This window comes from Paenibacillus gyeongsangnamensis (assembly GCF_027533625.1).
In the GTDB taxonomy this organism is placed as follows: Bacteria; Bacillota; Bacilli; order Paenibacillales; family NBRC-103111; genus Paenibacillus_G; species Paenibacillus_G gyeongsangnamensis.
Genome location: NZ_JAQAGZ010000016.1, coordinates 115,344 through 173,014 on the forward strand (window position 1 = coordinate 115,344; position 57,671 = coordinate 173,014).

Below are 57,671 nucleotides of genomic sequence, written 5' to 3' on the forward strand. Positions count from 1 at the left end.
AATCCGCTGTTCGTATTCACCGGAGGCGATCCGTTAATGCGACCCGATTTATTCGAGCTTGCCCAATATGCGATCGATCAGAAGAAGCTGTCCGTTTCCATGACGCCTAGCGCAACGCCAAAGGTGACTCGTGAAGCGATTCGAAAAGCCAAGGAGGCTGGATTGTCTCGTTGGGCCTTTAGTCTTGACGGGTCATGTGCGGACATAAATGATCATTTTCGGGGAACGAAGGGCTCCTACGATTTAACGATGAGGGGCGTCGATTATTTGAAGGAATTGCAAATTCCCATCCAGGTAAACACGACGGTATCAAAATACAATCTCCATGATCTTGAAGCGACAGCGGAAAAGGTTAAAGAGATGGGAGCGGTGCTTTGTGCTTATGTACCGAAAGCGTGGGAGAATCGTGCTTAATATTAATCGGAGACGCTGAAGGGACGGGTTGGACGATGGGAAGCGAACGAAGGAAGGTCGTTATCGTAGGAGGAGGCATCACCGGGTTAAGCGCCGCATTCTACACAAGAAAGTTATTTGAGGAGAATCAAATTCCGGTTGACATTACCCTGGTTGAAAAAAGTGAGCAGTTGGGTGGTAAAATTCGAACGCTTCATCGAGACGGTTTCGTGATTGAGAAAGGTCCGGATTCCTTTTTGGCGCGCAAGCTGTCGGTGATCACGCTCGTAAAAGAACTTGGTCTTGAGGAAGAATTAACGGCAACGAATCCGCACGCGATAACCAATTACATTTTACACAAAGGGAAGCTCCACCCCATGCCGCTGGGACTTGTTCTTGGCATTCCAACGGCGGTGTCCCCATTTATTAAGACGGGGTTAATTTCTCCGGCGGGAAAAATTCGTGCCGCGTTGGATTTACTGTTGCCCAGGAAGGAAGACGCGAAAGACGAATCCTTGGGCAGTTTTATCGAACGGCGGTTGGGAAGAGAGGTGTTGGAGAATATAACGGAGCCCTTGCTTGCAGGTATTTATGCGGGAGATACGCAGTTCCTAAGCCTGCAGGCAACATTTCCTCAATTCAAACAAATAGAGCAAAAGCACCGTAGTCTTATATTGGGTATGTTGGCTGGAAAGAATCAATCGCACAATGTGAACGGATTGCCGGATATCGCCCGAAAGAGTATGTTCCTTACTTTTAAACGAGGGCTTATCACGTTGATTGACCGACTAGTGGAGTCCCTGCAATCCATCCGGATGATCACCGGCCAAGGGGTTGTGCAAATCATTAGAGATGGTGGAGACTACAAGCTGAAGCTCGATCAAGGAACAGAGCTTCAAGCTGACGGATTGATATTGGCGCTGCCGGCCTTCGAAGCAGCCAAGTTTATACCGGAGCTTCCTGAGGCAAGGTGGTTGGAGCAGGTTACATATGCCTCCGTAGCTAATATTGCTTTGGCGTATAAGCAAGAGGATATAAGCTTCCCATTAAATGGCTCAGGATTTGTCATTCCGCGTAATGAAGGAAGGATGATAACGGCTTGCACATGGTCCTCATCGAAGTGGCTTCATGCGGCGCCACCCGGCACTGTCCTTTTGCGTACCTATGTAGGTCGGTCCAACTCACAGGAGTGGATGCGGTTGTCGGATCAGGAGCTGCTTTCCGGTGTTTGGGCTGATTTGAAGGATACGATGGAAATTGCGGCGGAGCCTGTATTTTTCGAGATAACCCGCTGTTTTCGTTCCATGCCGCAATATCCGGTCGGACACAACGAACGATTAAAGAAGCTGGGAGTGCAATTGAGAAATTATAAGCCAGGTCTATTTGTATGCGGTGCGGGGTATGGGGGCGTCGGCATTCCTGACTGCATACAGCAAGGGAAGGATGCAGCCGAACAGATGTTAACTTTCGCTCAATCGATGTGAGCCGATAACTATTTATACAGTATATCTCCACGTAAGGATTCTACCTTATCTAATGCCTTAGCAATATCTTCTTCACCTACGCCAAAATGTACTAGAGCAGCACGAAGATGTCTAACAATAGCGTCGAAATGAGAAGGCTGCAAATTCATTCCTTCGTGTACCTTTGCCATGGCCCCTCCGGGATACTGATTGGGTCCGCCTAATGCAAAGCTAATGAATTTCGTTTGGTGACGTCGCTGTTTTTCCATATCCGTATTCTCGAAAAAATGGTTAACCGTATCATCTGCTAAAACTAAGTCATAGAAGTAGTCCACCACTTTAGCAATAGACTCTTCGCCGCCAAGCTTTTCGTATAATGTGCTCATGTGCAGCTCCTTAACATTGGTTTATTTTGAGTGTACCCATAAATTAGCATGACGATTCAGATGACGAATTTTTGTACATATCAGGGTGGAAATAGGCGATATCATCCGGATCTAAGCCGATCTTACACACGGCAAATATCTTTAGGGCAGTTCTCGCAATGGCAAACGTCCCGAAGGTAATCCAGGTCTTTAATGATGACATGACCGTTGTCCATGTCGATGACCTCTTCCTTTTTCATATCGCTGAGCATCCGGTTGACGCTTTCCCGGGTAGCGCCGATCATCTCCGCCACTTCGCTGTTATTCATCTTTACTCCGATGCGAATTCGATCGCCGCAGGCTTCTCCATACGAGTTGTTCAACCGGATAAGAAGAGAACATAGGGCACCCGGCTTGCCGAATAACATGAGATCGCGGAATTTGGTTTGCGTCATCCGGTGCATGAGGCCGAGCCATCGCATAAATTCAACGGCAAGATCCCCATGCTGCCACAGCAGCACTTCCAAATCCTTTTGCTGGATAAGGCCTAGCTCGCTGTCTTCAAGCACCTCCGCATTGAACGAATGAACTGAATTCGGTATGCAGTCGGCATGACCGATCAGGTCTCCGTCTTGATGCCGGTACAGGGTGATGCTGCTGCCGTTGTCAGCCGATTTTGTGATTTTGACGCTGCCCTTTTTCACATAATACCAATACTCCGGGAGATCGCCTTCCCAGAAGAGATGGGTCCCCTTTTTTACTCGTTTCGAATACATAATGCCCGCAAGACGCTCGAAATTTTCTTCGGAAAAATATTGCCGGATTCCTTGTAACTGGTTTACGGTTCCCTTTTTATATATCATCGGACAATTCATGGCCATCGTTTCCGTCCTCCTCTTGATCTGATGTCTATATCTTACTAATTCATGGGATTTTCCGATATCAGGGAATCCTCTTATTTTATCGAGGGAAAATCCTGAAACAAATGTGAGGTTTATCACTATCACCCTTAGGGAATTTAACGCGAAACCTTGCGGGAACCGGCATCGGAAGGCTTTCGTGCACCCTGAGAAAGAAATCAGGGTTTTCCCCGACTTACAAATACGGATTTAGAAATTACAATGAGTTACAAGGATACATCCGTAGAAAGCAGCAGGAGGTGGCTAAGCGGATGAACAATAATCGAAATGAAATGATGGATTGGCTGCTTAGTCTACGGAATGCGGTGGAAGGGGATTTCGCGTCACTCGCCCTTCGCGGCGGAGACGGCCGGCTGTATCGCTGGACGTACACGTCCGGCAGCGTGAGCGGCCGATGTGAAGCGATGTCTTTTCGAATAGGTCAAGGAATAGGGGGGCAGACACTCCGGATCGGCAGAATGGTCATTTGGAACCCGGACACCCCGGAGACCGTACGGCTTCGAAGGGAATGCCCCTTGATGCAGGCAGAAGGGCTTTATTCGGCCGTGACAACGCCTATTGAGATCCACGGACAATTTCAAGGCGTGCTTGCCGTAGGAGCAAGGAAGGAACGGACGTTTAGTCAGTTTGAAGCGGACCGAATGAAGAGCGCAAGTGAATGGCTCAGCAGGTGCGGCTTAACTGTTAATTAATGTAGAAGAGATGAATCCTCCATTGTAGGGATTCATTTTTTTTTGGTAAAATAATGAGTAAGGTGGTGACATTGGTGATACGCATACTGGTAGTAGACGATCATGCGGTTGTGCGGTCCGGCCTGAACTTGCTGCTGCACGGTAAGCATAGCATGGAAGTGGTGGGGGAAGCGGCTGACGGTGATGAAGCGATTCGTCTGGCGGCGGAGCTCACGCCCGATGTCGTGCTGATGGATCTCAGCATGCCTCACGGGAAGGACGGGTTATCCGCGACCGCGGAATTAAAGAAGGCACAGCCGGACACAGCCGTGCTGATCTTGACTATGCACGACGACGAGGAATATTTATTCCGGGCGATCCAATGCGGCGCATCGGGATATATATTGAAAAGCGCTCCGCACGAAGAGCTTCTGACAGCGATTCAATACGTGTCGGCGGGGAATGCTTACTTGTATCCGAGCGCGACCAAGAGGCTCATGGGTGAGTATTTGGAACGGCTGAAGCATGGGGAAAACGCGGGAATTTACGATGCGCTCACAGAACGGGAAAAGGAAATATTATCGTTGATCGCCAAAGGGTACTCGAATAAGGAAATTTCGGAGCTTCTGATCATCAGTATCAAGACAGTTGAATCGCATAAAAGCAATGTGATGGAAAAGCTCGGTCTAAAGACCAGGCCTGAGCTTGTGAAATATGCGGTAAAGAAAGGGCTGTTGAATTTTGAATGATGAGCGGGACCGTAAGAGGCCTGAAGTCATTGGAGACAATGTCGTCCATCTGATGCTGCAGCTGGAAGAACATATTCCGGATCAAGATTTCCGGTCCGAATTAAAGCTATCGTTGCAGCAGCTTGCGGAGCTGAAGATCGCGCTGGACGAATCCTCCATCGTGGCAGTAACGGACAGGCGGGGCTTAATCCGATACGTGAACGATAAGTTCTGTGAAATTTCGAAGTACGAACATGACGAGCTGCTAGGCCGGGACCACCGGATCATTAACTCCGGTTATCATAGCAAGGAGTTTATGCAGAATTTGTGGCAGACGATCAGCATGGGACGGATTTGGCGAGGGGAAATTAAAAATCGCGCGAAGGACGGCTCTTATTATTGGGTCAATACGACGATTGTTCCGTTGATCGGGGAAGACGAGAAACCGTATCAGTATTTAGCCGTACGTAACGAAGTAACTCAACTGAAGCAGGCGGAAGAGGAGCTTCAGCAGCTGATGACGAAGATGATGCATATTCAGGAGGAGGAGCGCCGCCGGTTTTCCCGGGAGCTCCACGACGGTATCGGACAAAGCCTCTTTTCACTGATTATCCAGCTTGATCGAGTGATGCAGGAAATACCGAACGACGAAATCAGGCAAATCCGCGAGAACGTCACGGGAATTATTGAGGACGTGCGGGGGCTTGCTTGGGAGCTGCGGCCATCCGTACTGGATGATTTGGGTGTCGTACCGGCGATCCGCACTTATTTGGAGTCTTATTCTTCTCACTACGGCATTCACATCCGGTTCGATAATACCTTGCGCAAGCGCTTGGGTTTGCAAGAGGAGACGGCGATATACCGTGTCATCCAAGAGGCGCTGACGAACGTCGCCAAGTATGCAAATGTGACGGAGGCCACGGTGACGCTGCATGAGACGGTATATGGTATTGAAGCGCGCATAGAAGATCACGGGAGAGGGTTTGTCAGGAATAAGCTGGCGCAAGGCGTCGGCCTGTTCAGCATGGAGGAGCGGGCCCGGGCGGTCGGCGGCTCGCTTGAAGTGGTGTCGACCCCTGACTCGGGAACGACGGTGAGACTGATCTTACCTAAGAAAGAATAAAGACAATGGACGCATAGCCGAAAGGTTATGCGTCCATTTTTGTTGATAAGAATTTATAAGTTTTCGTAACTTATAGCTTCGCATCAACCTTGGTAAACGCGCTGGTCCTTGTAAGACAAGGACGGCGTAGCCGTTTATCCAGGAGTTGCAGCCGAAAGCAACTGCCAAAGCAACTGCCAAAGCAACTGCCAAAGCCAAGGCGATCTTGACGGCAGCTCACAACATTGGATGCAATTTATCAATGTGAATATTATCACATATTTTTACGGAAAGATGCGATAAAGTAAAGGAGTTCCATGAAAGGAAGAGAGAACGAGGAGTGGCGGATATGAGCCAAAATATTCAGCATTGTAGAAGCAAGATGCTTGAAGGACGCGGTCCCATCAACCTTTGCAGACCGCTGGCCCAATTGAAACGGGAGCATGGGGCCGCTCCAGACGAAGATGGATGAGTTCTCCAAGCAAGCGGGGGTTATTGTCTCAGGTCAGCTGCAGGATCGATTGGAATATACAGCTAGGCGTACTGAAAGAAAAAGTGATGTATTTGTGAAAAACGTCACAGGAAATTACTTCGTGATGTGGTCAAATGATTACATAAGATTTTAGCAAAGGAGAATAACAGATGGATCGTGCATTCGCTTCTAAGTTTGCCAAATCCGTATTCCTGACCGTTTGCGGAATCCTCATCCTGATGTACATCGGTTCTCGTTTTTTTACACATCTGGACTTGGGTTTGTATGGGTATATGGTGGGAACAATCGTGTTTGTTTGCGGATTTTTTTACCGTTTCCTCGCTTGGTTTGATCGGCCGCCGACAAAGGTCATTCTACAAAAAGGGCTTCGGGCGCTTTTTCGTAAAAGCACGCCGCAAACGGCTGTTGAGCATTTGGCGACTTACCGTTTCATATGGAACCGAGGCTGGTACCGATGGACACAGCACATTTTGCTCGGTTGGGGTTGTATCCTGTCCGCCTTCGTGACGTTTCCGCTTGTATTCGGATGGATGTATTTCACGATGGCCGAGAACGGATATTATTCGGTCGTCTTCTTCGGAATCAATTTGATGAGGATTAAAGCGGACGGCTTATTGGGATTTCTGTTCTATAACGCCCTGAATTTCACAGCCTTGATGGTCATCGGCGGTGTTTGCATGGCGTTGTACCGCAGACTGAAAAACATGCAGGCGCGGTCAGAGCAAACGTTCGTATATGATTACCTTCCGCTTTACATGCTGCTTTTTGTTAGTATTACCGGGTTGATGCTGACATTCTGCAATGTTTTCCTGCATGGCTGGGGGCATCCGGTCATCTCCATGGTTCATCAATGGTCTGTCATTATCACCCTCATCTACATCCCTTTCGGGAAGCTTGCGCATATTCCTTTCCGCCCGATGAGCGTATTAGCCCGGAATTACAGGGAGCATTACGGGGAAAAGCAAATGAAAGCTTGCAAAGTTTGCGGCAGCCCTTTCGTATCAGCCCAGCAATCCGAGGACGTGATTTCGGTCTTGAAGCAAAACAACATCGAATTCAAAATGGACGACGGCTTCCACTTGGCTGAGCTCTGCCTGCCATGCCGCAGAAAATATAGAATGTCCCGGTTTACCGGGATTCCGACCCACGAAATTCGCGTTAAGGAGGCGAACCAGAATGCCAAAGGATAAGTTTTTTAAAGTCATCGAAAACAAGACGCATCCGAATGAAAAGCTTGTTCCGACTCACTGCTCCTATTGCGGGATGCAATGTGGAATGAACCTTAGAGTCGATACGGCTTCGAACAAAATCATCGGCGTTGAGCCGCGCTACGAATGGCCGGTTACGCTGGGCAAGATGTGCCCGAAAGGGGTCACGGCTTATCAGCAAACGAACCATCCGGACCGGCTGCTGCGGCCCTTAATTCGGGATGACGCCTCCAAGAAGGGGACGAAGGAAGGCTTTAGGGAAGCCAGCTGGGAGGAAGCCTACGAGCTGATTGTGCGTAAATTTAAGGAGCTCCAGATGAGCTACGGCAAAGATTCGCTTTCCGTATTCAGCGGGGTATCCATGACCAACGAGAAGTGCTATTTAACCGGTAAATTTGCACGGGTAGCGCTCCAGACGCGCTACATTGATTATAACGGTCGCTTTTGTATGTCAAGCGCCGCGGCCGGCTTCCTCCGCAGCTTCGGAGTCGATCGGGGCTCGACGCTTCCCTGGACGGATTTGCATGAGACGGATTGTTTATTTATTGCCGGGAGCAACACAGCGGAATGCCATCCAACCTCGATGTTCCGGGTATGGGAGGTGCAAAACCGTGGCGGCTACCTGATTGTGGCGGACCCTCGGGAAACTCCCTTGGCACGCAGAGCGGATGTTCACCTGGATTTACGTCCGGGAACGGATTTGGCTCTGGCGAACTGTATGCTCCATCTGTTGATTCAAAACGGCTATGTGGATGAAGCCTTCGTAAACGAGCATACGAACGGCTTTGCCGAGATGGCTGAGGTCGTGAAAGAATTTACACCGGAATACACTAGCGAAATCACGGGCGTGGCTCCGGAAAAGCTGATCCGGGCGGCCGAAATTTACGGTAAAGCGCCGGAAGCGGTCGTTTTGTTCGCGCGGGGGATTGAGCAGCAGCATAAGGGCGCGGATAACGTCTCGGCTTATACCAACATGTGCTTGGTAACAGGGAAAATCGGCCGTCCCAAATCCGGCGTGGCGACGTTTACAGGTCAAGGCAACGGACAGGGCGGCAGGGAGCACGGCCAGAAGTCCGATCTCCTTCCCGGCTACCGCAAGATTACAAATCCCAAGCATGTTGAAGAGGTCTGTAAGGTTTGGGGAATCACACCGGAGGAGATGCCGCAGCCTGGGGTTTCCGCTTACGAGATGTTTGAGCTGATGACGGACAAAACGATCCGCGGCCTCTATTTATTATGCTCTAACCCGGCGGTTTCCGCCCCGAATTTGAATTATGTGCGGGCCGCACTTAAATCGCTGGATTTCATGGTATGCAATGATATGTATCTGTCTGAATCCGCGGAGTTTGCCGACGTCGTGCTGCCTACCGTGACCTGGTCCGAGGATGAGGGCACCGTGACGAATCTGGAAGGCCGGATTATTAAAATCAACAAAGCCCAGGAGCCGCTTGGGGAATCCAAGCCGGACTGGCAAATTCACGTAGAGCTCGCCGAACGGCTCGGCCGGGGGCAATATTTCAGCCATCTCAAGACGGCAAGGGATGTAGCCGATGAATTCCGGCTGGCCTCCAAAGGCGGGTATGCCGACTATTACGGGGCTACTTGGGAGAAGATCGAGAAGCAGCAGGGGGTATTTTGGCCTTGCAAGAGCGAGGAAGATCCAGGAACGCCTCATATGTTTCTTGACAAAAGGTTCTACCACCCCGACGGCAAGGCAAAGCTGTGCGCGCTCCCTTACCGGCCGCCGGCCGAAGAGCCCTGCGAGCAGTATCCGCTCCGGCTTACCACGGGACGTGTTGTTTATCACTACCTCTCGGGCAACCAAACGAGACGTATCCCGTTCTTGAAAGCGATGTGCCCCGAGCCGTATGTAGAAGTTCATCCCGAAACTGCTGAGCGATATGGAATCGGTCATGATGAAGTGATCCGGCTGTACACCCGGCGTGGAGAGGCGTTCTATAAGGTGAAAATCATTGAAGCGATCCGCAAAGATACGGTGTTCGTTCCGTACCACTTCGGACATGAGCAGTCGATCAACCTATTGACCATTCCGGCGCTGGACCCGATCTCCCGGATGCCTGAATTTAAAGCCTGTGCGGCGCAAATAGAAAAAAATTCACAAGCACATGCCGTAAGGAGGTAGTCCGATGGGAAAACAATATCTATACATCGAGATGGACAACTGCATTGGTTGCCGAAGCTGTCTGGCCGCCTGCACCCAATGCGGCGGTCACGATCAAAGAAACCGAAATTACGTTTACGATGTAAACCCTCAGGTTAATCGGCAGACCATCCCGCTGATGTGCCTTCATTGTGTTAATCCGGCGTGTGCACGCAGCTGTCCGGCTCAAGCGATTCAAATTACGCCCGAAGGCGCGGTATTGTCCGCTTTGGTGGAAAAATGCATCGGCTGTCAAAACTGCACCATTGCCTGCCCCTACGGCATTCCGAAGTTCGATGAAGAACAAAATCTGATGTATAAATGCGATTTGTGCTATGACCGGACGAAGGAGGGGATTCCTCCCATGTGTGCTTCCGTTTGCCCTACCAACACGCTTCAATGGGTGACGGAGGAGGAACTGGCTGCCAAGAAAGAACAGCATCGTCTAGGCAAATGGATGGCCAGCCGCGAACCGCTCGATCCTTTGGAAGGCGAAACGAATGTCAAAATCAGTCTTCCGGGCATCCTGCAGGGGAAACAAAAATTGTTTTAGGAGGTGTACAGATCGTGGAGGAGAATAAAAACGAAAAGAACAGTCGCATCCCTTTTCAAGAAGACAACTACACGCATAATATCTTAAAATCAGGCGAGCGTAAGCTGGATCGCCGGGGGTTTATGAAAACGATGGTGGGAGCGGCCGGCATCTTTGCGGTTTCAACCCTTCCTTGGGGCGCTATTGCGGCAAAGGAACTGACGGGACTCAAGGATAAAGCTCACCCGAAGAAAAAAATCGCCGACCTCAGCTCCTTAAAGGTCGGTGATGCCGTGGAGTTTGCCTATCCGGGAGAACACGATTCCGCACTCTTGATCCGGTTTGGCGAGAATGAATTTAAAGCGTACCAAAATGCGTGCACCCATCTCAAATGTCCGGTCTTTTGGAGCAAAGATAAGGGTGAAATGATTTGCCCCTGCCATCACGGTGTATTTGACGCCAAGACGGGGGTGCCTACTGCGGGTCCTCCGAAGCGTCCGCTGCCTGAAATTAGATTAGCGGTGGAGCAGGAAGTTATTTACGCAACGGGGGTTAAGCGATATGAAGCGTAGCTACCTTGGCGTTATTTTACTTTGCTTGGTTGTACTGCTCAATATCATCTGCACGCAGCAGGTGGTCAACAACTTTTTTTATGATCGTTATGAACGGGTACTGTTGTTCGCCGGACTAAACATCCTTCTGTTTCCCATTGCTTTGTGGATCTATAAAAGGGAGCGTGATTCGGAATGAGGCTTAACAAAATACAGCTTCCCCTGCAAACCTTCAGTCTGGTGCTTGCGTTCATGACCTGGGTCATTCTTTCCTCGTTGATGCCGTTTATTAAAGAGCAGATTCACATGACACAGGTCCAATTAACCTGGGTTACAGCGGTACCTGTTTTATTCGGTTCGATTCTTCGTATACCGATTGGTTTTTGGACGAATCGCTTCGGCGCGCGAAAGATGTTTTACTTGAACTTTATTCTTCTTCTCGCACCGATTTATTGGATCAGCAGAGCCGAGTCTTTTAACGACCTGATTATCGGCGGTTTGTTTCTTGGCCTCTCCGGCGCATTGTTCTCCATCGGGGTTACTTCGCTGCCGAAGTATTATCCGAAGGAACGGCATGGCTTCGTCAATGGCATCTATGGCATGGGGAACGCAGGCACCGCGATCTCCACGTTCGGCGCGCCTGTGCTTGCCAATCATTTCGGATGGTCCACAACCGTCCTGTTTTACAGCGGGCTGTTGGTCGTCTTTGCCGCATTGAATTTCCTGATGGGAGACCGCGAAGAGACACGGGTGAACACCCCGCTAACCGAGCAAGTCAAGTCGGTATACCGGAATCAAAAGCTCTGGTACCTCAGTATCTTCTACTTTATTACCTTCGGTTCGTTTGTGGCGTTTACCGTCTATTTGCCGAATTTCCTCGTCAGTTACTTTCACCTGGCCAAGGTGGATGCGGGGATGAGAACGGCAGGATTCATCGTACTAGCTACGATCATGCGTCCGGTAGGGGGATTTCTCGGAGATAAATTGAACCCTTTTAAAGTGCTTATGTTTGTGTTCGGCGGCCTTACGATCGCTGCGGTGCTGCTGTCTTTTGCTCCAACCATTGGACTTTACACCGTCGGCTGCTTAACGATCGCTTTCTGCGCGGGGATCGGGAACGGTGCGATTTTCAAGCTGGTTCCACTTTATTTCAGCAAACAGGCCGGCATCGCAAACGGCATCATCTCAGCCATGGGGGGATTAGGGGGCTTTTTCCCGCCACTGATGCTAGCCATGCTGTTTAGTTTGACGGGCCACTATGCCATCGGCTTTATGGCGTTATCGGAGGTGGCACTGGCCAGCTTGATTCTTGTTATTTTTATGTACTATCAGGAGAGATTGGGTCTGTCTTCAACCATTATTGAAAATGCGGTAGAAGGCATCATGATCACGGACAAAAACGGAACCATTCGATCCGTAAACGCCTCCTTCAGTAAGCTAACGGGCTATCAGGCGAATGAAGTGATTGGAAAAACGCCGAGCCTTTTAAAATCCGGCAAGCAGGATCGGGAATTTTATAACGAAATGTGGAATTCGATCCGAAACCAGGGATTTTGGCAGGGCGCCATATGGAACCGCAAGAAGAACGGGGACATTTATTTAGAGTGGTTAACGATTACGGCTGTTAAAAATGAGGCGGGGGAAGTCATCCATTATTCCGGTATGTTCAGCGACATCACCCATCAGGATAAGATGGGGCAGATGAAGGGCAGTGAAGCCAGTGCCTAGCGAATTTGCCTTGGATCTTTGTTTTGTGCGTGAGCATACACCTGAATCACCGATGACGGGCATTATAGAATTGGAATTACAGCAGATGTTTGCCGGAAGAGCCACCTGGCACACGGTGACGAAGCGGGATCAAGATCTGGACATTTCCGTTGTGGAAATCAAAGGTCTTGCCGCATGGAGCAACGAGGATGAAGTGCTTGACTATGTGGAAACACGAATGCAATCGGACTGCTGGGAATGGCTGAACGGTTATCAGGTGAATGTTATTTTAAAAGAAGATGCGGGCTCTTGCCGCTGGAAGAAATGAGGATGCCAAATGAGCTGGAATGATCGATTGGCCGACTGGATCGGCAAGTCGGTGACGGTAACGATTGTGGATCAAGCGGGAACTGACCCGGTTTCCCCGGCGAGATCCTTTATCCTAAAAAAGCTGCGTCTTACCGAGGAGGGCACGCATCTGCAGTTTTTTCTAACAGACCATCAATTCGTCTCTGTGCCTATCTTTGATGACGGCAGTACTCGGCTTACGGAACGGGAATTCCTGTCCGAGGACCGTGCCTCCATGTTGAACTATGGAGTTCATCTGTAATAACTAGGAAAGGTTCGCTCCAATCCGGCCAAGCTTTATACAGCGATACGAATGGGTGTGCCTCATTTGCTAAAATAAGAAGCAAGGAAGGGACCGGATTGGATTGTGACCAAGCAGGGCATTGACAACTAGTCGTCATAGCCAATGTTACAGAAGGGATTCGAGTAAGAAATCGAACTTCTATCGGGTACAAAATGAGTTAAGTCATCTAAAGCTGCCATCTGGCGGCTTTCTTTGATTTGATTCGAATGTTGCGAGTATTATGAAAATATGATTCTTAGGAGAATTACCCTGACAAAATGCAACATTAGGTAGGAATCTGCTCACTAGGCAAAAAACTTTCGTAGTTCTTGCGCCACTAGTTCCGGTTTTCCGTCTCTATTGGTATTGCTGACATCACATGCCGCTCCGTGATCAAGTCCAGGAATTTCAATACGCTTGGCACGTGGCAAGACTTTCTCTAAAGCATCAAGGGCAGGCTTCAACCAAACCAGACCCTTGCTCCCGCCTAACAACAATACCTCGGCGCTCACGGCACTAAAGCGCTCCAGCGTCCCCGTCATCTCGGCGAGCAGCAGCCCGTCATAGTGCAGCGTCGGAGCTAGCATCCTCATTGTAATATAGCCGTCTTTTGCTTTCTTATCTTCGCTTGCCATCGCCATCTTCGTCAGAGACTCGAGCAGCCACCGAGGCATGGCGTTGAATACAGGAGGCGCCAGCTGCAATCCTTTCATACAGGTGATAAGCGCTGCGGCCACCTTTCCTTGAGCCATCCTGGTCAAAACGCGCCAGCCAGGCCGTGCGCTCCGATCCGCTTAACAAGAGCGCCGGCTCATAAAAAGCGGCTTTTTCAATGGCGGGGAGAGTGAGTGCCGCTTGGAGTGTGATAAGGCCGCCTGCGCTGATCCCGAAAACATTGCGGGCTCCTGTTTGGGTTAGGAGCGCCTCCAAATCTTCAACCTCTCTCTGTATGCTATAATCTTTGCCGAACGGACCACTGAGGCCACGACCACGGCGGTCGGGCACATAGACTGTGAAAACGTCAGCGAGCCCCTCGGCCAACTGCATGAAATTTTGCGAAGACACATTGGATCCGTGTACCACCACCACACCCGGGCCATAACCGAGTTGGCGGTAGCCAATGCGAGTACCGTCTTTAGAGACTACAGAGCTAGTTTTATAATGCTCCGACGTGGCTGCATTCGATTGCTTATTTGATGCACGAAGATCTGAGTTCTTCGACACATGAAACGCCTCCTTTTGAATTGCCCTAGACTTTTAACTAATTTATTCAATAAAGCTTATATCTTGCTTATATTAGCTGCTGCATTCGGTACGGGAGCATAGGTTCCTCTGCAAAAAGTACAAGTAATGTAATACGAGTACGGCTACAATGCAGACGGCCAAGTAGTATCCATCCTTGTGATGGACTCCACCGGGAAAGTTTCATCCTACGGCTATACGTATACGGCGAGAAGCAAACTGGAAACAGAAACCTTGCATACCGGCAATGTTATCACCTACACCTACGATCTGCGGGGCAACTGGAATTCCAGAGCAGAAGATAACCGGCGGAACGATCGTTACCACGGTGACCAGTTCAAAGATGAAGTGAAGTGAGGATCATTGCGGTTTGCATCCACTATAACTACAATGAAAGCAGATGAAGCATTCTATTCTAATACATAAGGCGGTGTCCGGAATGAAAAATCAAAGAGAAGTGAAAGCGGGATCGTATCTTCGCACGGTTCAACAATACGCTGACCACGTACTCCGGCATGGGAAGGACATTTATGGAAGCGCTTCAACTCCTTTGTTTGTCGACGGTTTTCACGTGGATACGTATGAACCCGTTAGCTGGCGATCTGGAGGGGAGCGCTGGATTCTATCCAACCTGGCCAATCAGCAGAATCTGTTTCGAACCTTAACCGGTCTTTCTAAGCTGACGGGCGAAACCCGATATAAGCAGGCAGCCGCCGAGGCCGTAAAATACGGGCTGGAATGCTTGCGTTACGGTAAGCTTATTTATTGGGGAGGGCATTTATCGTTCGATCTCTCTTCGAAACAGCCTGTCTATGCCTCGGACAAAGGTCCGCAGCACGAGCTGAAATGCCACTATCCCTTTTACGAGTTGATGTTCGAGCTGGATGCTCAGGAAACGGCACGTTACATCGAAGGGCTGTGGGACAGTCATGTGCGGGATTGGAGCAACTTGGAATTCAGTCGTCACGGAAAGCCTCGGGAACGCGAAGACGATGATCGGGTATGGGACCGGTCGTACGCAGGAGGCGAAGTGTTTTTTACCGGCGAAGGCTTGACGTTCATCAATGCGGGAAGCGATCTGATCTATGCGGCGGCCCAGTATTACCGAAGCACGGGGGAAGAAGCGGCTCTGCATTGGGCCAAAAGGCTCGCTCGCAGATACGTCGAAACGCGACATAGTGAAACGGGGATGGGCGGATACCAGTTCAGCATATCCGTGCTGCCCGGCGTGAGAGGAGACCGCGCAATCGATCAGTTTGCCGTACAGCTGAAAGATCATCGGGTCATGGAAGCGACACTGTCGGTCGCACGCCAAATCCATACGATCACCGGAGAGGTAGCATTGTGCCGCTTAACGTTGGCGGAAGTGTTAGACTCGAAGGGAGCGGAATTCGGGCAGTGGGCCGTAGAGGATCTGCTTGCTTACGGGAAGCACGCTTATGACGCAGATACGGCTTCTTTTCATCCGATGCTTACGGATGGTACACGGCTAACAGGCCTTGTGATGGAGAAAAGCGGCTATTATGGCAAGCAAGGCGATACGTTGAAAGCAGTCAAATCCGACTTGCTGCAATTGTGGGCCTACCTTAAAGGCTACCGGCTGTCAAGTGAAGAGCGGCTGTGGGGTTGGGCCCGCAGCATGGCGGCCGGCAGCGGCCTCGGGGACATTGGCGAGCGTCCCGGCGCACAGCCATCGCTTCATCCCGGCGAATGCAACGATCCGATCGGCGTTTTCGCGCTGCTCGAGCTGTACGCCGCTGCCAAGCACCAAGCTTATTTGGATGCGGCATGTGCTGTCGGGGACGCAATCATAGAGCGCCGATTCCGCAAATCCGTTTTTCTCGCCGAGGCGGATCTGGCCTATGTCAAGTTGGACGCCGTGGAACCGCTCGCTTTGCTGCATTTGGCGGCCGAGCTCACGGATCGGTGCGGTGACATACCCGTCTATTGCGGAGGCAAGGCTTTCTTCGGGGCGGCTTACGACGGTCATGGCCATGAGATCGATAGCAGCTTTATTTATTCGCAAAAGCTTTAACAACGCCAGCGGCTCTTGATCGTTACCGGACAACTAAACGTATCTGAGGGAAGTACGGTGAAAAATGCGTGGATTATATTGGTCACCCGAATGAGCTCAAAGCAAAGTGAAATTCCGGCATCATGGTTTAGAAGCGCAGTTTCGCGCATACAATCCGATGAGAGTGGAAGAAGAGATTGTCCGAGTATCCCCGCAGCTGCGCTCCATCGGGTACAGCTGTTCGGTATATCGGGAAAAATGATCGCAGGAGGGTATGACTAATGGAGCTTACCTATCAGCAGAAACGGAGCCTGTTGGAAGAAGGATACGTGAAAGTTACGGGGGTCATTCCAAAAATCATGGTTGACCGTGCGCTCAGACATATTAACCATTCCATTGGGGAAGGGATTAATGTCAGCGACATCCCGATTTTTCGGGCCCGGTCTTATTGTCCGGAGCTGCAGGGGGAGGCGCCCGTTTCGGATCTGTACAACAAGACGGCAGTCAAAGATTTAGTGGAGTCTTTGATCGGGTCTGGCTTAGCTAAACCTGTCCGAAGCGGGCAAATAGCACTTCGGTTCCCGAGCTTACAAGATCCGCCGAATGATCCCAGGCCGCATTTGGACGGGATGCATACGAAAACCAATGGCGTTCCGGAAGGAAAGATTAATAACTTTACGCTCCTAGTAGGTGTGCTGCTTAGTCCGGTTCGAGGAACGAATGAGGGTAATTTTACCGTATGGCCCGGAACTCATCACAGGTATGAGCAATATTTTCGTGAGCATGGTCCTGATTCCCTGTTAAACGGCATGCCGCCGATTCCTCTGTCTGCTCCGATCCAAACGACAGGGGAGCCCGGGGATGTATTTCTTGTTCATTACCAACTGGCCCACGGAGTTGCGCCTAATGTATCGCCATTTCCAAGGTACGCCGTTTTCTTCCGAGTGTCTCATATCGACCACGAAAAAGATTGGAGAGCCCCGATGACGGATATTTGGCTTCATTGGCCTGGAATACGAGAATTGGAACCGAAATGACACTATGTCAGCGATGTAACCGATTATTTAGTAAATGCGGCAAAAGAATATAATGGAGATTATGATAACTGGGAAACTAAACCAATAAAAAACCAATAAAAAACCAAGAAAGTTTTCTCGGCGGGTTGAAAAGGATTTTTAAGTCGAGGAAATAACCTATGAATCAGCGAATAATGAGCATGTATGCCAAGTCGTGAAGCAACAGTTACCCGATTTCGGATCCTATCAGCTGGAGCAGATAAATCAAATGCCGGGCCAGGAACCCGGCATTTTTATATTTATAATTTAAGTTATGAAGTTTTAACAGAACATGCTTTTGTCGTCGAGTGTCGAGTGTCAAGAATATAGTCCGATAAACATCCGCAGAAATTGCTGTTTTTTAAGCGTTGACATTAGAAAAGATTGAAATTATAATTGTCGCAGCAACTATAATCATGTCTATTATATAGGAGAACAACCTTGGAATTAGAAAAATATATCGGTGTTGTTGTACAGCGTGCGGCTCTTAAGCTGAATAATTACTATCAAAAAGTGGTTAATCCGTTTGATATTACAGTAGATCAGTGGGAAATACTAGTCATCCTGTGGGAAAAAGAAGGGATCACCCAAAAAGAGCTTGCTGAAAGGCTGCACAAGGATCAGACGAACATTGCTCGAATGTTGTTCAAGCTGGAGAAGAAGGGATTTATTTATCGTGTGACCCATGAAACGGATCGAAGGTCTTTGCGCGTATACTTGACTCCTAAAGGCCGTGAAATTAAAAATGAGATTCTTGCTCCATCCATCGAAGCGTATAAGAACACCATCAAGGATTTATCCGAAGAGGAGGTTGAGACCTTTAGAAGGATTCTTGCTGTAATGTATAATAATGTAAAGGATTTATAACGACGAAGGTGAACCGTATTGAAGATGATTGTTGGAAACGTACCTCTGTATAATCGGCGAGAGGAGCAGTTATATGAATTTTAATATAAAAGAAGCTGTTGAGGTTCTGGAGCGTACACCGCAAACATTGGAGAATTTTTATCCGGTTTATCCGATGGATGGTTGCAATGCACTGAAGGCGAAGAAACCTGGAATGTCACTGAAGTGATTGAGCACCTCATTGAGGGCGAGAAAAATAATTGGATACCACGATTAGAATTTATTCTGAAGGAAGGCGAAAGTAAACCCTTTCCCTCATTTGATCGTTTTTCTCACTTAAATGAAAAGTCTGAAAGATCGATTGAACAAAAGTTACTTGAATTTAAAAAGATTAGAACACTAAATATAATCATACTTAAGGACCTTATTGATCCTGAATTACATCTTGAATTGACGGGTTCACACCCTGCATTCGGTGTAGTGAAGTTAAGGGAATTGCTTTCTACGTGGGTTGTTCATGATTTAACGCACATTGCTCAAATCGTTCGGGTAATGGCGGTGAGATACAGGGCGGACGTTAGACCATGGCGTGAATATTTAGGTATATTAAATAAGAATTGATGAAATGGAAAAATCAGATTCATAATGAAAAAGGAACTAAATGGACAGGATACATAGTTGCTAAGACCATTATAATCAAGACAATTGTCAATACGATTTTTTTGAATTCAAAATATAATAACAGATCAAATACTTGCTGTGTCAAGTAATGACATGGCAATTATAATGAGGAGAATGCGATATGGAAGTATCAAAAAAAGGTGTCGGGATTTTTGACGCCCAATATAGAGCTCTGACAATCGGGATCATTCTTGCCGTGACCACCGTGGCGTTCGAAGGCCTGGCTATTACCACGATTGCTCCGAGTGTAGTGCAACAATTGCATAGCCTTCATTTATACGGCTGGATATTCAGCGCTTTTCTTTTGGCGCAAATCATCGGAACCATGATTATAGGTCAGCGGATCAACAAAAATGGCGTGTTTGCATCGTTTGTTGTATCGATTCTTTTTTTCGTAATCGGCATTGTTATTGCGGCCACTTCCGTGAACATGGTTATGCTGATCGCAGGGAGAGTGTTTCAAGGGTTTGGCGCAGGAGCCATCATTACTTGCGTATATTACAGCATTACTTTAGGTTATCCTGATGAGCTGAGGACGAAAATACTTGCTACGTTTTCAAGTGCTTATGTTTTGCCTGCTTTGGTTGGCCCTTATATCGCCGGCTTTTTAGCTGAATTCCTATCCTGGAGAATTGTTTTTTGGTTGGTGCTTCCTTTGATTGGCCTCGCTGTAATGTTGACTCTCCCTGCTTTTCGGAATTTATCGTTAAGAGAGAGATCAACCCAAAAAATCGGTCATAAAGAAGGATATGCGATATTGCTGGCTATAGGAACAGGTGTGCTGCTGGTCGGATTAGGCCTTATAACAGATTTGAAAGGAATAGCGCTTTCGGCTTTAGGAGTGATCATCATGATTCAGCCTTTGCGAAAGCTGCTGCCGGAGGGCACTTTTACCGCAAGGAAAGGTTTGCCTGCGACAATTGTTTCAAGAGGTTTATTTGTCGCCTGTTACTTTGCCACGGAGAGTTACGTTGTCCTGGCACTGACAGAAGTAAAAAAACTGCCTGCTGATCTTGCGGGATTGATTGTAGCTGCAGGCGCATTAAGTTGGTCTTCAGCAGCTTGGCTCCAGGCAAAGCTTGATGAAAAGCATTGCAGAATGCGAATGCCGGTGAAGAAGGGGAGATATCCGCAAGTATCCAGTTTACCGACGCATTCAGTCCAGGCTTAAGCATAGGAATCGGCGGTGCTTTCATTGCCGTTAGCGAGACGCTGCAATGGGGGTTATTGACGGGGATCCTGTTGGCGTTATTTCTTCAACTGATTTTCGTCATTCTAAGCTTTGCGATCTCTCTTCGAATACAACAGGCGAGTTGAATCGGGGATGCGGAGTTGGCAACTTGACTTGTAAATATTATGAAGCTATATTTACTTTAGTAAACCTTGCGCAGCGTGGTTTTTTTAACGCTATAGAAAGTTTAAGTTCGCTAAAGCGGACTGCAACTTTCTATACCAAGAAAAACTACCTCTAAAAACGGTCTGGCTGCTTTGAAGGACTCCGATAAAGAGTTTTTCTTATTGGAAGATGTGCAACGATGCAAATGTTCCTACATTGATTGGTATGAAAAGTTTGAGAAATCAGGTTCAATTTTTTTATGTAGGAACCTTTGTGTCGTGGTAACACGCACAAAGGTTCCTACATTGTCGTTGTAAGACACAAATTTACCCAACTGGATCAGAACCAGGAAGAGGCGCCGCAGGCGGCAGTGAGACCGGTACACGTGGATGCAATTACCGGGAGCAGGCCGTCTCTTAAGAGGGACGGCGGCTTTTTATTTTTTCCAATAGACTGGACCGACGTTGTTCTATTAAATATTTGGCGTATCCCATCGGGTGGGCGCACGTTGCTTTCCAATTCTCTTTCATTCCGGCTTGGCGGAAGAGGACTCTCGGATCCATCGAATGGCATTCCAGCCAAAAAGGTTTGCCATCAGGTGAAAGCCCCAAGCGAAGTATAAGTTCCGCTTGATGCGGGAGATATCCGGTCAGCTGCCCTGCCACGCGAAGCGAGAAGTCCTCAATTGCCGCCTGTATTTCTTGTGGGGGAAGATTCGGAATTTGTAACTGCAGCAGGGTATCAAGATTGGACACGGAAGGTTTACTGGAAGATGAGCCGGTGAACCGGTATGTTGTTCCGCTAACCAACCAGTTTCCCGTAACGCAGCGCTGGACGCAGACACGTAGTTCCCACGGAAACCCGCGGTATTTAGGAAGCGGGACCTTCTGTTTAGCTATGAAGCAATCTTGGCTCAGCCAATAAAGCAGAACAGAGGGCAGGTTTGATTTTTTGAATTGCCAGTTGTTCTTAATGTGCTTGTTTCCGGTTTTGACGGTATAGGTCCATTTCCATACATTACCGGATATGCGGGTTAAGCTCATTTCTTCAGAGTTGCCTACATTTTCTCCGTCCGGTATCAAAATAAGCTTGTCATGAACCTTCATCATCAGGCGAAGGTTTGCCGCCGTGGCGCGAACTTGTTCAGGCAAATGTGGTTGAAGGCTCAAATCCTCCCTGAGCAGCTCATAGACAAATTGGCTTTCATATCGATTCAATCTGTTAAAGACAATCCTTCCGTCTTTGCACCAATCGTCTATCTTCTCATCGTCGTCCGGTGAGCTTTGTACGGCCCGATTATGGATAACGCGCGGGGCAGGGATCTGTTTTAATACATACCGGTTGTCTTCCTGAATGTAGGCATTCATCTGATTTGGCTCGATGTCGTCCAAACAAAAAAAGCAAGGCTTCACACCGTACTGCTTGCCGGCTTCCAAATACCATTGCAGTTCATTCGCTTGCGGAGTACCTTGTGAAATCAGATCATATTCCTGTTTGCTTACCAAGATCCCCACATAAGGATCGTTCATCGGATATCCACTCCTTCATTGGCTCGTATAAGAGGAACCGATGGGATGTTAATAACAGCTTATGTACTTACAGACAAGAGCGTATAGGCTGAAGCGGTGGGCAATGGACATGGTTTTCGCAGAGCTCATTCGACGAGTTAAATCTGATACCAAGCTTAGGTACAACCGGTCGAAAATAGCTATAGTGGAAGAAGAATTGCAGACTATCAGAATTATCCGGTAAGACTCTTCGCAGCACTTCTTGTCGAATAGCTTATAACTATCATATAATAGTATGTATTAATAAATATTTTAATCTATAGGGTTTTAATTGATCCAGAAAAGGTGTATGACTAGGTCGCACCCTGGCTTGCTGTAGCGCCTAAGCGGGAGCGCCTACATCCTTTCTGCAAATCTTAGGGTATAAGGATGGTAAAAATGAGCAACAGACAAACTAGTACAGACGTTATTTTAATTGGTGCTGGAATCATGAGTGCGACTTTGGGATCAATGCTGAAAGAATTAGTACCGGACTGGGAAATTACAGTGTTTGAGAAGCTCGCAAACACAGGAGAAGAAAGCTCTAACGAATGGAATAATGCGGGAACGGGGCATGCGGCACTATGCGAGCTTAACTACACCGTCGAACAACCGGACGGATCCATAGATATTAGCAAAGCAATAAAAATTAATGAACAATTTCAAGTTTCAATGCAGTTTTGGTCTTATCTTGTAAACAACAATCTGATACGTAATCCGCATGACTTTATCATGCCATTGCCTCATATGAGTTTAGTACAAGGGGAACGAAATGTAACGTTTTTAAAGAAACGGTTTGAAGCGCTGTCTAACAATCCCCTGTTTCAAGGGATGGAATTTTCCGATGACCCGGCAAAATTGATGGAATGGATTCCACTTATTATGAAAGAACGGACATCGAATGAACCTATAGCGGCAACAAGAATCGACTCTGGAACGGATGTCAATTTTGGCGCTTTAACGCGCATGCTGTTTGACCATTTAAAGAGTAAAAACGTCGATATAAAATTCAAGCATAGTGTTGATGATATTAAACGTACTAGCGACGGTTCATGGGAATTGAAAGTGCGGAATATCGATAGCGGTCAAGTCGAACACCATACTACAAAATTCGTCTTTATCGGAGGCGGGGGAGGAAGCCTGCATTTACTGCAAAAATCCGGTATTCCTGAAGGAAAACATATCGGAGGATTTCCGGTAAGCGGACTATTTATGGTGTGTAATAATCCGGATATTGTAGAGCAGCATAATGCAAAAGTATACGGCAAAGCTAAGGTTGGCGCTCCTCCAATGTCTGTTCCGCATCTTGACACAAGATATATCGATAATAAAAAATCGTTGCTCTTTGGACCGTTTGCAGGCTTCTCGCCAAAGTTTTTAAAATCCGGTTCCATGTTTGATTTGATCACTTCCGTAAAAACGGATAATCTCGTAACGATGCTCGCGGCAGGCGCAAAAAATATGTCATTGACAAAATACCTAATCGAGCAAGTTATGTTATCGAAAGAACAGCGCATGGAAGAGTTACGGGAGTTTATCCCAAGCGCCAAAAGCGAGGATTGGGACATCGTGGTAGCGGGTCAACGTGTGCAAGTTATCAAAGATACTGCTGCTGGCAAAGGAACGCTTCAATTTGGTACAGAAGTTGTTAGTGCGGCTGATGGCTCGATAGCCGCATTGCTCGGCGCTTCTCCGGGTGCTTCTACCGCCGTTCACGTCATGCTGGAGGTAATCAAAAAATGCTTCCCGCAACATATAAAAGCGTGGGAACCGCAATTAAAAGAAATGATTCCTTCTTATGGCGTATCACTATTGAAAGACCCAGCGCTTATCCAAGAAATTCATACTTCAACAGCGCAGACGCTTGGTCTAAACGAAAACTTGCCGTTACAGATAGCACGCTGAACCGTATTATAAGCTCATTCAGTCAGGGGTTCGCAGAAATGCGAATCCTTTTTAAGTTCTTGTCATTCAATTATTGCCGGATGACAAGAACTTAATCCCATTCCCGTTTTTGACAAGAACATGATCTCATTTTCACGCCTTCAACGCCATTTCAACGGCGATTGAAGGTTTTTTATTGCCTGCAACCGGACTGGAAAATCTTACTTCAAATCTTTTGCCTAGGCTTCATAAAGCTTTAAGTTGCTTTTAATATTGTAGGTTCAATATAGAGCTTGTAAGCAAGAAAACAAGCAGCTAAGCCATATTCATTAATCGAAACGGAGGGTGTCTATTTATGGAAAACAACAAAGATCATCAATATGAGAACCAAAATGATAACGATATGAAACAAGGGAAAGAGGAGTCGGGCAACATTAAGGTGACGCATCCCCGGCTGATCGAAAGCTATTCGACTTCCGGTAACGGCGGCGGCCGCGGTTTTTCCGGCAAAAGCGCCTTCGCAGCATTTATGGCCGGAGCGCTTGTCGTCTCCGGGCTCATGTTCGCCTCGGACAAAATGAATTTGTTCACCGGCCGCTCGCAGCCTTTGGCCACATCCGTTTCCGCAGCAGGTTCGGCGGCAGGAAGCAGCGGGGCCACTAAGGCCTCATACGATGCGTCGAACCCGAATTCAATCTCGACGATCGCCAAGAAGGCGAGTCCGGCCGTCGTGAAGATCGAGACGCTGGTCCAACCGGCTAAGCGGCAAACGAGAGGCTCCAACTCGTTCTTCGACCAGTTCTTCGGCGGTCAAGGGGGCGGCCAAAGCGGCCAGCAATCCCAGAGCGGCAGCGATACGCTGCAGCCTCAGGGCATCGGCTCAGGGTTTATATTCGAATCGTCCGGCTATATTTTGACCAATGAGCATGTGATTGACGGAGCCGACGAAATCGATGTGACCGTGCAGGGTTATGACAAGCCGTTCAAAGCCAAGCTGCTAGGCAGCAGCTACGATCTCGACCTGGCTGTGCTCAAGATCGAGAATAGCACCGCACTTCCTACGTTACCCATCGGCAACTCCGATAATACAAATGTAGGCGATTGGGTTGTGGCGATCGGCAATCCGTACGATTTCGACTACACGGTAACGTCAGGCCTTCTCAGCGCAAAGGATCGGCCGATCAGCATCGCAGACGAGAACGGCACACGTAACTACAAACACCTGATTCAAACCGATGCCGCGATTAATCCGGGCAACTCGGGCGGTCCGCTGCTGGGCATGAACGGCGAAGTGATCGGAATCAATACCGCAGTCAGCTCGCAAGCTCAAGGGATCGGCTTCGCGATTCCGAGCAGCACGATCAGCTCGGTTCTGAACGATTTGAAAAATAATGTCGCGATTCCGAAAGAAGCGTCTCCTTACATCGGAGTCAGTCTGCAGGATGTAACTGATGATATGCTGAACGATCTCCAGCTCAAAAATACGGATGGCGCGCTGGTAGCTGATGTGCAGGTAGGCAGTCCGGCGTTTGCGGCAGGTATTCGCTCCTATGATGTGATCGTAGCGGCAAACGGCAAGGCAGTCGCTACATCCGATGCCTTAACCAAAGTCGTTCAAGAAGCCAAGGTCGGCGACAAAATGGCGTTCACTATTATGCGCGGCGGCCAGAAGCAGGATGTTACCGTAACGATCGGCGACCGGAATCCAGCCGCGGCGAAGCAGAAATAAAGCTATCAAGAAAAGCACTTCTACTAAATGAGGTGCTTTTTCTTTTATGATCCTGCACAAGTATATATCCGTTCGCCCCCGTGAAAACTAAGCTTGAAATTTTAGGTAAAGGGGGACTCAAATGGACTTATTGATAACTGTAATTTTATTGTTGGTTTGTTTATTAGTATCTAATATTGTCAGCCACTACATTCCTTCCATTCCGAGTCCATTGATTCAAATTTTTTTCGGGATCGGCATTGCACTGGCATTTAAAGATATTTCCTTGGACATCGAAACAGAGTGGTTTTTGCTGCTGTTTGTCGCCCCGCTTCTGTACAATGACGGAAAACATTTCCCTCGCGAAGAGCTGTGGAACATGAGAGCCCCAATCTTTGGGAATGCCATCATCCTCGTTCTATTAACGACGATTGCCGGGGGATATTTTATTCACTGGCTCATCCCTTCGATTCCTTTGGCCGCAGCCTTCGCATTGTCTGCTATCCTATCGCCGACCGATCCGGTAGCGGTGAACGGGATGGATTGCCAAGCGGATTCGGATTCCCGATAAGGTGCTGCATTTGGTAAGAGGGGAATCGCTCATCAACGATGCGTCGGGTTTGGTTGCGTTTAATTACGCGGTAGCAGCCGTGGTGACAGGATACTTCTCGCTGAAAGAGGCGGTTTTCGATTTTACTTTTATGTTTCTAGCTGGGGCAATCCTTGGGTTAGTACTTGGACTGCTGATCACAGGGATACGGTTCGTTTTGCGGAAGCAGGGAATTAATGACGTTACGTTTCATTCACTGCTGCAGGTCATTACGCCGTTCGTTATTTATTACATGACGGAGCATCTGCTGCATGCTTCGGGCGTCATTGCCGTTGTCGTAGCCGGTATTGTTCAGGCATTAGTGCAAGAGCGTACGGAAACCATGATCCCCGAAGAGCAGGTACTTACCGAAAATATTTGGTCCGTCGTATCCTATGTATTAAACGGAGTCGTGTTCCTCCTGCTAGGAATGAATATCCCTTCCTCCATTAACGAGACGGTGGCTAATCCGGATATAGGTAACGCGTTAGCCATAGGATACGCAATAGCTTTCGGGGTTGCGATTATCGGCATTCGTTTTATTTGGTCATACTTCTTCGCTTCTTACGAATATCGCTTCGATAAATCCAAGTCCGCAGCCAAGCCGAGCCTGAAAACAACCTTGATAGTCAGCTTTACAGGAGTCCGTGGCGCGGTGACTATGGCTGGCGTGCTCTCCATCCCTTTCCTGGTGGCAAGTGTGGAGAGCCGTTTCCGGAGCGTTCCTTGATCCTTTTCTTGGCGGCAGCGGTGATTCTATTTACCTTACTCGCAGCATCTGTATTCCTGCCACTCATTAGTAAAGAAGAATCGGAGGAAGGGGAGACAAGGAAAAGAATGGACGTAGATGAAGCCAAGCGAAAATTGCTGCTGTCAACGATTAAGAAGCTGCGGCTCGAAATGAATGAAGAAAATGAAAACGAAGTTTTTGAATTAATTGATGAGTATAAAAGCATGTTTCAAAAAATGGCCCTCGAACCTTCGAATCTATACCAGCAACGGCTGAACGAAATTCGGCTGCTTGCCTTACGGGCCGAAAGAAAGTATATCCAAGACGAAATGAAAAAGGGAGCAATGGAAAAAGAGGTATTCGAATCGTTCGAAAAATCATTAGACAGTCGTGAAGAAGCGCTCGCGAGCAATGTCTCGTCGGGAATCGCCTTCCTGATTGGAAAATTGATCAGAGGGTGGAAACGATCTAGAATTTATTACTCAAAAGACCGGGATGATCGAATCGCCAAGCTACGCGCAGTTCTGGATGTTCAAATCAAGGCGCTGCAATCAGCGCTTTTCGCCTTGGAATATTATTCCAAAGAGCGAGGGGACAAGGATTTGGTTCATGCGGTGACATTAGAATATAAAAGAATAATCGATCGATTAAGGAAACCGACTGCACCGTTTCATAAGAAGAAGCAAGCTCAAAAAGAAGAGTTCGGTTAAAGATGATGGATATTGAACGTTCGGAAATCAGGAGAATGTTTGAAGCCGCGGAAATCAACAGAGACATTGCGAATGAGTTGAGGAGATTTTTGAATTCCATTGAAAGTGTGACGTTATATGAGTATGTCGAATAATCGCGTGTCGCCGAACAATCGGATGATGTCCGACGACACAACTAAATTAGTCAGTAAAATGATATTCCGTCTGCAAAACGCTGGACTCATGGCTCTTTTTCTGTTTACTGTTTTTAAGTTTCCTTCGATGGATTTAATTTACCAGTCCAGATGGTGTAGCCCATGCCAGCATAAGCTAATCCCCAGAAGAATGCAAAATATTTGTTGTCTTCGGTCGGCAGCGCCATGGATAAAAGCATCATGACCAACAAAGCGATGATCCAGCGGGGAAATACGTTCGCTCGGTAGGATAGAAATGTAAATACCAGCGTTCCTCCAGTCAAACCAATAAATAATAACATGTGCAAAATGGCGAAAGCCACACCATCCGGATTCATTGACGGATCGGCGGATTCAATCGTAGACCACAGCACGCAGGTTGTAACGATATTACCGATAATGATAGCAAGAACTGTAATAAATTCACCTACCCCAGTTTCCCTCGATTGGACCATAAATGTTGCAATCGTGCCGACGGACATTAGAATACTTGCGATGAACCCAAAGGTCAGCTCGGGTGAGCTATCCGTCCCCCAGATGAGGGAGCTTGGCGTCATCCCCATACGGCTAATACCTGCCAGCAAACAAATCATACCCAACCATCGAATCACTCTTGTTTCACTCATTTTTTTTACAACCTCCCAATCAATTATCGTTACGTTAACGAACTTGATTATAGTTAATGGAGGATCATGGAAAACAGAGCAGGGTTCTCACAATATTCGGGGAATCGAGACAGGGACATTTTTGGGAAATCCGGGAAGCCAGCCGGGAAGTTACGGTTTCTCCGTATTCAGGCCGCGGCAAGCTCGCTATAATAGAGGTATATTTAAAATCGGAGGGGGATTCATGCAACAATTGCAAGATCGGATTGCCGATCGAACAGCAGAACCCGCAGCCCGGCTCCCCCAAAAGGGGTTCCTTGTCTGCCTCCAGCTTCTGGCAGCCTTGTTCTCGCTGATTACGGCAGTGTTATATTCGACAGGGATTCCCATATACTACCATAAACTTGTTTCATCTTGTATTGTAAACGGTTGCGGCAACTGGGTGCCGGCAATGCCCCTTGATAATGGGGGGACGATTCACCTGTCACTGGAGACCTATGCAGTCATTTTCGTGTGTATCGATGTTATTTTTACGTTTGCTTATTATGCGGCTGCACTGCTCATTTTTTGGAAAGGATTTCGCGAACCGATGGCCATACTAGCCGCCTTGGCGATGGTTACGTTCGGCACCTCCTTTCCTTCTTTAACCTCCGTCGCTTTTCAGGGGAATGCTGCTCAAGAGTGGTGGTTTGCATTTGCAGCTACTCTCGGCTGGATTGGATTATCGCTGTTGTTTTTGCTCTTTCCTAACGGTTCGTTTGTGCCGAGATGGACAGTCGGGGTCTTTATCTTGATAGTGATCGTTAATGTCAGCAGTTTTTTTAATCATGGGATTATATGGAACGTATTTAGTGGTTCCGCTTACCTTTTAGCTTTGTGGTATATAGGCTTGACGCTAATACTTATTTATTCACAATTATTCCGGTTTCTGAAAGTGTCCTCGCCGTCGCAGCGCCAGCAAACCAAATGGGTTGTGTACGGGCTCGCCGTTGGCATGATCGGGTTTGTCGGGATGAGCATATTATTCGACCCCCGCCTGAATGACGGAAGCGCCATAACTTATGTGTATCTCAATGCGATTATTAATTTATGTTTACTTGCAATTCCGTTCACGTTTACTATGGCTGTGCTGAGGCACCGGTTGTGGGATATCGATCCGCTTGTCAAGAGAACGCTGGTATATAGCGCTTTGACTCTTTGTGTGGCAGCGATCTATATCTTTTCGGTTTTTTACTTGAGCCGCTTATTTGAGACAAAAAATAATCTCATGATCTCCTTAGCGTCGACGGCCATAGTGGCGGTCGCATTTGCTCCACTGAAGGAAAAGCTGCAGCGGCTCGTTAACCGGATGCTGAAAGGCCGCCACGACGATCCTTATGCGGTTTTGCTGGAACTGGGAAGTCAGCTTGTTCAGCCGATGGCTCCGGAGGCGATGCTGGAAGCTCTCGCTTCTAGCATTAAGGAATCGCTGCGGTTGCCTTATACAGGCATTGCAATAGGAGTGGGGGGACAGGATGCTTTCGTCGCTTCGTCTGGAGAGCCCGTTCATGAGGTGCTGTCCTTTCCCATCATCTACCGTGATGAAAGGCTTGGTACGCTGTACTTATCCAGCCGTTCTCCCGGAGAAGCCTTCTCATCTGAGGACAATAAGTTCCTGGATGTGCTTCTGCATCAATCGGGACCCATCGTCGAAAATGTGAATATGACATTAGTATGAAGCTGCTGGCCAAAGATTTGCAGGAATCCCGGGAAAAGCTGGTCCTGGCGAGAGAGGAGGAACGCCGGCAAATTCGCAAAAATTTGCATGATGATCTAGCTCCTCGTCTTGCGGCTCTGGCGCTCAATGTGGCTACGGCCGAGAAATATGTCGTGAAGAAGCCCGATATTGCTATTGAGATGCTGGGGGACCTCAGGAAGGTTATACGTGCGACGGTGGATGAGATCCGGACACTCGTTCATGATTTGCGTCCGCCATCTCTGGATGAACTCGGATTGATCAGTGCGATCGAAGAGAGAATCAGCGAACTGAATAAGCCGGCCAGGCTGCTCGCGGATGAGCAGGGAATCGTACCTATTCACATCCATCTGCATGAGCCACCGCTGCTTCCGGATCTACCGGCGGCGGTGGAAGTAGCTGCTTACCGTATTGTCACAGAATCGCTGGTCAACGTGATTAAGCACAGCCAAGCAACCGAGTGTACAGTCAAACTTCACGTGTCGTCATTAAATCAATTGGTAATAGAAGTGACGGATAACGGCACGGGTCTTGACCCTTCTTACACACTAAGGCTTCCGGGTAAGGGGGGGATCGGACTCCACTCGCTACGAGAGAGGGCAGCGGAATTAGGTGGAGAATGTTCAATAGAACAAGTAGAGCGTGGCGGCACACGGGTGCTGGCCATATTGCCGATTTAATAGAAGGAGGAGAATGGGCGTTGAGAATCGTTATTGCAGAAGACCATCCGTTATTTCGCAGCGGTGTACGCAACTTGCTGAGGACCACGGACGATCTTGAAGTCGTTGGGGAAGCGGCATCCGGGGAGGAGGCGTTGGCGCTTGTGGAGCAGCTGCAGCCCGATCTGGTGCTTATGGATATCCGAATGCCCGGTATTAATGGTATCGAAGCGACGCGTTTGATCAAAGAGAAACACCCGGCGATTGAGGTGTTGATCCTGACGATGTTTAGAGACGACCAATCGGTTTTTACCGCGATGCGGGTAGGCGCAAAAGGTTACATCCTTAAGGATTCGGACGAGGATGAGCTGCTGCAATCCATTCGGATGGCAGGCAGCGGCGGTGCTGTATTTAGCTCGGATATTGCAGGCCGGATGATGCAATATTTTTCCCAGCCACACACCGTTCCTTCGGATGATCCTACCTTCTCAGAGCTCACGAAACGCGAGTTGGAAATTTTGGAGCGGATTGCGGAGGGTGACAATAACGCCGAGATCGCCAAACGACTGCATATCAGCAATAAGACGGTGGCCAACTATGTCTCGAACATTCTAAACAAGCTACAGGTCTCAGACCGTAATGCAGCCAAACGATTGGTCCAAAAATCACGTGAAGAATAGACCGAATGCGCGCGATCGCTATATAATCAATACAATAAAGCCTCCCGACCACCACTTTGAAAGTAGGGCGGGAGGTTTTTATTAGTTAATAAGAATATATAAGTTTTCGCAACTTATAGCCTCGCATCAACCCTGGTAAACGCGCTGGTCCTTGTAAGACAAGGACGGTGTAGCCGGTTATCCTAGCGCGTAAATTTTCTGGGGAAGATTCCCAGCATCCTATTTTATTCCGTAGGCGACCTTACTTTTGACCTGTACGCGAGCGACAACGGCACGATCAAACACAGCATTATGTGTTAGAAATCGAAACGCCGCAAGGCGCAGTAGTTTCCAAGCCGATAAGGTATAAGAAGCCGATGACATCGGGCGGGACTTCAACAACAGGACCTGCATCGACTCCGGCAACGCCAAATAGGCTTCACCAAGCAATGGCCTCAATCACTAGCGCTGCGCAGGTGATCCCTAGATTGAAGCAGGGAGATAATAATTCCATTGCTTACATGAAGGTAACTAACTGATAAACTTTTCAGTTCTTATTAGGTGGCAGTTTTTCTTTTATAATAAATTTAAACGTAGGGAAAGGAGAAAAGACCTTGAACATACTTATTACAGGTGCATCAGGGAGCGTAGGCTCCGGAGCGGCGGAAGCGCTTTCTGAAGATCATGAGCTGCGTCTATCGGACGTGGCGAAAGTCAATGCGGAGTTTTCATTTTATGAAGCTGACGTTCGGGAGCCTGGAACATTAGATGAGGCGTCCCAAGGAGTAGACATCATCATCCATACCCCCGCTTATCATGGCATACATACGGGGAAGCACTCGGAGCAAGAGTTTTATGATCTGAATGTAACAGGCACGTTTCATATGTTCCAGTCCGCTGTTCGTAACCAAGTCCGTCGTGTCGTTTGGTTACCCAGTATGTCCTTTTACGGCTCCAGCTTCTATTCGTATACGAAAAAAATCGGCGAGCAGCTATGCGAGTTTTACCACGAACGGCACGGGATCGAGGTGATCATGCTCCGGCCGGCGGACTTTACTCCATTTCGCGATCTACTTCATTATGGTGAAAGGATGCTGCATGGCGGAGTTGACCGCCGGGACGTGATTCAAGCAGTCGTCCAAGCGGTAAATTGCCCGACGCCATTCAGGTACTATCATATCATTAGACAAGACCCGTTTACCGAGGAGGATTTGCAAGAGTATTCGGAATCTCCGATCGGAGTATGGGATAAGACGTATCCAGGCGCAGGAGAGATGATTCGCAAGCATGATTTTAAGCTCCCTAACCAGATTCGCGTGTCGGATTTGACTAAAGAGAGGAACGAGCTCGGGTATGTTCCCCGCTATAATTTCGGTACTTTTCTTAAGGAATATGAGGCAGGCATTACAAAAAATCGTTAGGGAGGAATCAGGATGCAAAAAACAGTGCTGGGCAGAACAGGGCTAGAGGTGACACGACTCGGTTTCGGGGCGATGGAAATTCGCGGACCGCGGATTTGGAGCGGCCGACCCGTTACGGATGATGAGGCGGATCAAATTTTAAATGCCGTTCTCGATGCTGGCATCAATTTCATCGATACCGCGTATGATTACGGTTTAAGCGAAGAGTATATCGGTCGCTTCATCAGCCGCCGCCGCAGCGAATATATCCTGGCCACCAAGTGCGGTTGTACGGTCGTCAATTGCGGGGATCACGATGAAACGCCTCACGTATGGACGAGGGATAATCTTCTCCATAACATTGAAACGAGCTTGCAGAGAATGAAAACGGATTATATCGATTTGCTCCAACTCCATAATCCGACCGTCGAACAGACCGAGGAAGGAAACCTGGTGGAAATTCTCCGAGAAATCCAGACATCCGGCAAGGTACGCTGGATCGGCATTTCCTCCACGCTACCGCATATTTCGAAATACATTGAGTCCGGCGTGTTCGACAGCTTCCAGATTCCTTACTCGGCCTTGGAAAGAGACCACGAGAACGTTATTTCCGACGCAGCGCGATCGGGCGCGGGCACCATCATTCGGGGCGGCGTCGGTCGAGGTGAGCCGGGAGCGGGGCTAGGGAATAAGGACCGTTGGGCCGTCTGGGAGAAGGCTCGGTTAGATGAGCTCCTGGATGAAGGAGAAAGCCGTACCGGATTCTTATTGCGTTTTACGCTCAGTCATCCGCATATGGCTAGTACGATTGTAGGGACCAAGAACCCGGAGCATTTAGCGGAAAATTTACGGATTGCCGTGAAGGGCTCGCTGCCGGCCGATGTTTATGAGGAAGCGAAGCGGCGCCTTCAATCGGTCGGGCAAGGACCGGAAGCATAATCATTATTTAAAGAGGTGATATCGTGGAATATCGTGTATTGGGACGTTCGGGTTTAAAGGTGAGCGAGGTCAGCTTGGGCTGTTGGGCGATAGGAGGACCGTCGTGGCGGGATGGGAATCCCGTGGGTTGGTCCGGCAACAATGATAACGAATCACTTGCAGGTTTGCGTAGGGCGCATGAACTCGGCATTAATCATTTCGATACGGCAGATGTGTATGGTGACGGGCATTCGGAGAGGGTGATCGGGAAATTTTTGCAGGAGGTTCCGCGTGAATCCGTCATTATTGCTTCCAAAGTAGGCTGGTTCAAGGGGACCGCACCGAACGCGATGCAGCCGATTCATATTCGTCACCAGCTCGAGCAGACGCTTACGAATTTGGGCACGGACTATTTGGATATTTATTATTTTCATAATGCGAATTTCGGCCCGAATGACCAATTTCTTGAAGATGCGGCTGAAATGATGCGCGAGCTGCAGAAGGAAGGCAAAGTACGTGTTATCGGTCAGTCTGCATACAGTTATGCGGATTTTATGCGGGTTTGCCCGGTAACTCGTCCGGATGTTCTGCAATTCCATTACAATGCATTCGGTAATCAATTCGATCAACCGGAAACCAATCTATTCCGTTGGGCAGAAGAACAAAATGTGGGCATGGTGCTGTTTGGCCCGCTAGCCCAGGGGCTGCTGCTGGATAAGTTTGATCCAGATAACCCGCCTCAGTTCGGTGAGGGAGATATCCGTTCATCCAATCAGTCCTATTCACGGGAACGTTTGCTTGAAATCCGCCGCAAACTTCAGCCCATCAAGGAGCGCCTCGGCAGCGAAGCGCAGGATCTGGTTCGAGCAGCCATTCAATATGCTCTGGCAAAATCTCCAAATGCCTGTGTCATCCCCGGGTTTAAAAATGCCCGCCAAGTGGAATCCAATGCCCAGGCTGCCGGCAAACCGCTGACTACTCAAGAAGCCGAATTTATTCAACAAATATTACGTGGATAAAAGGAGCCTACTAGCATGAAAGTTTTGATTACAGGCGCCGGCGGCAATCTTGGACGGGTTCTCGGTCCAGCTTTGGAGGAAAAAGGGTATGAGCCGGTTCTGATGGATTATCGGGACATTGAAACTCCTTACCTTTTTATTCGAGGAGATGTAACGAATAAGGCGGATGTACTCAAAGCCGTCCAAGGTTCGGACGCGATCGTTCATGCCGCCGCTTTGCACGGAATTCATCTCTCCAAATATTCACGGGATGATTTTTGGAAATTAAACGTACAGGGAACGTATAACGTCTATGATGCCGCTTTAGAATGCGGGGTCGGTAAAATTTTATTATGCAGTACGATGGGCGTATACGGCAAAAGTATCCAAGGGTCGCAGGATGGCTTTGCTGCGGTTACGGAACAACTCCCCTTGAAGCCTAAAGACTTCTACGGCATGAGCAAAACCTTATGTGAAGAGATCGGGCAATATTACAACCGCAGCAACCGAATTTCAACGATTGCCTACCGGTTGGGCATGTTCGTTCCGGAGGACTACATCCGGTACGGCTTCCGTTTGCTGAAAGGCGGCGTTGATGACCGGGATGTGGCGCAAGCCTTCCTGCTTGGACTTGAGAATGATTCGATTGATTTCGATGCTTTTAACATTATGGCGGAAGTCCCATTTTCCAAGGAAGAACTTAACTGTTTTAGAAAAGAGCCGGCTTCGTTCATGGAAGAACGGTATCCGGGACTTTCAGAGTTGATCGCGCGGCGAGGACAAAAAGCGGAAGAGCTTTTACAAATGTGGGGGTATACGCATTGGTCGATCGAGAAAGCGAAAGAACGGCTTGGTTATAAGCCAACTTATAACTTCAAGGAATTTTACACTGCTTTGAGGGAAGGGCATGAAGAAAGCTATTACCCCTATGCAAATCTTCCTTGGTGGGGCATGTAAGATCGGATATTTCATTAAATCCGCAATTATTGTCGTACTGGTTGTCAGATGTCAAGAACAATATCTCATAAAAAGTCGCATATAATGCGGCTTTTTCATTTTATGGGATAAAGTTCTTCTCATTTGACGATGACAAGAACTTTAGAGTTTAAGGGCTACCGGATTCTTTTGCACCTTGTAGAGTCAAAAGGGACCATGATGTTTTAACGTCTTGTCCTCTCACCAGCCGGACGCAGATGGTCTCTTTGTTTCTTAATAAGGGTTAAGAAGGCAAGGACGAGCGGGATGATTAAGGCAGGAGGCAATATCGAAAAGGGAAGAATCGTGTAATTATACCAATCCAGCTCTGTCGGGCGAATAAAGCTGCGCAAGGCAACGGCGAAAAACAATAGCCCAATCGGTAAAATGAACGGTGTCGCATCCTTTATACGAAACACATCTCCGAAGATTTGCATGAACCAATAGTGCGTTACAATAGTCTCGAACAAAGTAAATATCGTCCAAATTCCGATGATGATGATCTCAATCCGCTCTAGATAAAGGCCGACTCGTACTAATTGAATGGAAGAAAAGAAAGGGTACATCGCCGATTTCGTCAGATTCATGCCGAGCGAGCCGATCGTTAAATAGATTGCGATCAGCAGGTATACATTAGTGAGGATCAGGCTGACAGAGGAGCTGAGCATAAGTTTCTTCAAGTTACCGACTCTGTGGAACAAGAAGACGAGACCGATCGCTTTTCCAAATGGAAAAGAAAAAGAAAGCAGAGCTCCGTAAGCGATATCCGAGAGACGGCTTTGAAATTGCGGCAAAAATGGATTAGTATCTACGTTACGGAGGATCAGCACACAGATAATGGTTATCGAGACCAGAAACAGCGGCAGCATCAGCTGAACGGTACGAGCTATCGTTTCGAGTCCTAAATAAACAGCATACGACGTGACCAACACCAACATCAGTATAATCAGTTCGGGTGGAGTGTATGGAAGTATGGCTGTCATATAAAACAACGACAACGCACGAAGCGTCAAAACCGTAAGTCCGACCGAATCGATGAGGTAGAAGAAGATGATCGCTTTTCCCAGCCATTTTCCGAGCAAAAGCTCGATTATTTCGGTCATGCTCTTGTTAGGATGCTGAAGCTGCACATACTTCATCAGCCACATAACAAAAATACCACCGATAACGCCCAGCAAGTTGGCGATCCACACGTCCTGCTGCAAAATCTTCGCGTTATACAAAAATAGCGTCGAGAAGCCCGATAAATAAGTAAAGCAAAGACATCCGAATTGGAAGTTAGTGATCTTCTCCTTGGCGCCCATTATAATTCCTCCACATGAATTTGCAAAAGATGGAGCACATAATCGGATAAAGGCTGGAACAAAGCCCGGTTCACCTTTTGCACTGTCGGCCAGTATGCCGCAGTGGCCGGCACGAAGTAGCCGGTAATAAAAAGAGTCAAAACAAGAAGCAGAACCGCTTCGGCCTTTTGCCTTTTTTTCCACATTCTGATCGTTTGCCTTAGCCCGTAAAATAAGTTCGCGATGCAAACGAGGGCAGTAATCATGCTAATTTTCCTCCAGTATCTGTCTCATCCCGATTTTTGAAAACTGCGAGTTCACTTGAACCCGCACGGGCATGGCCGGGTAGAGCTCATCCCACTTGTCTTTCATGCGGTTCCACTCCTTCGGATGATACTGACGGATATAATCGGAGAAACCGAGCACGTCCACTTTTAATTCTTTTTGAAAATGGTTCAGGCTACTGGCGATCATTTGTTCTATCTGTTTGTTGGCAGCTCGCTCCAATTGCTCCAATGTATCAGGCCGACTCAGCTGCAGGCTGCGGTCCATGTCCATAAGGGCTGCTTTTAAGTTTACGTCGACGTCCAGCGCCGGACCTTCGTCCGTTAGACGGAAGTGAAATTTTTTTTTCGGATTCTGCATGAGCAGTGTTACATTGGCGGAGTCGAATTTGACCTTTACCGGGAATTCCAGCTTGCTCCATTCTCTTTTCCTCGAGAGCAAATAAACTGTAATGGTATCCTTCCCTTTCAGCCAAGCAACGAATTTGCCCTTATTGAAGACGGAGCTGCCGCTGAGGACGAGCACTTCCTTTGAACTGTTTGCCGGCTTCTCCAAGCTCAGTCTTCCCGTCACGAATCCGCGGTATGGATTTGAAAACAAATTCGAAACGTCTTTCACCATCAAGGAGACGCTCTTGCCCCATAGATGCTGGTTGGCCGTTCTAGCCATAAAATCGTTCGCGACTAGATCGTTGGTCTCTGATTTGATCCCTAGCTTATCGGCCGCATTCCCTTCGCTGACGACGATGTAGCTGGACATTCTGATTTCGCGCGATCTGGCCATGTAATCGAGAATTTCATAGAAGGCGTGAGTCGCAGCTTCTTGTCCGATGATGAAAAATTTGTCATGCTGCCAGATCATTGTCTTGCCGGCGCGGCTTCGCAGGTTGCGGCCCGCGTCCATGATGGAGTTGCCCTGTGCGCTTGCCACCCATTCATGTTGCTTGCTTGATTTTTCCATGCTGGTGGCCGAAGGCAAAATGCAGTAAGCGGTAAAGGTAAATTTGTTTTGTTGCTTATCGTAATCAATTCCGGTCATCATCACCAAAGCAACGTCGCTGATTTCCCGGATGTCTGTCGAGCATCCCGCAGCGAACGTCAGAATTGCGCCAAACAGCAAAGTCCATTTAACGAGCTTCATCATCCTGCCGACCAGTCCCTGAAGTTTGTATGTTTCTATGTTGAATCGGAAACAGGATATAGCGTTCGAGTACGTTCCGCCACCCTTTTCCGTCGAATAAAGGGATATAGTGTTTGCCAAACGTTTTCAGCGAGCACAAATGCACCAAGATCGTGAATACCCCAAGAGCAAGACCGAACACGCCTGTAGATGCGGCGACGAACATGAGGGGAAAGCGCAGCATTCTAAGCGAGATGGCGGTGCTGAACTGAGGGATCGTAAAAGAGGCGATGCCTGTCATGGCGACCACGATCACCATCGGCCGCGAGACGATCCCGGAGTCGACGGCTGTTTCCCCGATAATGAGGGCGCCGACGATGCTTACGGATTGCCCTAAGACTCGAGGCAGGCGAAGGCTGGCTTCCCGAAGGACCTCGAAAGCGATCTCCATGATCAAAGCTTCGATAAAGGTAGGGAAGGGAATTCCCGCTTTGGTCGAAAGGAAAGCGAGCATGAGCGGCGTCGGAATCATTTCCATGTGAAACGTAGTTAAGGCGATATACAATGACGGCCCTAATAATGAGATGAACAACGTAATGACCCTCAGTATCCGCAAAAAATTGGCGAAATAAAACCGTTCGTATAAATCTTCGCTGGAATGGAGGAAATCGATGAACGAAGAGGGTGCGATTAATGCGTTAGGAGTCCCGTCTGTCAAGATGGCTGTTTTTCCGTGATTCAGAGCAGCGACAACACGGTCGGGACGCTCCGTATTCATTATTTGGGGTAATGGCGAATATTTGCTGTCTTGAATCCATTCCTCCAATTGCGCGCTGTCGATCAGAACATTCAATTGAACGGCATTCAGGCGCGTTTTAACTTCTGCCAGGACAGCTTCGTCGACCCGGTTTTCCAGGTAGAGGACCGTCACTTTCGTTTGACTCTGCTGCCCGATATGGAACGGCACCGATTTCAGATCGGGTGTCTTCAGCCTCCGGTACACCATGCCCAAGTTTTTCTGAAGCTCCTCGGTGAACCCTTCGCGCGGTCCCCGCACGTTTACTTCAATTTTCGGCTCTTCCACCGCTCGCGTCTCGTAGCCCGGCAGTACAATGCCGTAAGCTTCGATGCGACCTTCGACAAATAGAACGATGCCGGCATTCACAATAAACCGCACGACTTCCTCCATTTGCGGAAGCAGCTTAGCCGTGCCCAAACGGTTCATCAACTCCGCATAAAAGGCGTCCTTGCGACCCTTCGCATGCTGAAGGTCATCGCTTAACGTGCCTACGAGCTCTCGATTGAGGCTTTTTTCGTCCACAATAGCGCTTAAGTAAGCAAGGGATGCGACGGGGTGGCCTTCCTCCATGTCGAGGTGCCGGACGATGAGCAAATCATTATCCTTGAACCGACGATATAATTCATTCAATACATTGTCAACACAACTATCGATCGGGTCAGACTTCATATCCATGTCCTCCGTGGACGAATCGGGATGCAGTGAGAACAATGTTTATTGTTGTTATTACTGGGTAATTTTATACACCTAGGGAAAGGACGATTAAACGCGTGAAGGGGAGTCGAATACTAAAGGAGCATGGGTGGCTAACGGGAATGTAAGTTTAATCAAAGCGAATGAATTTGATACGGTAGTCGACGCATTTTGTCAGTTACCCCTTAGCATTGTGAAAGTAACATAATTCAATTTATGTAAACAAATAAACTCAACACATAACACAACTCATTAATTAATGAGGTCAAGCTTCCTAACAAGCATGGAGTTCGCATGAGACATTATTATGGTTGCTAACAAGAATCCCACCTATATACATGCTGGTGGGATTCTTGTTTTTTATCTAAACTTAAGCTCTGTTAACCTTGATTGTTGATTTCCAACCAAAAGAAAAGAGTAAAATGAACCGCGACAAATGTCACAGCAGGAAAAATACGATTTTGCTAGACTGTTATCGTCGGTGAATACGATCAAATAGGAGGCAAATAAAATGAGCTACGTTTCTTTATACAATCGTAATTCTGCTAATTATGCCGCTCGGTTCTGCTTTTGATTTTTCTCACTTCAATATCCTTATTGGCCGAAAGTTGACTTCCGCTGAGATTAACCAATTACTTATATTAAAATGAGGCTCTGCTCAGGCTTCGTGATTTTTAGAAGGAAAAGTAGCTATAACAACAGGTGCTAGCACTGGTTTAGGACAAGGGATTTTGCTTGCCTTGGCGGAAGCGGGGCTCAAGTGGTCGGTGTAGACTATGTAGAGATGCCGGAGACGCAAGCCGAAGTTGAAAGTAGAGGAAGATCGTTTATAGGTATTTAAATACAGTTCAGGAATAAGTGTAACGAAACAGGGCGGCTGGATTACTCGGTTGCCCTGTTTTGCGTACCGTGCTTATTTATGACGGCAAATAAACAATTAGGCACCCGCCAGGCTAAGGGAGAAGCTACTTTTGGTCAAATGCTGCCGATCTTATCACTAGAAAAGGCCATTTAATTCAATACCGTCAGTCTAGAACTTATCTTCCCAGAACACCTGATTAGACGGGCACCCAAAATTTAGGAATTTGGAATCAGTGGCATTCGCGGAGTCGGGCTCATATTTTATCATAGGTATCATTCGAATCGAATAAGTTGGATGTACCCACAGGGCAGCGGTATGGCTTCCATTAATTTTTATTTACGGAGGATGGCAAAAATGAATGAGTTTCAAAATGACATTATGCAGTTGAACGTATCGGATTTCACGGCGAGCGAGGTGACTCCATTAGCCCCTCATGGTCAGAGTGCGGCCGATCCGGCGCGCCTCTGTTTTAATTGCTTTACAACCTGCTTCTCTAATTGTGTCAGCACTTGTGTCAGCACTTGTGTCAGTACTTGTGTCAGTACTTGTTTCAGCACCTGCTTCACTACTTGTTTTCAAAATTGCTTCACCACTTGTTTTCATAATTGCTTCACTTCTTGCTTCAGCACTTGTTTTCAAAATTGTTTCCGATGCGCCGCACGTTGCCGATAAGCCTTCGAGATCGCTCCTGCCCAATTATCGGCTGGGGCGATTCTACATAATCAGACAAGACATTATGTGCAAATCACCTTTCATTAAATCGCTTTTGAACGGATGCAAGATCGATAACAGCATGGAAGGAGGAGGCGGATGGCCCATTTGAACACTTCCGGATGGATGGAGAATCCATCGAACTCTGGATAAAGAAGCTAATGCCGGCATTTATTGGAGAGTTAAGTTTAGGGGAGTGGAGGGATTGCCGGAGCTGCATCAGGTGTATGAAATTGCGGACCCAACAAAGACTGCTGATCGCAGACTCCGTAATTATTGTTTTCCACAGTGAATATGGAGCCCTGGTATTGCAGAACCAATGGCTTAACAGGGCCTATACCGGCTGAAATTCCTGATTCTGATATTAAAATGAGTTTCGAAAAATGTTTTTCAACATTGAAATGGAATTGCGATTTGTTCTCAAATCAATGACTAAACTAATAGAAAATTATTACTTTGAAGATGCTTTTCGATGGTGGGAAGAATATCGTGATCTGGGACGTATTTCGGAAACAGAACAGCAATTCATTACCCAAGACAATGGTCGATGGATATCATTAGGGCTTGTTGTTGGTGAGAAACAATTAGGTTGAATGAGCCACTCTAACACTGAGTGGCTCTTTTTTGTATTATCATCAATCTAAAAATGTCCATTGATAACCACGTTATATTCCTGATTGGCATCGGTAATGGGAAGCTTTGAATAGACCTCCAACGACTTGCAGCTTTCGTGACCGGAATAAGGCTGTATGTGCGCGTCATCGATACCCTGCCTTTAAGCCAGGTTAACAGGAAATGTCGCAGCTTGTGCGGCGACAGATTTTGCACAAGACCGGCTTCCCCCGAATATTTGGCCATAATCTTTCGTATTCCTCGATCGGTATATTAATGTTGTTAACACGACACCAAATGGTGGCCTATAATAAAAATGACACTAAATGGTGTCCAATTAAGAGCTAGTCATTTGGAAAGTTTGGAACCTGAATAAGTTCACTTGAAACAATTATGAGGAGGTGGCGAAATTAACGGTTATCCTTTGTAATAATATTTAGGAGAGAGTGTTGTGAGCGAGAACAACCAGTTGCGGGATGTGTTTGACGCGATTGCAGATCCAACTAGGCGCCGACTGATTCGTCTGTTAGCAGAGGCAGAAGAGATACCGCTTCATGAATTAACGGCACAGTTTCAAATGGGCCGTACAGCGGTATCCAAGCATTTGACAATCCTTAAAGAGGCCGGTCTGGTACTTGACCGAAAAGTCGGCAGAGAAACGCGATTTAGGCTAAATGCTTCTCCTCTCAGAGAAATTCAAGATTGGGTGGCTTTCTACAGCAAGTTCTGGAGTACGAATATGTTGCGCTTGAACCAACTATTAGAGGAGGAAGAAGAATGAGTTCAACAGTATCCTTGGATTTTCAGTACACGACATCGATCGAGAAGGTTTGGTCCGCTTTAACCGATTCAAGCAAGCTTGCCAAGTGGGTCATGGAAAATGATTTTAAGCCCGTCGTAGGACACCGTTTCCAGTTCCGTACTCAGCCGATGGGAGGGTGGAATGGAATTATTGACTGCGAAGTGCTTATCGTGGACGCACCAAACCGGTTGTCCTATACTTGGGTCAGCTTAGGGCAGAACAATACGGTCACCTGGACGCTGCAGGATTTAGGGGACGGAAAGGTTAACCTTCATCTCGAACAAACCGGAATCACAAATGCTCAAGCATTCGAAGGCGCTAAGTATGGCTGGACTAAAATGTGCGGCGAGCTTGAAAAGGTGTTGGAACAATAACCGCTTTGGGTACTAAAACATCTCCTTCCCCAATGCTAAATGAATGGGTACGATAGTTGAACCCTGCTTGACCCGAATCAACATAAACCGGCTGCATGTAGTTTGCAGCCGGTTTGTGTCTACTTCGGATAATCTGACAAGTTCTTGTCGTTTCGGGTCAAGTTCGCACTAAGTGCGTATGGATAAAGCCGATATGTGATCGCCCTAATGTAAACCTTACTTATACCGAAGAGGTGGATAACGTGAAAAGATATTCTTTACAAAGTCAGGAGTTCAGTTCCCACAATAACAGGTGCAAGTTCGGGCTGCCCGACTTTCTATGCACGATGAATGGTACAATGTGAATATAAGTAGAAATTAACACTATCGGAAGGGTGTTAAGCATGAGCGAATCTAATCAGGAGTATATCGTAATCTCGGGGGCGAGGGAAAACAATCTCAAGAACGTATCCTTGCGCATTCCCAAGCGGAAGATCACGATCTTCACCGGGGTATCCGGATCCGGCAAGTCATCGATCGTTTTCGATACTATCGCCGCCGAATCCCAGCGTCTGCTGAACGAAAACTTCAGTATGTTCGTCCGCAACTTTCTGCCGCGTTTTCCGCAACCGGATGCAGACGCGATCGAGAACCTGAGCATGGCTGTTATTGTGGATCAGAAGCGGCTGGGCGGCGGTTCCCATTCCACGATGGGCACGATTACCGATATCTCTCCCATTCTCCGTCATCTCTTCTCCCGAGTGGGTCAGCCATATGTTGGACAAGCGCACATGTTCTCGTTTAACGATCCGCAAGGCATGTGTCCCGAGTGCAACGGGATTGGTCGCAGCCTGTGCGTCGACATGAGCAAGGCGCTGAACAAGTCAAAGTCGTTGAATGAAGGGGCAATCATGCTGCCGGGCTATACGGTGAACGGTTTTGATTGGACGATGATCGTGCAGTCGGGGCCCTTCGATCCCGACAAGAAGCTGAGTGATTATTCAGAGGAGGAGCTGGAACAACTGCTGTACGGCAAGGCGAGGAAAGTGGCGACGCAATTCGGCGGGAAGACAGTGAACATTACGGTGGAAGGCTTCATCGAGAAGTTCACCAACAAGTACATCAAGCGGGATGTAAAGACGATGTCTGAGCGCACACAACAAGCAGTTGCGACGTACATCACCGAGGGTACCTGCTCCAGCTGCCACGGCGCGAGACTCAGTCAACCCGCGCTCAATTGCAGAATCAATGGACACAACATAGCGGAGCTTTCCTCCATGGAGGTCGGACATCTCATCCGCGTCATTCGGGAGATTGACGACGCGATCGCCGCGCCTGTCGTCAAGTCGCTGACGGAGCGGCTGCAGCATCTGGTGGATATCGGACTTGACTACTTGACGCTGGATCGTGAGACGGATACATTGTCCGGTGGCGAGTCGCAGCGCGTCAAGATGGTGAAGCACCTGAGCGGCAGTCTGGTGGATGTCACTTACATCTTCGATGAGCCCAGCGTTGGCTTGCACCCCCGTGATGTACACCGGTTAAATGGATTGCTTCAGAAGCTGCGCGACAAGGGCAATACCGTGATTGTCGTCGAGCATGATCCCGATGTGATCAAGTTGGCGGATCAGATCGTCGACGTCGGGCCTCACGCCGGCAGCCGCGGCGGTACCATCGTGTATGAAGGAAGCTTCCAAGGCTTGCTGGAGGTAGGTACACTTACAGGCACCTATATGAAGCGGCCGCTCCAGCTGAAGCACAATTGCAGGCAGCCATCCGGCAAGCTGTCCATCAAGGATGCCACACTGCACAACCTGCGGAACGTGAGTGTAGATATTCCAATCGGAGTGCTGACAGTAGTTACGGGTGTCGCCGGCTCGGGCAAGAGTACGCTGATTAACGAAGTATTCCTCAGCCAGCATCCGGATGCGATCGTCATCGACCAATCGGCGGTAGGAGTGTCAACACGCTCGAATCCCGCTACCTACACGGGCATTATGGATGATGTGCGCAAGGCGTTTGCTTCCGCGAACAAGGTGGGCCAAGGCTTGTTCAGCTTCAACTCCAAGGGGGCTTGCGAGAACTGCCAAGGGCTGGGTGTTGTCTATACAGACCTTGCATTCCTCGACAGCGTGAAGCTGCCATGCGAAGTATGCGGAGGTAGACGGTTCAAGGAAGAGGTGCTCGCGTACAAGCTGAACGGCAAGTCAATTGCAGAAGTGCTGGAGATGACGGTGGAGCAGGCATTGGATTTTTTTCAGATAAAAGAGGTTGTGCGCAAGCTCCAGGCGATGAGGGATGTGGGGCTGAACTATATTACACTCGGCCAGCCGCTCAGCACGCTCTCGGGCGGGGAATGCCAGCGCATCAAGCTGGCAAGCGAGCTGCTTAAGAAGGGCAGCATCTACGTGATGGACGAGCCGACGACCGGCCTGCATATGTCAGATATCGGTCACCTTCTGGGGATTATGAACCGCCTCGTGGATGCCGGCAATACGGTGATCGTCATCGAGCACAACCTCGATGTGATCAGCCAAGCGGATTGGATCATCGATATGGGACCGGACGGAGGCAGCAAGGGCGGCCAGGTGGTGTTCGAGGGCACACCTCCGCAGATCATCCATTCGGAGAAATCGATCACGGGAAGATACTTGATGTAATGCACTAAATGCATTTTAGTAATGTATGGGATTCGTAATTTCATGCCTCTTGATCGGCGGGTACGGCTTCGGCTATACCGCGGACGCGATCGGCCGGCCGCTGCCGGATCCGGCGGCCGTTTACGGGGACGGCTGAGCCCACGGATGCAGAGGACGGACGTATGTTTGCCCTGCATGTCGCACCGTCATCCGATGCCGAGCGACCGAGACAAGCCTTTCCACTCGACCGGGTTTAGAGTATGCTAGCTATAAGGGAGGAGAGGGAATCTATGGTGAAACAACTGATCGTCGGAGACGCCATGCATGAGCTGGCCACTACGCGCCGCATCCTGGAGCGCTTGCCTGAGGAGCATATGACGTGGAAGCCGCACGTGAAATCGATGACGTTGGGCGGGCTGGCCACGCATCTGATCAACCTGCTGAACTGGCAAGTCGCGATTTTTCTTTACCCGGAATTCGATCTTTCAACCGTGCCCCTTAGGCGGGAGCCTTTGGAAAGACGCGAAGACGTGCTGGAGGAATTCGACGGGAACGTCGTCAAGCTTGAAAAATTGTTAACCGAATGCGACGAGAAAACGCTCGGCGAGGAATGGACCTTGCGGAACGGCGACCATATCATCCTGCGCCAACCGCGGGCGATCGCGCTTCGCACCTTCGGAATAAGCCACATGGTCCACCACCGGGCGCAGCTCGGGGTTTACTTGCGGCTTCTCGATATTCCGGTGCCGGGCCTCTACGGGCCCTCGGCCGACGAGGAAGGCAGATGAACTAAGACGCGTCGAACAGTCGCAGGGCATCGGCATCGCCGCCGGTACTCTGCGACTGTTTTTTCGTGACGAACGCTTTTTTGTCGCCAGGCAATATTCTGATACCGGTATCGATCACCGAGACACATGAAAAGTACGCATTCTGATCAATGACCCGGTCTTCGATTTCAACTGTAATCTTCCCTCCACGTGGCGTGTAACGAATCGCATTGGTCAGCAAATTAAAGAAAACCTGCATGATCCGTCTCGCATCGGCCATCACGGTAACCGGCCTCGAAATCGTAAAAAGGCGAATGTCCAATCCGTTTTCTTCCGCTTCGTATTTCACATCGTCCACGATTCGTTCTAGGTGTAACGTCAGATCGAGCGGTTTGCGATCGAGCAACAACAACCGGCCCGCTTCGGCGAGCGACAATACATGAAGATCGTCCACAAGCTGGCTGAGCCGGATTACCTCATCGTGAAGCCGAAGCAGCATTTCGGCGGGTCATAATGGCCGGCCTGCTGATAATTTTCCAGTTTAAGCTGCATAACGGACAGCGGCGTGCGAAGCTCGTGAGCAACATCGGCTTCCAATCGTCTGCGGGCTTCTTCGGCTTCACGCAAGCGAAACGTCTTATCATTGAACGATTGGTTAACTTTCCCATATTCATCTTTTGTGTCTACAGGTACTTTGACGTTCAGGTTGCCCTGCGCCACGCGCTCTATGGCTGCTATAAGCTTTTTGAGCGGGAGGGTCAGCACCCCCGATATCCAAAAACTGAAGAACAACCCGATCGTAACAAAAAAGAACAAGCGCACGCCGTGCGTGACTTTAAGCAGTACGTTCAGCCGCATATTGTCAATGAAATAAGATTTAAAGATTTCGATTTGCTCTTCGGGCGTGGCACTCAAATAGTTGGCATCGATTTGTTCCCTTTGAAATTGATCGATCTAGCTGCCTGTTTAAACTTGCGTTGTAAGGGAGATCGTGATACTTACAATGAGCACCAGCAGTCCCATATAGGCATATATTTTCATGCGGACCGTCATCTTCATGAACGTTCATCGAATCGGTAACCGAAACCATATACCGTTTGAATATATCAAGGATTGGCAGGATCGTCTCCCAGTTTGCGGCGAAGATTCCGGATATGGGAATCCATCGTCCTTTCGTATCCCATGTACTCATCCTCCAAAGCAGCCTGTAACAATTGCAAACGGCTGAAGACGATGCCAGGACGACCCGCCAGCGTGAACAGAATTTTGAATTCGGTTGGTGTCAATTGGATTTCCTGACCGTCTTCAGGCTCACGCAAGCGGCGAAGTAAAGCTCGGATGCGCGAAGCGAGCTCGCGCAAGCTGAACGGCTTCGTCAAATAATCATCCGCACCGATTTCCAGACCGACGATTTTATCCGATTCATCCGATCGGGCCTTGACCATAATAATGCCGCAATGTGAGGTTTGCCTTATTTCGCGGCATACGTCGATGCCGCTTTTCTCGGGGAGGTCAATACCCGGAATCCTTCACGTTGCAAATAGGTCTGCATCTCCTCCAGCATGCCTGGTTCGTCCTCCACAAGCAACAATTTCGATTCCATTCCCATCACATATTTCCCTTTTAGTCTGCTTCCATTGACGAGAGTTATATCGCTTACCGAAATTATTCCGTGATTTGGTGGGTTCTTAAAGAAATCCACGCAAAGAGAGGAAGATCTGCATAAGTTCTCGACATTTGTAGTGTAAACTGGCTGTGAAAGGTGGGAAATAGCCGCGAAGAACAAGAAGAACAATTAATCTGGAGGATCGGATTCAGAGAAACGTAATTTTTGAAAGTAGAAGGAACTGCGAATTGTGTACGATGTCGATTGAGAGAGCGCTGTTTGAACTCGATAGCGAGGATTCAAAGCTGATATTTGTTCAGTTTGTAAAAACAACAAAAAGGAGTAGATAACAAATGAAAATGAAGCTCGTTTCATTCGTAATACTTTGTACATTTCTACTTGTGCCAACTATTGCCTCTGCCGAAGTGACCAACGGTAATGTCGGATACGGATTAACCCCCGGGCGACTCTGGGCCACGATGGACGCGGTGGTGGGGCTGATCAGCGCGGTCATCGGTGGGCTGTCTCTGGCCCGCTCCGCCGGTCGTATCGGCACCGGCTCCGGTCGACGCGGGGCCATCGTGGCCTTGGTGATGGCCCTGATCGTCATAGCCTACGCTGGGGTGCATGTGACCATATTCCCTGGTGGTCCCGGCACCGGCGACGGGCGAGTCGGGGCCATCTTTGCCATAGTGTTGGGGCTGATCGGCATGGTCCTCGCTGGGTTAACTTTGGCCCGCTCCCGCCGCGCCGGCTGATCTAACCATGGTGCCCTGAGTTGTGGTTCCTGTCCTTCCTGGGCGTGTTCCGGTGTCCGGTGGGCGCAGTGACCGTATCCGCCAGCGGCGGATCGCCAAGGGCAGCAGTACTGCGGTGACAGCCAGCCAGAGCAGGGTGATGACCCGTGAGTCTGGCCATCCAGTAGCCGTCGTTGTTTGGGTTGCCGGAGTATGGGTAGGCCGAGGAATATCTGCCAGAAGTTCCAGACCAGGTAGGTGCCGACGGCCAGCCACAGGCTGCGGGGGAAGGATGTAGAGCACGGCCAATGTTGTCAGGATAAGCGAATACCCTTATAAATAGCTGTCGAGTGTCAAGAATATAGTCCGATTACAATCCGCGTAAATCGCGGCTTTTTTATTCCGATTGCCAAATGATGCCTAGAATATATACCAATTGCTGCGGCTTTATACAGCTCCCAATCATGAAAACTGGAAGCGCCAGGAATAAAAATCATTTTGTGTTTGATGAAGTTAAGAAGTGGTGATGGACAAGAGTGAGAGAGCTACTACGTGGAAAATCAAAAAAGAACCTGGACAGTTTTACCAGGTTCTTTTATATTGCGCATAAACAGACACGATGATATAATCAGATTACGACTGGTTCCGATCTAAATGGTCATAGTTATTACATCCTACACTTTAAGTGTACCATGCCGGTAAACTCTTGTCAAATGTTTTTTCTAAATTTAACGGTTAGGAGAGATATTGAATGAGTTCTTTGGTTCTCGGTGTTCAGGAAATGGAAAAAACGCAGCTTTTGCTCGTTGGCGGAAAAGGGTTAAATTTAGGGGAATTATCAAAAATTGAAGGAATACAAGTACCAGAAGGATTTTGTGTTACAACAGTGGGATATCAAAAAGCCATCGAACAAAGCGAAACGTATCATGCTTTGTTGGATCGACTATCAATGCTAAAAGTAGAAGATCGAGATCAAATTGGTGAACTCAGCAGGAAGATTCGACAAATCATTATGGAAGTAGAAATTCCTTCCGATGTTGTGAAAGCAGTTACTCACTATCTCTCCCAGTTTGGCGAGGAACATGCTTATGCAGTGCGTTCTAGTGCGACTGCTGAAGATTTACCACATGCCTCTTTTGCCGGTCAACAAGACACCTATTTAAATATCATCGGCAAAGAAGCAATCTTACAGCATATCAGCAAATGTTGGGCTTCCCTATTTACGGATCGCGCGGTAATCTACCGTATGCAAAATGGATTCGACCACAGTCAAGTTTATTTATCCGTTATCGTTCAAAGGATGGTTTTCCCACAGGCTTCGGGGATTTTATTTACCGCTGATCCAATTACCTCCAACCGAAAGTTGCTATCCATCGATGCCAGTTTTGGACTTGGAGAAGCACTGGTCTCTGGCTTGGTATCTGCCGATTGTTATAAAGTACAGGAAGGGGAAATCGTCGATAAGAGGATAGCAACCAAAAAATTGGCTGTCTATGGACGGAAAGAAGGCGGAACAGAGACAAAGCAGATCGATCCTGATCAGCAAAAGACTCAAACACTTACTGAACAACAAATTTTACAACTGGCACGCATCGGAAGACAGATCGAAGCTTATTTTGGTTGCCCACAAGATATCGAATGGTGTTTGGTTGATGATACTTTTTATATTGTCCAGAGTCGTCCAATCACGACTTTATACCCCATCCCTGAGGCGAATGATCAAGAAAATCACGTCTATGTGTCTGTTGGTCATCAACAAATGATGACTGACCCCATGAAACCATTGGGAATGTCTTTATTCCTGTTAACAGCTTTTCGACCCATGTTTAAAGCTGGTGAAAGGTTATTTGTTGATATCACGCATAATCTGGCTTCGCCTGTCAGCAGAAAAACGATAATAGATACCTTGGGACAATCCGATCCGCTCATAAAAGACGCACTTATGACCATCATAGAGCGAGGAGATTTTATTAAATCGTTACCAAATGATAAAACAGCACCGATTCCCGGCAGAAGGAATACAGATATGCTGGCTCAAATTGAAAACAATCCGTCAATCGTTTCTGATTTGATCAAGAGTAATCAAGCATCGATAGAAGAGTTAAAACAAAACATCCAAACGAAATCAGGATCAGATCTATTTGATTTTATTCTAGAAGATATTCAGCAATTAAAGAAGATCTTATTTGACCCACAAAGTTCGGCTGTGTTTATGGCTGCTATGAATGCTTCATCATGGATCAATGAAAAGATGAACGAGTGGTTAGGTGAAAAAAACGTAGCAGATACGCTTTCTCAATCTGTACCGGGCAATATTACTTCGGAAATGGGTCTGGAGTTATTGGATGTCGCAGATGTGATTCGCCATTATCCAGAAGTAACTGATTATTTACAACATGTAAAAGATGATAACTTTTTGGATGAACTGGTTAGGTTTGATGGTGGACAGGAAGCTCAAGACGCTATCTATGCTTATCTCAATAAATATGGAATGCGATGTACCGGAGAAATCGATATTACTACAACTCGTTGGAGTGAAAAACCAATTACACTTGTCCCCATGATTCTCAATAATATCAAAAACTTTGAGCCTAATGCCGGCAATCGAAAGTTTGAGCATGGGCGACAGGAAGCTTTGGAAAAAGAACAAGAGTTATTAGATCGATTGATACAATTACCGGATGGTAAACAAATGGCCGAAGAGACAAAACGAATGATCAGCCTAATCCGGAATTTCATCGGTTATCGTGAATATCCAAAATACGGCATGATTAGTCGCTACTTCGTTTATAAGCAGTCTTTACTGAAAGAAGCCGAACAGCTCGTACAAGCTGGCGTTATTCATGAAAAAGAAGAGATATACTATCTAACTTTTGAAGAACTTCACGAAGTCGTACGCACAAACAAAGTTGATTATCAGATCATCAACAAACGAAAAGATGATGAAAAATTTTTCAAAAAGCTAACTCCACCACGTGTAATCACGTCTGATGGTGAAATCATTGCAGGTGAATACAAACGAGAAAATCTGCCAGCTAATGCGATTGTAGGTCTACCTGTTTCTTCAGGAGTTATAGAAGGACGGGCACGTGTCATCTTAAACATGGAAGATGCTAATCTAGAAGATGGTGATATATTAGTCACCTCCTTTACCGACCCTGGCTGGACACCATTGTTTGTATCCATAAAAGGCTTAGTCACCGAAGTTGGTGGACTGATGACTCATGGAGCAGTTATCGCACGTGAATATGGCTTACCAGCAGTTGTCGGAGTGGAGAATGCTACCAAACTGATAAAAGACGGGCAACAAATTCGCGTGCATGGAACAGAAGGGTATATCGAAATATTGTAATGGCTGAATACGTCAAGTAAGAACCTCTGTGAACTAAGGGACGGAGTACGTTATTTTAATAAAAAAACAGCAGCATGCTAAAAAAGGATGAGCAAGATTCACATCTGGTAACCGGTGAATCTAAACTCATCCTTTTTACTAAGTTTTCACTGAATTCGGTTGAAACAAAGAGTAGGATTTGAAAAACTTATTTTTTTATATTAGAAAAATCAAGTCATATAATGTGTAACAATATATACGAGTGATTGCCCGTATAACAATATATATGTCCGGCTACACAAACATAGGTGCATAATTGTTTTACGACACAAACATATGCGCATAATCGTGAATGAGCTTGGCTTGCACTTGATATATTATTTTTCTGATCCCGTTACGGGAAGATAGTTTCAATACAGTGGAGAATTGCTATAAGGAGTTCTCCCAAGCGAGAACAAGTTCTTCGCAAACAAGTATTGGAGGGGCCCGCCAGAAGTAAGGTACAATCGGAACGAGATAAAGAATTCCTTATAATGGGAGTGGATTTTACCAGAATCCATGGGCGAGCGTAGCTATGATTCTCATCCGGAACGGCAAGGTGCTGCTTGGCCGAAAGCGGGGACGCTACAGTGGGCAATGGTGTGTGCCATGCGGTTATGTGGATTGGGAGAGGATGTGTATGAGGCGGCAAAGCGTGAAATGTTGGAGGAGACGGGGCTGCGCATAGAACTTACCTTTCTCTATACCGTCATTTCCCTTTATGGCGAGCCATACGTAGGCACTGAATTTTATAATCCTGAGCAGCAGAACGTCATGATCTGGTTTTTGGCCAAAGAGACCGGCGGCGAGCTTCGTGCGGGAGACGACATCGACGATGTGGCAGGGCAGCTCCGGATGGGATCAGGCTCACGGTGCATGCTGAAAAATGACCACGTTAGCAAAGGGATATTAGTCGGACTTCGGAAAATTTGTAGACTTGGACATCGTCGACGTACAAGATGCCGGTAGGGCTATTCAATCTATGCCCCTTGAAGAATTAGCAATTATGGCAGAAACCTTGATCATTCAAAACCAAAGTTGCGAAGGTCAGGGAAACTGTAGGTGGACCGATTGATGTTGCAGTGATCTCTAAAAGTGACGGATTCATTTGGATTAAAAGAAAACACTATTTTCATCCCGGGGTACCGCCAACAAAACGCGGAAAACGTACGCTAAGCCCCATTGATTGAGTAATAAGCCGGTTCCCCTTAGCGTACGGGGAAAACCGGCTCCGAAACTCACAACGTGTTAATTGTCAGTAGAGAGGTTTCTTTAATGGCCGTAACGACGTTAGAGTAGTTGCTTGTTTTAGATCAAACTTGTACTCCCCTAGAAAATTAATATGCTCCCATCCTAGAGGTGAGGTATGTTGCATTAGTTCTTCTTTAAACGTTCCTTGAGTCTTTTTATATTCTGTTGCTTGAGACAAATAGACAGTATTCCATACGCTGATTGCATTAATCAAAATGTTCAAGGCGCTGGCTCGTTGGAGTTGATCTCGCAGTGCGCGCTCCCGTAACTCCCCGTGTTTACCGAAGAAAATCGCTCTGGCCAGTGCGTTCATAGCCTCACCTTTATTCAGCCCCCTATGAATCTTCCGGCGCAGGGCTTCGCTTGATATGTAATCCAGAATAAAGATTGTCTTTTCAATGCGCCCCATTTCACGTAGAGCGGTTGCTAAGCGATTCTGCCGCGAGTAGGAACCGATTTTCCCCATGATAAGTTATGCAGATACTGTCCCTTCTCGAATAGAATGGGCTAGCCGCAGCACATCATCATAATTTTCCTGAATGACCTTCGTATTGATTTGACCACGCAGCAGTTTCTCCAGTTTCGGGAAATCAGCAGGCTTCCCGATGGTGTAAAGCTTAGAATCAGAAAGATCTCGTAAGCGCGGCGCGAATCTGAATCCGAGTAGTTGAGTCAAACCAAAAACTTGATCTGTATATCCTGCAGTGTCCGTATAATGTTCTTCGATGGTCAAGTCAGTTTCATGATGAAGTAGTCCATCGATCACATGAACAGCATCCCTAGCATTCGTGTTAATCACTTTAGAATAGAAGCTTGAAAATTGATCACTGACAAAACGATAAATGGTTGCGCCCTTGCCAGTTCCGTAGTGCGGATTAGCATCCGCATGAAGCGCAGCTACGCCAATCGGCACCCTCATTCCGTCTGACGAAGACGTGGTGCCATCGCCCTAATAGGAGGGTAAAGATAATTTGTGGTGGAAGTTGACGAGGACAGCTTGAGCTTTATTCATTGCATCCTCATATAGCCGCCATTGTGCCGTATTGGCCATTTGCCGGTATGAAATATCCGGCGTGGCATCCCCCATCTTGGTCAATCCAATGTTCGTTCCCATCGCCATCAGTGTTGCCATGAGAATTAACGTTTCTTCTTCATTGGGAATCCGATTTGTTGAAGCATGGATAAATTGTTCATGAAAACCAGTCCAATGCGCTACCTCCATTAAGACCTCAGTCAATTTAATACGTGGAAGTAGTTCGTACAAGGATGTGCTAAAATTTCTGGCATCCTCCGGAGTATCTTTCTCTAGGCGGCTAATGTGAAGTTTTCCTTGCTCAACGTTAATACCTTCTAGATCCTCAATGTTATTCGAAACCCATTCTAAGCGCTGTATCAGAGATGCAGTACGTTCGGCTAGGTAATCGTTCGCAGTCATGCTAACTACCAATTTTGTTGCATCCGGCTGAATACGGCTCCATTCATCTTTGGAGACAAGATACTCATCAAAATCTTTATGCTGCCGGCTCCCGACAATGGACACATCACCGGAGCGCACATAATTACGCAGCTCAGTTATTACAGCCATTTCGTAATAAGGACGGTTAATCGTTCCGTCATCATCGTAGACATGCTTTTGCCAACGATTTGTTACAAAATTTAAGGGTGCGTCTTTTGGTACTTTACGTTTACCAGTTTCATTAATGTCCCTTATAACATCAATAGCCTTCATAAGTGGCTCTGCGGATTTAGTAGAACGGAATTCCAACGTTTTCAGCAGTGTTGGTGTATATTTGCGCAGCGTGTAAAACTTCTTCTCCAGCAAATCCAAATAGTCGTAATCAATGGGACGGGCCAGTCGCTTTGCTTCCTCTACAGATGCGACGAGCTGATCCCAGGGCATTACCGTCTCCAACGCAATAAATGGGTCTATGCCTTCGTCCCTAGCTTTTATGAGTGCTGCGCCAAGATCAGCATATTGAACCACCTTTTCGTTAATCGATTTTCCATTTTGTTTTTGGATCTCTTCTTGAGCCTTACGGCCTTTGGAATGTAGCTGTAATATCTGACGGTCGTGAATTTCAAATGCTTGATCCGTTAAATCTTGTGTTAGATCGAGTAAATAAGCAACTAAAGTAGCATATTTCTTGGGGTCATCGAAACGACGGAAGGACTGCGGTTCATACCTTGCCCCGATTTTGGAGAGCTGACGTAATCGGTTTGGATGGATTCCCTTTGTATCGATTTGAAGCTGGATTTTTCGTATATATTCCAGTTTTTCAATGATCTTAAGGAAAGCGTCTGGGGAACATGTGCCTGGTACTTCTCTTAGCCATGCCAGATACGTTTTGTTGCTCTCCGGCATTGGGGATAGGATGTTTTCAAGTTTATCGACCTGTTCCACTGATAAGGAAGAAATAAGCATTCTATATATTTTCTCCTCGGCCCGTTGCCTCACTTCCCACACAACCCGTTCGATTGTAGTCATCCCAGGTATAATGATTTTCTGTTTTCGCAATTCATCAAGGGCTACACGGATTAAATACTTGGAGTTACCATTTTCAAACGAAAAATTCAGCATGATATTGGATAAGAACCGATATTCACGAAGCGTGAAGTTCCGATACCCATAGGTTTGCCGAATCTCCTCTATATGTTCTCGTCTAGTCGGTTCCCGTTGGGCATAAAGGGGAAATACATCAGGTGCCACGCCAACCTGCTTGGCAATATAGCTTATTACAGAATCCGGTATGTGTTTCAAATCAGATAAAGACCATCCTGGATAATGCAGGATGGCCAATTGAACGGCAAAGCCTAGTCGGTTATGATCACGGCGATGTTTATTGATGATATCGAGATCGTGTTGCGAAAATGTATAGTACGTACCTAAATCCCAATCGTCATCTGAAGGGATTTGCATAAATTCTGCGCCTGGTCTAATGTTAATAATTCCTTTCCTCTTAACGGTTACACACCTTTCACTAAAATCAGAAGTTCAGTCAATAGGAAATTTTTAGGTCACCTGAAGACTTTGTGTAGTCTTATTCCGGTTTTTAAGTGTTTGATAGATTTTTGCTTTAGACACACCGGTTCGTTCTGTTATTTCCTTAATGGTGTACTTTTCGCTATCGTAAAGTGTAAGAGCCATGTCTATTTTGTTTTTATCCATTGGAGGACGACCGCCTTTCCTGCCTCTCGCACGTGCAGCCTGTAATCCAGCAATGGTTCGCTCCCGGATTGTCTCTGCTTCCATCTCTGCCAGTCCAGCCATGATGGCAAAGAAAAGTTTCCCAGCGGGCGTACTCGTATCAACACCAAGAGTAATGATCTGCAGTCCAATCCCTCTTTCCTGAAGGCCATGCGATAATTCGATTAGTTGCCGCGTGGTTCTTCCCAAACGATCCAGCTTCCAAATGACAAGCGTATCTCCTGGTCTCAAATATTCTAGGCAACGAGTCAGCTCCACTCGATCACTTTTCTTCCCAGAAGCCTTCTCCTCAAATATTCGTTCGCAGCCAGCAGCTTTTAACGTGTCGATCTGTAGGTTCAGTGATTGATCAGCTGTCGAGACACGAGCATAACCAATTTTGGCCACATGAATATCTCCTTTTGTCTATTAAATGTATATTTATGATATTTTATACACTTTGAATTTTATACGACTTAATAGACAATAACAATGCTATTTTTTACTGTATTTTAAGCTATGTGTAAAAAGTCTACAAAACGAACGTTTTGTAGACCGATAAACGCAGACGCGGCGGCACATCGTGGTTTTTGTGATTCAACTAGGGGGTAGCATATTCAACTTCTTGAAGGGAAATAATGATCCTTGACCATGTACCATGGTACATGGTTTATACTTTATTTAGAGGTGATGAAAATGAATTATCGCTCCGGAGATATTTCTAAATTGTGTAACGTTAACAAAGAAACATTAAGATATTACGAACGAAAAGGTTTGATTCATGAACCAGTAAGATCGGATGCTGGCTACAGGCTTTATCCGGAAGATACGATAAACCGAATCATGTTCATTAAACGCATACAGGAGCTTGGTTTTACATTGTCTGAAATTGACAAATTGCTTGGTGTTGTTGATAAAGACGATGTGAGATGTGCGGATATGAATGATTTCGTTGTTCAAAAGCTGGAAGATGTTCAGTTGAAAATTAGAGACTTTCAACGAATCGAAACGATGTTAAAAGATTTAAAAGACCGCTGTCCAGATGAAAAAGCGATACACGAATGCCCAATCATCGAAGCGCTCATTGACAATAATCAAAAGGAAAAGGAGGAAATCCAATGAAAGAAAGTGCAAAAAAAATAGGTTGGGGCTTTTTAGCTCTGTTTTCCTGTCCTTGCCATCTTGTTTTGATTCTCCCTTTACTTGCTG

51 protein-coding genes and 5 pseudogenes (2 of these 56 cut by a window edge) are annotated in these 57,671 nt (G+C 47.5%); 40 read left to right on the plus strand and 16 right to left on the minus strand.

Translation table 11 applies throughout. From position 1 onward, the window contains the following. Positions 1-375, plus strand: a pseudogene (locus tag O9H85_RS23155) (radical SAM protein) (its annotated part extends 183 nt beyond the left edge of the window); the annotation flags it as partial. A 74-nt stretch (positions 376-449) separates the two neighbouring features. Further along, entirely contained in the window at positions 450-1,877 is a 1,428-nt protein-coding gene (hemY, locus tag O9H85_RS23160) for a protoporphyrinogen oxidase (RefSeq protein WP_269883789.1), read from the plus strand. An 8-nt stretch (positions 1,878-1,885) separates the two neighbouring features. Here hemY and O9H85_RS23165 read toward each other — a convergent pair whose 3' ends face one another. Together O9H85_RS23165 and O9H85_RS23170 are read right to left on the minus strand one after the other, a co-directional pair. Continuing rightward, positions 1,886-2,242 (minus strand): group I truncated hemoglobin, encoded by a 357-nt coding sequence (locus O9H85_RS23165; protein ID WP_269883790.1) that lies wholly within the window; start codon positions 2,240-2,242, stop codon positions 1,886-1,888. A gap of 122 nt (positions 2,243-2,364) precedes the next feature. Further along, positions 2,365-3,096: a Crp/Fnr family transcriptional regulator gene (locus O9H85_RS23170; RefSeq protein ID WP_269883861.1), complete on the minus strand. Its 732-nt coding sequence runs from the start codon at positions 3,094-3,096 to the stop codon at positions 2,365-2,367. Between the two features lie 296 nt (positions 3,097-3,392). Between O9H85_RS23170 and O9H85_RS23175 the strand changes: the two genes are divergently transcribed. From O9H85_RS23175 to O9H85_RS23225, 11 genes are all read left to right on the plus strand, one after another. Then, complete coding sequence (locus O9H85_RS23175; protein ID WP_269883791.1) at positions 3,393-3,833, plus strand: GAF domain-containing protein; 441 nt, start codon at positions 3,393-3,395, stop codon at positions 3,831-3,833. A 74-nt stretch (positions 3,834-3,907) separates the two neighbouring features. Continuing rightward, complete coding sequence (locus O9H85_RS23180) at positions 3,908-4,561, plus strand: response regulator transcription factor (protein WP_269883792.1); 654 nt, start codon at positions 3,908-3,910, stop codon at positions 4,559-4,561. Continuing rightward, complete coding sequence (locus O9H85_RS23185; protein WP_409348187.1) at positions 4,554-5,663, plus strand: PAS domain-containing sensor histidine kinase; 1,110 nt, start codon at positions 4,554-4,556, stop codon at positions 5,661-5,663. Before O9H85_RS23180 ends, O9H85_RS23185 begins: the two co-directional genes overlap by 8 nt. A gap of 621 nt (positions 5,664-6,284) precedes the next feature. Further along, positions 6,285-7,325 (plus strand): hypothetical protein, encoded by a 1,041-nt coding sequence (locus O9H85_RS23190; protein WP_269883793.1) that lies wholly within the window; start codon positions 6,285-6,287, stop codon positions 7,323-7,325. Next, positions 7,312-9,486 (plus strand): molybdopterin oxidoreductase family protein, encoded by a 2,175-nt coding sequence (locus O9H85_RS23195; RefSeq protein ID WP_269883794.1) that lies wholly within the window; start codon positions 7,312-7,314, stop codon positions 9,484-9,486. The genes O9H85_RS23190 and O9H85_RS23195 overlap by 14 nt, the downstream gene beginning before the upstream one ends. A gap of 4 nt (positions 9,487-9,490) precedes the next feature. Continuing rightward, entirely contained in the window at positions 9,491-10,057 is a 567-nt protein-coding gene (locus O9H85_RS23200) for a 4Fe-4S dicluster domain-containing protein (protein ID WP_269883795.1), read from the plus strand. An 11-nt stretch (positions 10,058-10,068) separates the two neighbouring features. Then, on the plus strand, positions 10,069-10,608 hold the full coding sequence (locus O9H85_RS23205; RefSeq protein ID WP_269883863.1) for a Rieske 2Fe-2S domain-containing protein: 540 nt from the start codon (positions 10,069-10,071) through the stop codon (positions 10,606-10,608). Next, positions 10,598-10,786: a hypothetical protein gene (locus O9H85_RS23210; RefSeq protein WP_269883796.1), complete on the plus strand. Its 189-nt coding sequence runs from the start codon at positions 10,598-10,600 to the stop codon at positions 10,784-10,786. Before O9H85_RS23205 ends, O9H85_RS23210 begins: the two co-directional genes overlap by 11 nt. Continuing rightward, on the plus strand, positions 10,783-12,315 hold the full coding sequence (locus O9H85_RS23215) for a nitrate/nitrite transporter (protein ID WP_269883797.1): 1,533 nt from the start codon (positions 10,783-10,785) through the stop codon (positions 12,313-12,315). The genes O9H85_RS23210 and O9H85_RS23215 overlap by 4 nt, the downstream gene beginning before the upstream one ends. Before the next feature lie 25 nt (positions 12,316-12,340). Beyond that, positions 12,341-12,622, plus strand: coding sequence for a hypothetical protein (locus tag O9H85_RS23220; RefSeq protein WP_269883798.1), 282 nt, complete (start codon positions 12,341-12,343; stop codon positions 12,620-12,622). 9 nt (positions 12,623-12,631) lie between these two features. After that, positions 12,632-12,904, plus strand: coding sequence for a hypothetical protein (locus O9H85_RS23225; RefSeq protein WP_269883799.1), 273 nt, complete (start codon positions 12,632-12,634; stop codon positions 12,902-12,904). Between the two features lie 326 nt (positions 12,905-13,230). On the opposite strand, the gene O9H85_RS23230 is transcribed toward O9H85_RS23225, so the two are convergent. Together O9H85_RS23230 and O9H85_RS23235 are read right to left on the minus strand one after the other, a co-directional pair. Then, complete coding sequence (locus O9H85_RS23230) at positions 13,231-13,560, minus strand: alpha/beta fold hydrolase (protein ID WP_269883800.1); 330 nt, start codon at positions 13,558-13,560, stop codon at positions 13,231-13,233. Next, complete coding sequence (locus O9H85_RS23235) at positions 13,544-14,149, minus strand: alpha/beta fold hydrolase (RefSeq protein WP_269883801.1); 606 nt, start codon at positions 14,147-14,149, stop codon at positions 13,544-13,546. Before O9H85_RS23235 ends, O9H85_RS23230 begins: the two co-directional genes overlap by 17 nt. Before the next feature lie 457 nt (positions 14,150-14,606). On the opposite strand from O9H85_RS23235, the gene O9H85_RS23240 reads away from it, so the two are divergent. The 5 genes and pseudogenes from O9H85_RS23240 (at position 14,607) to O9H85_RS23260 (ending at position 20,080) form a co-directional block, all read left to right on the plus strand. Next, on the plus strand, positions 14,607-16,202 hold the full coding sequence (locus O9H85_RS23240) for a hypothetical protein (protein WP_269883802.1): 1,596 nt from the start codon (positions 14,607-14,609) through the stop codon (positions 16,200-16,202). A 260-nt stretch (positions 16,203-16,462) separates the two neighbouring features. Continuing rightward, positions 16,463-17,218 carry a phytanoyl-CoA dioxygenase family protein gene (locus O9H85_RS23245; protein WP_269883803.1) on the plus strand — a complete coding sequence of 252 codons (756 nt, stop codon included), beginning with the start codon at positions 16,463-16,465 and terminating at the stop codon, positions 17,216-17,218. Positions 17,219-17,677: 459 nt separating this feature from the next. Further along, positions 17,678-18,103 carry a MarR family winged helix-turn-helix transcriptional regulator gene (locus O9H85_RS23250; RefSeq protein ID WP_269883804.1) on the plus strand — a complete coding sequence of 142 codons (426 nt, stop codon included), beginning with the start codon at positions 17,678-17,680 and terminating at the stop codon, positions 18,101-18,103. Between the two features lie 73 nt (positions 18,104-18,176). Continuing rightward, positions 18,177-18,703 (plus strand): annotated as a pseudogene (locus O9H85_RS23255) (DinB family protein). Positions 18,704-18,884: 181 nt separating this feature from the next. Next, a pseudogene (locus tag O9H85_RS23260) lies at positions 18,885-20,080 on the plus strand (MFS transporter). 435 nt (positions 20,081-20,515) lie between these two features. Here the strand turns inward: O9H85_RS23260 and O9H85_RS23265 are convergent. After that, positions 20,516-21,628: a YheC/YheD family protein gene (locus tag O9H85_RS23265; RefSeq protein WP_269883805.1), complete on the minus strand. Its 1,113-nt coding sequence runs from the start codon at positions 21,626-21,628 to the stop codon at positions 20,516-20,518. Positions 21,629-22,045: 417 nt separating this feature from the next. Between O9H85_RS23265 and O9H85_RS23270 the strand changes: the two genes are divergently transcribed. From O9H85_RS23270 to O9H85_RS37520, 5 genes are all read left to right on the plus strand, one after another. Continuing rightward, positions 22,046-23,551: a malate:quinone oxidoreductase gene (locus O9H85_RS23270; RefSeq protein WP_269883806.1), complete on the plus strand. Its 1,506-nt coding sequence runs from the start codon at positions 22,046-22,048 to the stop codon at positions 23,549-23,551. Between the two features lie 334 nt (positions 23,552-23,885). After that, positions 23,886-25,259, plus strand: coding sequence for a S1C family serine protease (locus O9H85_RS23275; protein WP_269883807.1), 1,374 nt, complete (start codon positions 23,886-23,888; stop codon positions 25,257-25,259). Between the two features lie 121 nt (positions 25,260-25,380). Continuing rightward, positions 25,381-25,809, plus strand: a complete 429-nt coding sequence (locus tag O9H85_RS37510) for a cation:proton antiporter domain-containing protein (RefSeq protein ID WP_333474246.1) — start codon at positions 25,381-25,383, stop codon at positions 25,807-25,809. A 1-nt stretch (position 25,810) separates the two neighbouring features. Continuing rightward, positions 25,811-26,557: a cation:proton antiporter domain-containing protein gene (locus O9H85_RS37515; RefSeq protein ID WP_333474247.1), complete on the plus strand. Its 747-nt coding sequence runs from the start codon at positions 25,811-25,813 to the stop codon at positions 26,555-26,557. Then, a complete protein-coding gene (locus O9H85_RS37520) occupies positions 26,554-27,267 on the plus strand; it encodes a cation:proton antiporter (protein WP_333474248.1) in 714 nt (237 codons plus the stop codon). Before O9H85_RS37515 ends, O9H85_RS37520 begins: the two co-directional genes overlap by 4 nt. A gap of 247 nt (positions 27,268-27,514) precedes the next feature. Here O9H85_RS37520 and O9H85_RS23285 read toward each other — a convergent pair whose 3' ends face one another. Then, positions 27,515-28,066 (minus strand): hypothetical protein, encoded by a 552-nt coding sequence (locus O9H85_RS23285; RefSeq protein WP_269883808.1) that lies wholly within the window; start codon positions 28,064-28,066, stop codon positions 27,515-27,517. 223 nt (positions 28,067-28,289) lie between these two features. Here O9H85_RS23285 and O9H85_RS23290 point away from each other — a divergent pair, with 223 nt between their 5' ends. The 7 genes from O9H85_RS23290 to O9H85_RS23320 all read left to right on the plus strand — a co-directional run bounded on the left by O9H85_RS23290 (position 28,290) and on the right by O9H85_RS23320 (position 35,371). Beyond that, the gene (locus O9H85_RS23290; RefSeq protein WP_269883809.1) at positions 28,290-29,762 is read left to right on the plus strand and encodes a GAF domain-containing protein; all 1,473 of its coding nucleotides are present in this window, start codon (positions 28,290-28,292) and stop codon (positions 29,760-29,762) included. Next, positions 29,759-30,460 (plus strand): sensor histidine kinase, encoded by a 702-nt coding sequence (locus O9H85_RS23295; RefSeq protein ID WP_269883810.1) that lies wholly within the window; start codon positions 29,759-29,761, stop codon positions 30,458-30,460. The genes O9H85_RS23290 and O9H85_RS23295 overlap by 4 nt, the downstream gene beginning before the upstream one ends. A gap of 20 nt (positions 30,461-30,480) precedes the next feature. After that, entirely contained in the window at positions 30,481-31,119 is a 639-nt protein-coding gene (locus O9H85_RS23300; RefSeq protein ID WP_269883811.1) for a response regulator transcription factor, read from the plus strand. A gap of 593 nt (positions 31,120-31,712) precedes the next feature. Beyond that, positions 31,713-32,519: an NAD-dependent epimerase/dehydratase family protein gene (locus tag O9H85_RS23305; protein ID WP_269883812.1), complete on the plus strand. Its 807-nt coding sequence runs from the start codon at positions 31,713-31,715 to the stop codon at positions 32,517-32,519. A 12-nt stretch (positions 32,520-32,531) separates the two neighbouring features. After that, positions 32,532-33,437, plus strand: coding sequence for an aldo/keto reductase (locus tag O9H85_RS23310; protein WP_269883813.1), 906 nt, complete (start codon positions 32,532-32,534; stop codon positions 33,435-33,437). Between the two features lie 23 nt (positions 33,438-33,460). Beyond that, positions 33,461-34,435: an aldo/keto reductase gene (locus tag O9H85_RS23315; RefSeq protein ID WP_269883814.1), complete on the plus strand. Its 975-nt coding sequence runs from the start codon at positions 33,461-33,463 to the stop codon at positions 34,433-34,435. A gap of 15 nt (positions 34,436-34,450) precedes the next feature. Beyond that, on the plus strand, positions 34,451-35,371 hold the full coding sequence (locus O9H85_RS23320; RefSeq protein WP_269883815.1) for an NAD-dependent epimerase/dehydratase family protein: 921 nt from the start codon (positions 34,451-34,453) through the stop codon (positions 35,369-35,371). A gap of 203 nt (positions 35,372-35,574) precedes the next feature. On the opposite strand, the gene O9H85_RS23325 is transcribed toward O9H85_RS23320, so the two are convergent. From O9H85_RS23325 to O9H85_RS23345, 5 genes are all read right to left on the minus strand, one after another. Further along, positions 35,575-36,693, minus strand: a complete 1,119-nt coding sequence (locus O9H85_RS23325; protein WP_269883816.1) for a GerAB/ArcD/ProY family transporter — start codon at positions 36,691-36,693, stop codon at positions 35,575-35,577. Next, positions 36,693-36,938: a hypothetical protein gene (locus tag O9H85_RS23330; RefSeq protein ID WP_269883817.1), complete on the minus strand. Its 246-nt coding sequence runs from the start codon at positions 36,936-36,938 to the stop codon at positions 36,693-36,695. Before O9H85_RS23330 ends, O9H85_RS23325 begins: the two co-directional genes overlap by 1 nt. 1 nt (position 36,939) lies before the next feature. Then, complete coding sequence (locus tag O9H85_RS23335) at positions 36,940-38,100, minus strand: Ger(x)C family spore germination protein (protein ID WP_269883818.1); 1,161 nt, start codon at positions 38,098-38,100, stop codon at positions 36,940-36,942. Continuing rightward, entirely contained in the window at positions 38,084-39,544 is a 1,461-nt protein-coding gene (locus O9H85_RS23340) for a spore germination protein (RefSeq protein WP_269883819.1), read from the minus strand. Before O9H85_RS23340 ends, O9H85_RS23335 begins: the two co-directional genes overlap by 17 nt. Before the next feature lie 1,309 nt (positions 39,545-40,853). Beyond that, a complete protein-coding gene (locus O9H85_RS23345; protein ID WP_269883820.1) occupies positions 40,854-41,069 on the minus strand; it encodes a hypothetical protein in 216 nt (71 codons plus the stop codon). Positions 41,070-41,524: 455 nt separating this feature from the next. On the opposite strand from O9H85_RS23345, the gene O9H85_RS23350 reads away from it, so the two are divergent. From O9H85_RS23350 to O9H85_RS23370, 5 genes are all read left to right on the plus strand, one after another. Then, positions 41,525-41,734 carry a hypothetical protein gene (locus O9H85_RS23350; protein WP_269883821.1) on the plus strand — a complete coding sequence of 70 codons (210 nt, stop codon included), beginning with the start codon at positions 41,525-41,527 and terminating at the stop codon, positions 41,732-41,734. Positions 41,735-42,204: 470 nt separating this feature from the next. After that, a complete protein-coding gene (locus O9H85_RS23355; protein WP_269883822.1) occupies positions 42,205-42,534 on the plus strand; it encodes an ArsR/SmtB family transcription factor in 330 nt (109 codons plus the stop codon). Beyond that, positions 42,531-42,929, plus strand: a complete 399-nt coding sequence (locus O9H85_RS23360; protein WP_269883823.1) for an SRPBCC family protein — start codon at positions 42,531-42,533, stop codon at positions 42,927-42,929. Before O9H85_RS23355 ends, O9H85_RS23360 begins: the two co-directional genes overlap by 4 nt. 383 nt (positions 42,930-43,312) lie before the next feature. Continuing rightward, positions 43,313-45,568 (plus strand): excinuclease ABC subunit UvrA, encoded by a 2,256-nt coding sequence (locus tag O9H85_RS23365; protein ID WP_269883824.1) that lies wholly within the window; start codon positions 43,313-43,315, stop codon positions 45,566-45,568. 269 nt (positions 45,569-45,837) lie between these two features. Next, positions 45,838-46,335, plus strand: coding sequence for a DinB family protein (locus O9H85_RS23370; protein WP_269883825.1), 498 nt, complete (start codon positions 45,838-45,840; stop codon positions 46,333-46,335). Position 46,336: 1 nt separating this feature from the next. Here the strand turns inward: O9H85_RS23370 and O9H85_RS23375 are convergent, their stop codons facing one another. From O9H85_RS23375 to O9H85_RS23385, 3 genes and pseudogenes are all read right to left on the minus strand, one after another. Next, complete coding sequence (locus tag O9H85_RS23375) at positions 46,337-46,813, minus strand: ATP-binding protein (RefSeq protein ID WP_269883826.1); 477 nt, start codon at positions 46,811-46,813, stop codon at positions 46,337-46,339. Beyond that, positions 46,786-47,229 (minus strand): HAMP domain-containing protein, encoded by a 444-nt coding sequence (locus O9H85_RS23380; protein WP_269883827.1) that lies wholly within the window; start codon positions 47,227-47,229, stop codon positions 46,786-46,788. The genes O9H85_RS23375 and O9H85_RS23380 overlap by 28 nt, the downstream gene beginning before the upstream one ends. A gap of 191 nt (positions 47,230-47,420) precedes the next feature. Beyond that, positions 47,421-47,917: pseudogene (locus tag O9H85_RS23385) on the minus strand (response regulator transcription factor). Positions 47,918-48,273: 356 nt separating this feature from the next. Here O9H85_RS23385 and O9H85_RS23390 point away from each other — a divergent pair. The 3 genes from O9H85_RS23390 to O9H85_RS23400 all read left to right on the plus strand — a co-directional run bounded on the left by O9H85_RS23390 (position 48,274) and on the right by O9H85_RS23400 (position 52,996). Beyond that, the gene (locus O9H85_RS23390; protein ID WP_269883828.1) at positions 48,274-48,678 is read left to right on the plus strand and encodes a DUF6223 family protein; all 405 of its coding nucleotides are present in this window, start codon (positions 48,274-48,276) and stop codon (positions 48,676-48,678) included. Between the two features lie 730 nt (positions 48,679-49,408). Next, entirely contained in the window at positions 49,409-52,009 is a 2,601-nt protein-coding gene (gene ppsA / locus O9H85_RS23395) for a phosphoenolpyruvate synthase (RefSeq protein ID WP_269883829.1), read from the plus strand. 627 nt (positions 52,010-52,636) lie between these two features. Further along, the gene (locus tag O9H85_RS23400) at positions 52,637-52,996 is read left to right on the plus strand and encodes an NUDIX domain-containing protein (RefSeq protein ID WP_269883830.1); all 360 of its coding nucleotides are present in this window, start codon (positions 52,637-52,639) and stop codon (positions 52,994-52,996) included. Between the two features lie 286 nt (positions 52,997-53,282). Here the strand turns inward: O9H85_RS23400 and O9H85_RS23405 are convergent. After that, positions 53,283-56,236, minus strand: a pseudogene (locus O9H85_RS23405) (Tn3 family transposase); the annotation flags it as partial. A 52-nt stretch (positions 56,237-56,288) separates the two neighbouring features. Beyond that, on the minus strand, positions 56,289-56,870 hold the full coding sequence (locus tag O9H85_RS23410) for a recombinase family protein (RefSeq protein WP_269883831.1): 582 nt from the start codon (positions 56,868-56,870) through the stop codon (positions 56,289-56,291). 288 nt (positions 56,871-57,158) lie between these two features. Between O9H85_RS23410 and merR the strand changes: the two genes are divergently transcribed. Beyond that, positions 57,159-57,584 carry an Hg(II)-responsive transcriptional regulator gene (gene merR, locus O9H85_RS23415; protein WP_269883832.1) on the plus strand — a complete coding sequence of 142 codons (426 nt, stop codon included), beginning with the start codon at positions 57,159-57,161 and terminating at the stop codon, positions 57,582-57,584. Continuing rightward, positions 57,581-57,671 carry the 5' end (the start) of a transporter gene (locus tag O9H85_RS23420; protein ID WP_269883833.1) on the plus strand. It continues 161 nt past the right edge of the window, so only the first 91 of its 252 coding nucleotides appear in the window; the start codon lies at positions 57,581-57,583; its stop codon lies off the right edge, out of view. Before merR ends, O9H85_RS23420 begins: the two co-directional genes overlap by 4 nt.

What these genes read in the sequence shown, in the direction of transcription:
- O9H85_RS23400 (WP_269883830.1), top strand. Translation starts at nt 52,637, where the DNA reads ATGCGGTTATGTGGATTGGGAGAGGATGTGTATGAGGCGGCAAAGCGT.
- O9H85_RS23390 (WP_269883828.1), top strand. Translation starts at nt 48,274, where the DNA reads ATGAAAATGAAGCTCGTTTCATTCGTAATACTTTGTACATTTCTACTT.
- O9H85_RS23175 (WP_269883791.1), top strand. Translation starts at nt 3,393, where the DNA reads ATGAACAATAATCGAAATGAAATGATGGATTGGCTGCTTAGTCTACGG.
- O9H85_RS23190 (WP_269883793.1), top strand. Translation starts at nt 6,285, where the DNA reads ATGGATCGTGCATTCGCTTCTAAGTTTGCCAAATCCGTATTCCTGACC.
- O9H85_RS23270 (WP_269883806.1), top strand. Translation starts at nt 22,046, where the DNA reads ATGAGCAACAGACAAACTAGTACAGACGTTATTTTAATTGGTGCTGGA.
- O9H85_RS23215 (WP_269883797.1), top strand. Translation starts at nt 10,783, where the DNA reads ATGAGGCTTAACAAAATACAGCTTCCCCTGCAAACCTTCAGTCTGGTG.
- O9H85_RS23225 (WP_269883799.1), top strand. Translation starts at nt 12,632, where the DNA reads ATGAGCTGGAATGATCGATTGGCCGACTGGATCGGCAAGTCGGTGACG.
- O9H85_RS23330 (WP_269883817.1), bottom strand. Translation starts at nt 36,938, where the DNA reads ATGATTACTGCCCTCGTTTGCATCGCGAACTTATTTTACGGGCTAAGG.
- O9H85_RS23170 (WP_269883861.1), bottom strand. Translation starts at nt 3,096, where the DNA reads ATGAATTGTCCGATGATATATAAAAAGGGAACCGTAAACCAGTTACAA.
- O9H85_RS23240 (WP_269883802.1), top strand. Translation starts at nt 14,607, where the DNA reads ATGAAAAATCAAAGAGAAGTGAAAGCGGGATCGTATCTTCGCACGGTT.
- O9H85_RS23275 (WP_269883807.1), top strand. Translation starts at nt 23,886, where the DNA reads ATGGAAAACAACAAAGATCATCAATATGAGAACCAAAATGATAACGAT.
- O9H85_RS23335 (WP_269883818.1), bottom strand. Translation starts at nt 38,100, where the DNA reads ATGATGAAGCTCGTTAAATGGACTTTGCTGTTTGGCGCAATTCTGACG.
- O9H85_RS23310 (WP_269883813.1), top strand. Translation starts at nt 32,532, where the DNA reads ATGCAAAAAACAGTGCTGGGCAGAACAGGGCTAGAGGTGACACGACTC.
- O9H85_RS23265 (WP_269883805.1), bottom strand. Translation starts at nt 21,628, where the DNA reads ATGAACGATCCTTATGTGGGGATCTTGGTAAGCAAACAGGAATATGAT.
- O9H85_RS23365 (WP_269883824.1), top strand. Translation starts at nt 43,313, where the DNA reads ATGAGCGAATCTAATCAGGAGTATATCGTAATCTCGGGGGCGAGGGAA.
- hemY (WP_269883789.1), top strand. Translation starts at nt 450, where the DNA reads ATGGGAAGCGAACGAAGGAAGGTCGTTATCGTAGGAGGAGGCATCACC.
- O9H85_RS23200 (WP_269883795.1), top strand. Translation starts at nt 9,491, where the DNA reads ATGGGAAAACAATATCTATACATCGAGATGGACAACTGCATTGGTTGC.
- O9H85_RS23165 (WP_269883790.1), bottom strand. Translation starts at nt 2,242, where the DNA reads ATGAGCACATTATACGAAAAGCTTGGCGGCGAAGAGTCTATTGCTAAA.
- O9H85_RS23375 (WP_269883826.1), bottom strand. Translation starts at nt 46,813, where the DNA reads ATGCTGCTTCGGCTTCACGATGAGGTAATCCGGCTCAGCCAGCTTGTG.
- O9H85_RS23325 (WP_269883816.1), bottom strand. Translation starts at nt 36,693, where the DNA reads ATGGGCGCCAAGGAGAAGATCACTAACTTCCAATTCGGATGTCTTTGC.
- O9H85_RS23350 (WP_269883821.1), top strand. Translation starts at nt 41,525, where the DNA reads ATGTTTTTCAACATTGAAATGGAATTGCGATTTGTTCTCAAATCAATG.
- O9H85_RS23340 (WP_269883819.1), bottom strand. Translation starts at nt 39,544, where the DNA reads ATGAAGTCTGACCCGATCGATAGTTGTGTTGACAATGTATTGAATGAA.
- O9H85_RS23320 (WP_269883815.1), top strand. Translation starts at nt 34,451, where the DNA reads ATGAAAGTTTTGATTACAGGCGCCGGCGGCAATCTTGGACGGGTTCTC.
- O9H85_RS23230 (WP_269883800.1), bottom strand. Translation starts at nt 13,560, where the DNA reads ATGGCAAGCGAAGATAAGAAAGCAAAAGACGGCTATATTACAATGAGG.
- O9H85_RS23360 (WP_269883823.1), top strand. Translation starts at nt 42,531, where the DNA reads ATGAGTTCAACAGTATCCTTGGATTTTCAGTACACGACATCGATCGAG.
- O9H85_RS23245 (WP_269883803.1), top strand. Translation starts at nt 16,463, where the DNA reads ATGGAGCTTACCTATCAGCAGAAACGGAGCCTGTTGGAAGAAGGATAC.
- O9H85_RS37510 (WP_333474246.1), top strand. Translation starts at nt 25,381, where the DNA reads ATGGACTTATTGATAACTGTAATTTTATTGTTGGTTTGTTTATTAGTA.
- O9H85_RS23290 (WP_269883809.1), top strand. Translation starts at nt 28,290, where the DNA reads ATGCAACAATTGCAAGATCGGATTGCCGATCGAACAGCAGAACCCGCA.
- O9H85_RS23195 (WP_269883794.1), top strand. Translation starts at nt 7,312, where the DNA reads ATGCCAAAGGATAAGTTTTTTAAAGTCATCGAAAACAAGACGCATCCG.
- O9H85_RS23285 (WP_269883808.1), bottom strand. Translation starts at nt 28,066, where the DNA reads ATGAGTGAAACAAGAGTGATTCGATGGTTGGGTATGATTTGTTTGCTG.
- O9H85_RS23210 (WP_269883796.1), top strand. Translation starts at nt 10,598, where the DNA reads ATGAAGCGTAGCTACCTTGGCGTTATTTTACTTTGCTTGGTTGTACTG.
- ppsA (WP_269883829.1), top strand. Translation starts at nt 49,409, where the DNA reads ATGAGTTCTTTGGTTCTCGGTGTTCAGGAAATGGAAAAAACGCAGCTT.
- merR (WP_269883832.1), top strand. Translation starts at nt 57,159, where the DNA reads ATGAATTATCGCTCCGGAGATATTTCTAAATTGTGTAACGTTAACAAA.
- O9H85_RS23295 (WP_269883810.1), top strand. Translation starts at nt 29,759, where the DNA reads ATGAAGCTGCTGGCCAAAGATTTGCAGGAATCCCGGGAAAAGCTGGTC.
- O9H85_RS23370 (WP_269883825.1), top strand. Translation starts at nt 45,838, where the DNA reads ATGGTGAAACAACTGATCGTCGGAGACGCCATGCATGAGCTGGCCACT.